Source organism: Nocardia sp. NPDC041819 (assembly GCF_055590505.1).
The window spans coordinates 226,883-284,553 of record NZ_JBVJAP010000009.1; the positions used below are offsets into that span (position 1 = coordinate 226,883).

22 protein-coding genes and 1 pseudogene (1 of these 23 cut by a window edge) are annotated in these 57,671 nt (G+C 67.3%); 12 read left to right on the forward strand and 11 right to left on the reverse strand.

Annotated elements, in window-relative coordinates; all coding sequences use genetic code 11:
- Positions 1-957 carry the 5' portion of an MFS transporter gene (locus tag ACZ6DL_RS25015; protein ID WP_466054613.1) on the reverse strand. Its footprint begins 249 nt before the window's first position, so only the first 957 of its 1,206 coding nucleotides appear in the window; its start codon is at positions 955-957; its stop codon lies off the left edge, out of view.
- 140 nt (positions 958-1,097) lie between these two features.
- On the reverse strand, positions 1,098-1,982 hold the full coding sequence (locus ACZ6DL_RS25020) for an alpha/beta fold hydrolase (RefSeq protein ID WP_466054615.1): 885 nt from the start codon (positions 1,980-1,982) through the stop codon (positions 1,098-1,100).
- Positions 1,983-2,050: 68 nt separating this feature from the next.
- Between ACZ6DL_RS25020 and ACZ6DL_RS25025 the strand changes: the two genes are divergently transcribed.
- Genes ACZ6DL_RS25025 through ACZ6DL_RS25035 form a run of 3 tightly spaced genes read left to right on the forward strand, consistent with a single transcriptional unit; the run spans position 2,051 to position 3,797 of the window.
- Positions 2,051-2,827: an exodeoxyribonuclease III gene (locus ACZ6DL_RS25025; RefSeq protein ID WP_466054617.1), complete on the forward strand. Its 777-nt coding sequence runs from the start codon at positions 2,051-2,053 to the stop codon at positions 2,825-2,827.
- Positions 2,824-3,303, forward strand: coding sequence for a guanyl-specific ribonuclease (locus tag ACZ6DL_RS25030; RefSeq protein ID WP_466054619.1), 480 nt, complete (start codon positions 2,824-2,826; stop codon positions 3,301-3,303). Before ACZ6DL_RS25025 ends, ACZ6DL_RS25030 begins: the two co-directional genes overlap by 4 nt.
- Positions 3,303-3,797 (forward strand): barstar family protein, encoded by a 495-nt coding sequence (locus tag ACZ6DL_RS25035; RefSeq protein WP_391466830.1) that lies wholly within the window; start codon positions 3,303-3,305, stop codon positions 3,795-3,797. The genes ACZ6DL_RS25030 and ACZ6DL_RS25035 overlap by 1 nt, the downstream gene beginning before the upstream one ends.
- 9 nt (positions 3,798-3,806) lie before the next feature.
- Here the strand turns inward: ACZ6DL_RS25035 and ACZ6DL_RS25040 are convergent, their stop codons facing one another.
- Positions 3,807-4,442, reverse strand: coding sequence for a TetR/AcrR family transcriptional regulator (locus ACZ6DL_RS25040; protein ID WP_466054621.1), 636 nt, complete (start codon positions 4,440-4,442; stop codon positions 3,807-3,809).
- A 94-nt stretch (positions 4,443-4,536) separates the two neighbouring features.
- Between ACZ6DL_RS25040 and ACZ6DL_RS25045 the strand changes: the two genes are divergently transcribed.
- The 3 genes from ACZ6DL_RS25045 (at position 4,537) to yhjD (ending at position 7,657) form a co-directional block, all read left to right on the forward strand.
- Complete coding sequence (locus ACZ6DL_RS25045; RefSeq protein WP_466054623.1) at positions 4,537-5,505, forward strand: oxygenase MpaB family protein; 969 nt, start codon at positions 4,537-4,539, stop codon at positions 5,503-5,505.
- Between the two features lie 21 nt (positions 5,506-5,526).
- Positions 5,527-6,558, forward strand: coding sequence for a tryptophan--tRNA ligase (gene trpS / locus ACZ6DL_RS25050; protein ID WP_466054625.1), 1,032 nt, complete (start codon positions 5,527-5,529; stop codon positions 6,556-6,558).
- A 67-nt stretch (positions 6,559-6,625) separates the two neighbouring features.
- The gene (gene yhjD / locus ACZ6DL_RS25055) at positions 6,626-7,657 is read left to right on the forward strand and encodes an inner membrane protein YhjD (protein WP_466054682.1); all 1,032 of its coding nucleotides are present in this window, start codon (positions 6,626-6,628) and stop codon (positions 7,655-7,657) included.
- Between the two features lie 8 nt (positions 7,658-7,665).
- Here the strand turns inward: yhjD and ACZ6DL_RS25060 are convergent, their stop codons facing one another.
- Positions 7,666-8,967: a D-alanyl-D-alanine carboxypeptidase family protein gene (locus tag ACZ6DL_RS25060; protein ID WP_466054627.1), complete on the reverse strand. Its 1,302-nt coding sequence runs from the start codon at positions 8,965-8,967 to the stop codon at positions 7,666-7,668.
- Positions 8,968-9,096: 129 nt separating this feature from the next.
- Between ACZ6DL_RS25060 and ACZ6DL_RS25065 the strand changes: the two genes are divergently transcribed.
- Positions 9,097-10,608 carry an MFS transporter gene (locus tag ACZ6DL_RS25065; protein WP_466054629.1) on the forward strand — a complete coding sequence of 504 codons (1,512 nt, stop codon included), beginning with the start codon at positions 9,097-9,099 and terminating at the stop codon, positions 10,606-10,608.
- On the forward strand, positions 10,598-11,209 hold the full coding sequence (locus tag ACZ6DL_RS25070) for a TetR family transcriptional regulator (RefSeq protein WP_393235085.1): 612 nt from the start codon (positions 10,598-10,600) through the stop codon (positions 11,207-11,209). The genes ACZ6DL_RS25065 and ACZ6DL_RS25070 overlap by 11 nt, the downstream gene beginning before the upstream one ends.
- Positions 11,210-11,238: 29 nt before the next feature.
- Here ACZ6DL_RS25070 and ACZ6DL_RS25075 read toward each other — a convergent pair whose 3' ends face one another.
- Positions 11,239-12,135 carry a phenylalanine 4-monooxygenase gene (locus tag ACZ6DL_RS25075; RefSeq protein WP_466054632.1) on the reverse strand — a complete coding sequence of 299 codons (897 nt, stop codon included), beginning with the start codon at positions 12,133-12,135 and terminating at the stop codon, positions 11,239-11,241.
- A 128-nt stretch (positions 12,136-12,263) separates the two neighbouring features.
- Positions 12,264-12,797 (reverse strand): DUF4396 domain-containing protein, encoded by a 534-nt coding sequence (locus ACZ6DL_RS25080; RefSeq protein ID WP_466054634.1) that lies wholly within the window; start codon positions 12,795-12,797, stop codon positions 12,264-12,266.
- A 107-nt stretch (positions 12,798-12,904) separates the two neighbouring features.
- On the opposite strand from ACZ6DL_RS25080, the gene ACZ6DL_RS25085 reads away from it, so the two are divergent.
- The gene (locus tag ACZ6DL_RS25085) at positions 12,905-13,102 is read left to right on the forward strand and encodes a type II toxin-antitoxin system VapB family antitoxin (protein ID WP_466054636.1); all 198 of its coding nucleotides are present in this window, start codon (positions 12,905-12,907) and stop codon (positions 13,100-13,102) included.
- 27 nt (positions 13,103-13,129) lie between these two features.
- On the opposite strand, the gene ACZ6DL_RS25090 is transcribed toward ACZ6DL_RS25085, so the two are convergent.
- Complete coding sequence (locus ACZ6DL_RS25090; protein WP_391466810.1) at positions 13,130-13,429, reverse strand: DUF6881 domain-containing protein; 300 nt, start codon at positions 13,427-13,429, stop codon at positions 13,130-13,132.
- A gap of 127 nt (positions 13,430-13,556) precedes the next feature.
- On the opposite strand from ACZ6DL_RS25090, the gene radC reads away from it, so the two are divergent.
- The 3 genes from radC to ACZ6DL_RS25105 all read left to right on the forward strand — a co-directional run bounded on the left by radC (position 13,557) and on the right by ACZ6DL_RS25105 (position 15,610).
- A complete protein-coding gene (gene radC / locus ACZ6DL_RS25095) occupies positions 13,557-14,378 on the forward strand; it encodes a RadC family protein (RefSeq protein WP_466054638.1) in 822 nt (273 codons plus the stop codon).
- 153 nt (positions 14,379-14,531) lie between these two features.
- Positions 14,532-15,410 (forward strand): helix-turn-helix domain-containing protein, encoded by an 879-nt coding sequence (locus tag ACZ6DL_RS25100; protein ID WP_466054640.1) that lies wholly within the window; start codon positions 14,532-14,534, stop codon positions 15,408-15,410.
- Complete coding sequence (locus tag ACZ6DL_RS25105; protein WP_466054641.1) at positions 15,407-15,610, forward strand: DUF397 domain-containing protein; 204 nt, start codon at positions 15,407-15,409, stop codon at positions 15,608-15,610. The genes ACZ6DL_RS25100 and ACZ6DL_RS25105 overlap by 4 nt, the downstream gene beginning before the upstream one ends.
- A gap of 74 nt (positions 15,611-15,684) precedes the next feature.
- Here ACZ6DL_RS25105 and ACZ6DL_RS25110 read toward each other — a convergent pair.
- From ACZ6DL_RS25110 to ACZ6DL_RS25125, 4 genes and pseudogenes are all read right to left on the reverse strand, one after another.
- Positions 15,685-15,769, reverse strand: a pseudogene (locus ACZ6DL_RS25110) (succinate dehydrogenase iron-sulfur subunit); the annotation flags it as partial.
- 106 nt (positions 15,770-15,875) lie between these two features.
- A complete protein-coding gene (locus ACZ6DL_RS25115; protein WP_466054643.1) occupies positions 15,876-55,967 on the reverse strand; it encodes a LuxR C-terminal-related transcriptional regulator in 40,092 nt (13,363 codons plus the stop codon).
- A gap of 163 nt (positions 55,968-56,130) precedes the next feature.
- Positions 56,131-56,565, reverse strand: coding sequence for a YbaB/EbfC family nucleoid-associated protein (locus ACZ6DL_RS25120; protein WP_466054645.1), 435 nt, complete (start codon positions 56,563-56,565; stop codon positions 56,131-56,133).
- Positions 56,566-56,716: 151 nt separating this feature from the next.
- Entirely contained in the window at positions 56,717-57,403 is a 687-nt protein-coding gene (locus tag ACZ6DL_RS25125; RefSeq protein ID WP_466054683.1) for a hypothetical protein, read from the reverse strand.
- Positions 57,404-57,671: the final 268 nt, after the last annotated feature.

Consider the following 57,671-nt stretch of genomic DNA (forward strand, 5'->3'; position numbering starts at 1 on the left):
TACGAATCCGGCGACGCCGAGCAGGAGGACGAGAGGCACCACCGCGAAGGGGTGTCGGGCGAAGAGGGCGATCAGTGCCGAACAGAGGGCGATCCCGGCGGACCCGGCCAGCAGCGCCTGGTAGGGGCGCCGATCGGAGATTCGTCCACCGACCGCCAGGCCGATATACGCGCCGACACCGAACAGGACCAGGATCGGCGCGAGCCACCCCTTCGCGACCCCGGTGACGCCGGTCAACAGCTCCGCGAGGTAGTTGAATGTGATCATGTAAGCCGCTGTGCTCAGCAATGTGGCCGCGTAGACGAGCCATAGGCGCGGTCGGCGCAGCGTGGCGAGCTCACTGTCGAGGCTGGGCTTCGGACCGGCGACAGTCGGCGGCATCATCATGGCCACGGTGGTGGCGGCCACGACGGTGAGCACGACCACCAGCCAGAAACCGCCCTGCCAGCCCGTACGGTAACCGATGAACGTACCGGCGGGACCGCCGAGGATCATCGCCAGGCTCAAGCCGCTGACCACCACGCCCGATGCCCGGGCCGCGCGGTCGGGTGACACCAGGCCGACCGCGGTCACCGCGGCGACAGCGAAGAACCCCGCATAGGCGAGCCCCGCCACGAACCGGGTGACCAGCAGTGCGCCATAACTGCCGATGATCAGCCCGATCGCGACGCTGGCGGCGAAGACCAACTGCGTCGAGATGAGCGCGGTCCGCCGCGGCCAATGCAGGCTCACCACCGCGAACGGTGGCCCGCCGATGACGACGCCGATCGCGAAGGCGGTGATCAGACCGCCGACGGCGGCGAGGCTGACCTCGATGTCCGCGGCGACCGCCGGCAGCACCCCGGCGAGTAGAAACTCCGCGCTGCCCATGGCGAACAGACTGAATGCCAGCAGATATACCCCTGCCGGTAACAGCCGCTGGTGGCTGCCGGCCTGCAATGTGGATGTCGAACTCATGGTTCGAAGCGTGCCGCTCGCCCCTCGAAAGCAGCAACGAATATTGCCGAAACAGGGACGAGTCCGGCTGCGGGAGGGATGGCGATCCCTCCCGCAGCCGACACGACCCTCATCGGATCGGGACGAAGTCGGGGCGGACCCTACACAGCGCGCAACCGCGTGCGGCTGGCGTACACGTGCTCGGCGATGAGGGTGGCGATGCGGTCGGGCGCTTCCAGCATCGGCACGTGGCCGACGCCGTTGACCAGGATGCGGTCGGCGGATTCGGGCAGTTCCTTCAGGTAGCGGCGTGCGTAGACGCGGTTGGGGATGACCCGGTCGTACTCCGCGAGCAGCAGCCGGACCGGCGTCCGCAGGGTGGACAGGTCCTCCTGGGCCGGCGCTCGCATCGCGCCGAGGATCATCGGCACCATCGCCGGGCAGTGCAGTGCGGCGGCGAGGGCGGCGGCGGCGTCGCGGCGGGAGACCGCGGAGGCCTGCTTGCTCAGCGCGAGCAGCGCGATCCGCTGGGCGACGGGGTTGCCGATCGCGAATCCGCCCAAGCGCTTGCCGATCTGGACGATCGGCACCAGCGAGAGGAATTTCAGGTTGATCCGCCACTGGGTCAGCGAGGGCGCGTGCCAGCCGCCCGCGGGCGCGATGAGCGTCAAGGTGCGGGCGCGTCCGCGGCGGGCGAGTTCGACGCCGACCAGCCCGCCGAGGGAGTTGCCCGCGATATGGCAGGTGCGCCAGCCCAGTTCGTCGAGCTGATCACAGATCCCGTCGGCCAGCGTCGACACGTTGACCGCCGGGCCCTCGGTGGGCGCACCGCCCCAGTGCCCCGCGAACGCGGGCGCGAACACTTCGCAGTGCGTCGACAGCCGCGCGGCGGTCTGCTCCCAGCAGTGCGGCGACATCATGAATCCGTGCAGCAACAGCAGGGGATCGCCGGAACCCACATGCAGTGCCTTGATCGGCTGTGGCTCTTTCGCCGGGGTGGAGCCGCGCGCGGCGGCGGAGGAGGACTGGGAGGTGTCGGACGACATCGTCTTCACCCCTTCCTGGACGGCAGTGTCCGGGGGACTTCATCTGACCAGCATTGTACGGTCGTGAGGTGCCGTATATCTCGACAGTGAACGTGAACGGTGTCCGCGCCGCCGCGGGCAAGGGGCTGCTGGCCTGGCTCGCGGCCACCGAGGCCGACGTCGTGTGCGTGCAGGAGACCCGCGCGACCGACGAGCAGGTCCGGGCCGCGCTGGCTCCCGCGCTCGACGCGGGATGGCAACTGTCGCACGCCGAGCCGGAGTCGAAGGGCCGCGCCGGTGTCGGCATCCTGTCCCGGCGGGCACCCTGCGCCGTACGAGTCGGCTTCGGCAGCAGCGAGTTCGCCGCCGCGGGACGGTATCTCGAGACCGACTTCGACGACGTCACCGTGGCCAGCGTCTACGTGCACTCCGGCGACGCGGGCACGGTGCGCCAAGACGAGAAGTACCGCTTCATGGCCGAACTCGGCGCCTACCTCACCGCGCGAACCGGGGACTTCGTGGTCGCCGGGGACTGGAACATCGCGCACACCGAGCGGGACTTGAAGAACTGGAAAGGCAACCTGAAATCAGCCGGCTTCCTGCCGCGGGAGCGGGCGTGGATCGATGAGCTGCTGGCCGCGGGCTACGTCGACGTGGTGCGCCACCTGCATCCCGGTGTCGACGGCCCGTACAGCTGGTGGTCCTACCGGGGCCGCGCGTTCGACAACGACACCGGTTGGCGCATCGACTATCAGCTGGCCCGAGGCGATCTGGCCACTCGCGCCAAAGACGCGGTGGTCGAGCGCGCCGCCGCCTACGACCAGCGGTGGTCCGACCACGCTCCGGTCACGGTGCAGTACCGATGAACCGGTCGCCGTTGGTCAAGCGCGGTCTCGGCGTCCTGGGCGCGGTCGCGCTGGTGCTGCTCGCCGCGATGCTCGCCCTGTACGACGGGGGCGATGCCACCACGTCCACATCCGCGAGTCGCGCGACCACCGCGGCGGCGAGTACGGTCACCGCGCCGCGCGGGGACAGCGCGTCACCGGTCACCCAGGCGTCCGGCGTGCCGGAGCGCGCGTACGTCACGTTGCGGGAGATCGACGCGGGCCGGTGGCCGGGCTCGGCGAACGCCCCGGGCACCAAAGGGGGCGAGCGATGGCAGAACCGCGGCGGCGACCTGCCCGCCGCGGACGGTTCCGGCAAGCCGATCACTTATCAGGAATGGGACGTCAATCCCAAGCAGTCCGGCCGATCCCGCGACGCCGAACGCATCGTCACCGGCAGCGACGGCTCGGCCTGGTACACCGGTGACCACTACAAGACCTTCACGAGGATGCGCTGATGACAAAGACCGTCACGCTGTCGCAGTTCCTTGCCCGACCTGACGCGGACGACGCGCCGCCGAGGGCGGAACTCGCTCCGCCGCGCGTCACATTCGGCGCCCTCGCCGTCGACGCCGCCGAGTTCAGCGGTGTGCGGGACAAGGCGCCCCCGGGCTACCTGGTACGCGAACTGCGCGGCGCGAAGATGCCCACCACCGCCCGGCTCTTCGACGAGTTCGCCGCCGCGTTCCAATTCCCGTACTACTTCGGCGAGAACAAGGACGCGTTCGACGAATGCCTGCGTGACCTGGACGATTTCCTCGGTGAAGGGGCCGGATACGTTGCCGTGGTGCGCGACTCGGCCGGATTGCTCGCCGACGAGCCGATCGAGCGCGACTGGTTCGCCGAGGCCATGCGCGACTGCGCGGCCTACTGGTCGCGGCGGGACGTGCTCTTCCGGGTCGTCCTGCAAGGCGACGCGCCCGACCTCGAGGACGTGTCCTTGCGGCTGTGAGCGGGACCGTTACCGCAGTTTTTCCGCCAGGTCCTCACCGAGCAGGACGAACACGTCGACCGTGTGCTCGATCAATTCGTCGCGGGTGAGGTTCAGATCGCCTTGCAACCAGGCGGTCAGCGTCTGCACCAGCCCGCCGACCAGGTACAGGGCGCGGAAGTCGATCGCCGAGGCCGGGGCCGAATCGGACATCCGGTAGAAGTCGGTGCCCTCCGAGGCCACCATGTGCGCGAACGCGCGCACCGTCTCGGTGGTGCGGGCCCGTAGCTCCGGTGTCGCCATGCCCGCGATCAGGGCTGCTTTCGCCTTGCGCGGGTCGTCGGTGAGCAGGTGCACGCCCGCGGTGATCGCGGCGTGCGCGGTCGCGCGCGTGTCCGGCGCGGCGGTGCGCACCGCGGCGAGGATGGCCGCCGCGAGTTCCTCCGCGATTGCGTCGATCAGGGCGGTGAGCACGCTGTCACGGCTGTCGAAGTTCTCGTAGTAGTACCGCTCGTTGAGACCGGCCCGCGCGCACAGCCCCGACACGGTCAGCTTTCCGAGCCCTTCCGTGCCGATGATCTCCAGCGCTGCCTCCAGCAGCGCCGCACGCCGCTGCGCCCGGCGCTCCTCGGCGGAGATGCCCCCGTACGTCCGTTGCGCCGTCACCCTTCGATTCTTACAGGTGCGCCGGCTCCCACGCCGGGTGCCGACAACGCAACATTCTGGCAGAGAGTCTTGCCAGAAAGACGGATTCTGGGGGATGCTATTGCCAGATGCGCTCGACGAGGAGGCGACGATGTCCGAGCCCGGCTATTTCAGTGACCACTCGATGGTCCGGCGGGTGATGAGCAAGCGCGCGGTGGGTCTGACCTACGGCTTGCGCGCATTGGTGATCGGCGCGGTGCACCCGCTGCTCTATGTCGGCACCGCGGAGAACACCGAGCATCGGATGACGCCCTACACCCGGCTCGCGCTGACCGGCCGCCTGTTCGAGGCGGTCTTCCTCGGCAGCAGGTCCGAGGCCGACCGCGCCCTGGCGTTCACCAGGAAACGGCACGTCAGAGTGCGTGGCGCGCTGCCGGAGGATGCCGGAGCCCATCACCCCGCAGGCACCGGGTACTCCGCGCTCGATCCGCACCTGATGTTCATGACGATGGCCTTCACCTTCGACTCGGCCGAGGTGATGTACGACCTGCTCGTGCGCACCATGACCGAGGGCGAGCGCGAGGGGCTCTACCAGGACTACGTGCGCTGGGGCGAGCTGTTCGGCATGCCCGCGGACGCGGCGCCGGGCAGCTACCGCGAGTTCCGCGCGTACTTCGACGGCTACCTGGCCTCCGACGAGCTTTTCCTCACCGACGAGGCGCGGTTGGTCGGCTCCTACCTGGCCGGACAGCGCGTCCCCTACTCGCAGGGCGTGCCGTTGCAGCAGGTCACCTCCGCGTTCTATGTGCTGGTGCAGGGCAGCCTGCCGCCGCGGATCCGCCGAATGTACGGGATGCGATGGGGCGTGGCCGAGGAGGTCGCCTACCAGGGGCTGTCCCGGGCGGTCCGCACTGCGCACATATCGGTTCCGCTGGTGCCACCGGTGTTGCGTGGCACGCTCGCCGGGCCCAGCGCGCCGGTCTACAAGAGGCTGTCCCAGCGCGAACACGAACTGGTCAGTGGCGGACGGCCGAGTATGCCGGGGGTGGACCCGCGCAGCTGGGTGCAGCGAAATTCCGCTTGAGCCGCATGGGAAGATCGGAGTATGTCCAGTCCTGCGCCCAGCCCGGCCGCCGAACGCAAGCAGCGGGTTCTTTCCGGGATCCAGCCGACCAGCTCCTCGTTTCACCTCGGGAACTACCTTGGCGCGCTGCAGTACTGGGTGACTATGCAGGACGACTACGACGCGCTGTATTTCATCCCGAACATGCACGCGATCACGGTGCCGCAGGATCCCAAGGAGCTGAAGGCGCGCACGAAGGCCGCCGCCGCCCAGCTGCTCGCGCTCGGCATCGACCCGAAGAAGTCCACCCTGTTCGTGCAGAGCCAGGTGCCCGAGCACGCCGAGCTGGCCTGGGTGCTCAGCTGTCTCACCGGTTTCGGCGAGGCCAGCCGGATGACCCAGTTCAAGGACAAGTCGGTGAGGCAGGGCGCGGAGAACGCGACCGTCGGCCTGTTCACCTACCCGGTGCTGATGGCCGCCGACATCCTGCTCTACCGCGCCCATCAGGTGCCGGTCGGTGAGGATCAGCGCCAGCACTTGGAGTTGACCCGGAATCTCGCCCAGCGCTTCAACACCCGGTTCAAGAAGACGTTCGTGGTGCCGGAAGCGCACATCGTCAAGGGCACGGCGAAGATCTACGACTTGCAGGATCCCACCGCCAAGATGAGCAAGTCCGCCTCCACCGACGCGGGCCTGATCAATCTGCTCGACGACCCGAAGGTCACCGCGAAGAAGGTGAAGTCCGCGGTCACCGACACCGAACGCGAGATCCGCTACGACCCGGAACACAAGCCGGGCGTCAGCAACCTGTTGGTGATCCTGAGTTCGCTGACCGGCGCGCCGATCGTCACGCTGGAGAAGGATTTCGAGGGTAAGGGTTACGGCGAGCTGAAAGCCGACGTGGCCGACGCGCTGGTCGAATTCGTCACGCCGTTGCGCGCGAAGGTGCAGGAGTACATGTCGGATCAAGGTGAACTCGACCGCATCCTCGCCGCCGGGGCCGAGCGCGCGCGAGAGATCGCGGGCAACACTCTCGCCCAGGTCTACGACCGGGTCGGTTTGCTGAGTCGCTGAACGGCTACTTCACCTTCGTGCGCCCCGTCAGGCGTCGTGCGAGGTCTCTTGGTCGAAGGGGCGAATGGTGCAGGTGATCGACAACGTCAAGGCCGGGATCGAACGCCGGGTCCAGGCACAGCCGTGGCTGGACCATCTGGTCCGTACGGCGGGGCGCTATCAGCGGCAACGGGGTAACTACTACGCGGCGGGCATCACGTATTTCACTGTGCTGTCGCTGTTCCCGCTGCTGATGATCGCTTTCGCGGTCGCGGGCCTGGTCTTGTCCAGCAATCCGGATCTGCTCGAGGAGTTACGCGCCAAGATCGTCGAGAACATTCCGGGCTCGTTCGGCACCCAAGTGAACGACCTGGTCGATCAGGCGGTCGAGTCGCGGGGCGCGGTCGGTGTCCTGGGTCTGTTGACCGGCGTCTACAGCGGGCTGGGCTGGATGGCCAACCTGCGGGCCGCGCTCACCGAGCAGTGGGAGCAGAAGTCTCCGGACGGCAATTGGCTGATGACCAAGCTCTCCGATCTCGGGGCGCTGGTCGGTCTCGGTCTCGCCTTCACGGTATCGCTGGGGTTGTCGGCGGTGGCCTCGGGCTCCCTCGGCAGGCGGCTGCTCGAGAGCGTCGGCCTGGGTGAAGCGCCCGGGGCGGGCGTGCTGCTGTGGCTGTCGTCGACCTTGCTCGGGTTCCTCGCCTCCTGGGCGGTGTTCGCGTGGGTCATCGCGAGGTTGCCCCGGGAGCCGGTGACGCTGGCCAGCGCCGTCAAGGCGGCCGCGCTGGCCGCGGTGGTGTTCGAGGTGTTCAAGATCGTCGCGTCGATCTATCTGCGCTCGGTGCTGAACAGCCCCGCCGGCGCTACCTTCGGCTCGATCATCGGCCTGATGGTGTTCAGTTATGTCACCTACCGCATCGTCCTGTTCGCCACCGCCTGGGCGGCCACCGCCACGGAGAACGAACCGGAAGCGGAGATTCCCGCGCCCGGCCCCGCCGTGATCGCGCCGCGGGTCAGCGCACGCGACATCTCGGTGGGCGTGGGCGCCACCTACTTCGGCGCGGGCGCGCTCGCGGCCCTCGCGCTTTCCGGATTGCGCAAGTTGCCGGGCCGTCGGTGAACGTTCGATCAGCGTCGCCGGTTGGCCTGGCGTGCGCCTAGCAACAGCGCGGCGACCAAGAGGACACCGCCGATGATCAGCATGGTCTTGGCGCCGGTGCGGCGGTCTTCGGCTGCGGGCATGGCGGACGGGTCGCTGCCCGGCACCGAAGGCGTGGCCCGGTCGCTGCCCGCCGTGGGCGGTGCGGCCAGCGTGACCGCGCTCTGGTCGCGCTGGGCTACCACCGCGCCGGGCAGGTTGCCGATCGAGGCGCCGCGGGGCAACGCGAATCCGTAGTCGAGCAGGCGGGCGGCCTGCTCCCACGGCCGGATCGGCCGCACGTCGGCCTTGAGCAGGGTGACGGCGAGCCTGCGGCCGTTGCGCTGGGCGGCGGCGACGAAGGTCTGGCGCGCGTCGTCGGTGAAGCCGGTTTTTCCGCCGAGGGCGCCGTCGTAGTTGTAGAGCAGCTGGTTGTCGTTGCCGATCGGGTAGCCGGGGCGGTCGGTGTCGCCGGGAACCGCCGGGTCGGCGGGGTAGCCAGGGAAGTCGGCCTGCTCGGTGTGGATCAGCTCCGCGAACAGCGGGATGGTCATGGCCTCGCGGAACAGCACGGCGAGGTCGTAGGCCGAAGTGCTCATCCCGGGCCCGTCCAGCCCGGACGGTGTGGCCGTGCGAGTGTCCATGGCGCGCAATGATTTCGCGAGGTCGTTCATCTTCGCGACGGTCGCGGCGTCGCCGCCCAGCTGCGCGGCGATGGCATGCGCGGCGTCGTTGCCCGAGGCCATGATCAACGCCTGCATGAGCTGCCGGTTCGTGTAGCGGCCGCCGGGGCCGATGCCCACCCGGGTGCCGTCGGCATCGGCGTCGGCCTGCGTGCCGACCACCACCTTGTCGAGATTCAGCGTGCGCAGCGCCAGCGTGGCCAGCAGCACTTTTATCGTGCTGGCGGGCCGGTAGCGCCCGTGCGGGTCCTTCGCCGCGAGCACTTCGCCGGTGTCCAGATCCGCCACCAACCAGGCCGTCGCCGAAATCTCCTGCGGGGCAGGCGGTGAGGCTTTGGGAAGCACGACGCCGCACTCGCCGAGACGGGGCCCGCCGATCGGCGGGGAAGGGATCGGCAGCGGTGCGGGAGCCGACTGTCCGGGCGCGGGCACCTCGGAGGCGTCGATCGGCGCGGGCGGCAACGTCTTCTGCGGGCAGCCGTCGGTGTTCGGGGTGGTGAACGGCGTACTGGTGCTGGGCTCGGCGAGGGACGGCGCGGCCGTCGTTGCGATCGCGGCGACGGCCAGCACGGCGCCCACGCAGAGCAAGGCACGGCGAGTGATCTTCATCGCCGATGAGCCTAGCGAGCGGGCCGGTGATCGGCCGCACACACTCATCGCTCCGAACGCTGGTATTGACATCAACTACCAAATGACAGTTACTATCAAAAAGTTGTATCTACCATTTTTGGAGGCGTCATGAAGAATGACTCGACCCGCCGCTGGCTCGCCCTCGGCGCGCTGGCCGTGGCGATGCTGACCATCGGGCTCGATGTCACCGTGCTGACCGTGGCGCTGCCCACGCTCGCGGTCGACCTGAACGCGAATACCGCCGCGCTGCAATGGTTCAGCAGCGCCTACACGCTGGCGCTGGCCGCGGTGATGCTGCCGGCGGGCGCGCTCGGCGACCGCTACGGCCGCAAAAAGTTCCTGCTCGCCGCCTTGGTGCTGTTCGGTCTCGCGTCGGTCGCCTGCGCCATGGCGACCTCACCCGGCGAGCTCATCGCGGCGCGCGTCGTGCTCGGAATAGCGGCAGCGGCGATGATGCCGCTGTCGATGTCGGTGCTGCCCGCGTTGTTCCCCGAACCGGCCGATCTCCAGCGGGCGCTCACGATCTGGATCACCTCGACCGCGATCGGTCTTCCGCTGGGCCCGATCGTGGGCGGCTGGCTGCTGCGCAACTTCTGGTGGGGTTCGGTGTTCCTGATCAACGTGCCGATGGTCGTGATCGGTGCGCTCGCCGTCGCCGCGTTGGTACCGGAATCGCGCAGCGCGCGACGCTTCCGGCTCGACCTGCCCGGGGTGGTGCTGTCGGCCGCGGGCATGCTCGGACTGACGTATGGCTTCATCCGTATCGGGGAGAAAGGCTGGGGCGATGGCCTGGCCTGGGGCATTGTCGCGGCGGGTGTGCTTTTGTTCGGCGCGTTCCTGGCCTGGCAGCGCAGGACGACGCATCCGCTGGTCGATCTCGGCCTGTTCGCCGCCGACGGATTCCGCTGGGGCACGGGGTTTTCCATCGTGGTGAACTTCGCCATGTTCGGCATGTTCTTCACCGTTCCGCAGTACTTCCAGGCGGTGCTCGGCGTGGACGCGCTCGGCAGCGGCCTGCGGTTGCTTCCGCTGATCGGCGGGTTGCTGGTCGGCAGCAGGTTGGTCGACAAGCTGCCGAAACTGGGCATCCGCGTCGTGATCACCGCCGGGTTCACCGTCTTGGCCGGTTCCCTGGTGCTGGGCGCGCTCACCACCGTGGACAGCGGCTACGGCTTCACCGCCCTGTGGCTGACGCTGCTGGGCGCGGGGATGGGTCTGGTCATGCCCGCCGCGATGGGCATGGCGATGGGCGAACTGGACGCGGAGCGCTCCGGCTCCGGTTCTGCGCTGTTGCAGGCGCTGCGTCAGGCAGGCGGCACCATCGGCGTCGCGGTGCTGGGCACCGTGCTGGCCACCCGGTATCGGTCCGAACTCGGCGCGCTGAACCGCGAACCGATCGACGACGGCGTGAACGCGGGCGTCGCCACGGCGCGCCACCTGGGTGATCAGTCGATGCTGCACCAGGTGCAGGTCGCCTTCCTCGGCGGCATGAGCGCGATGCTCTGGGCCTGTGCCGCGCTGTGCCTGCTGGCGGCCGTGCTCACGGCGATGTTCGTCCGCGCGCGGCAACCCGACCGGGCGCGGGAGCCGGGTGCGGCAGAATCGATTCATGTCGGTTGAGCTACCCGCGAACGGGACGGCGCGAGGTCTGCGCGAGCGGAAGAAGGAACGGACCCGCCGGACGATTCGCCTCGAGGCCTTCCGGCTGTTCCGCGAGCAGGGATACAACGAGACGACCGTCGAGCAGATCGCCGCGGCCGCCGATGTCTCGCCGAGCACCTTCTTCCGCTACTTCCCGTCCAAGGAACAGCTGGTACTGGCCGACGATCTCGATCCGGTGATCATCGAGGCGCTGCGCCGTCAGCCGCGCGACGTCCGCCCGATGGCCGCCTTCCGCGAGGCGGTGCGCGAGGTCTTCGCCAACCTGCCCGCCGCCGAGCTGGCGTTCGAGCAGGAGCGCCAAGCGCTGCTGTTCCACGTGCCGGAACTGCGCTCCGCGATCGGCTTGGAGATGATGCGCAGCATCGATCTGCTGTCCGGATTGCTGGCCGATCACCTCGGCCGCTCGCCCGACGATTTCGAGGTGCGGGTGGCAGCGGGCGCGATGACGGGCGCCGGGCTGGCGGTACAGGCGATGGCGCCGATGAACCTCGACAACATCGCGCGCACGATGGATTTCCTGGACGCGGGCATGCCGCTCGCGCCACAGCGTGAATCCTGAACGCTTCGATCCGGCTCGCCGTTCGCCGACTACGCCCCGGCAGTGCTGGCCTGCCGGAACCGATCCGGGGTGTCGTCGTCCATGGTCGCGAAGAAGCCGCCGATCACGTCCTCGATCTCGGCGATCGAGTCCGCGCAGTAGAGAATCGGCTGGTAGTGGGTGATGTCGTAGGTCGCGGTACCCATCTGGGCGATGTCGAGCGGGCGCAGCTCGGCGTGCCGGAACTCCTCGATCTCGCCGTAGGACGACAGCAGGCCCGCGCCGTAGCAGCGGATCTCACCGTGTTCCCGGACGACACCGAATTCCATCGAGAACCAGAAGACGTCGGCCAGGAATTTCAATGCGCGGTCGGTGCTCAGCCGTGCGACCGCCGCGCCGACCGTCGCGTAGATCGCCGCGAAGCGGGGGCTGGCGATCTGGTTGGCGTGCCCGATGATCTCGTGGATGGCGTCCGGTTCGGGGGTGTACAGCGGCGCGGAGTGATGCCGGATGTACTGCGTTGAGTGGAAGATCCGATCCGCGAAGGAGCCGAAGAACTCGCGCAGCGGCACCAGGCCCGCGGCCGGTGCGTAGCGGAATCCGGTCAGCGGTGCCAGGGCGGCGGAGACCTCGTCCAGTTGCGGGATGTGATCGGTGGGCAAGGACAGCGCCTCGGCGGCCGCGAGCACCTCCGCGCTGGCATGGCTGCGATGTTTGCGGGCGAGCTCGGCCGACACGATCTGCCATACCCGCTGCTCCTCGTCGGTGTAGTCGATGTGGGGGAGCGGCTTTCCCGGCGCGTAGTCCAGCGCCAGTGCGGCGATGGCGTTGCGCCGGGCCCGGTATGCCGGATCGTGCACGCCGGGGTGCTCGTCGCTCAGGTGCACGGTCACATCGCCGTCGCCGGTGCGGGTCACCGGCGAGTACAGCTGCGCCTCGGTGAACATATCTCGATGCAAGCACCACCGGGACCCGGCGACAACAAAAGCCCGTTCAGCTGGACAATCTGCCTAGCCGAACGGGCTTATTCCGGGCAAATCCGGGAGTGGAAGACGCGGATAGGGCGTCGTTCTGATCAGTGCGCGCCGTGCAGCGCATGCACCACCGCGTGGCCTTTGCCGCGTCCGATCAGCCACTTGTTGACCGGCGTGGTCACCACGAAGGCCACGGCGAAGGCGAAGGCGAGCGTGGTCCAGAACAGCACGGTGTCCAGGTGGGCGTCCATCGCCCCCGGGACCGCCAGGATCACGGCGTTGTCCACGATCTCCATGACCGTGATGGACACCGTGTCGGCCGCCAGCGCGGTACCGATGGCGGCCGCCAACGGCAGGCCCGCCCGCAGTACGCCGCGCATGGTGAACGCGTAACCGAACACGAACGCCAGCACGATGGCCAGCACCATCGTCGAGGCGTTGTTCCAGCCCAGCGCGGTGCCGATCACCATGCCGAGGATCTCGCCGATGGCGCAGCCGGTGAGGCAGTGCAGCGTGGCCATGGCCGCCATCCGCCAGGTAGCGGGGGAGTGGTGGGCGGTGTGCTGACCGGCCTCCTTCGGCGCGTGCGCGGTGTGCGAGGTGTGCTCGCCCGATGGGTCGTGCCTGTGTTCCATGCAAGGAACTATACCCCCGTAGGGTATCAATGCAACCCCGAGTTCTTGATTTGCCGGACATGAACCCGCTTTATGCCGCAAGATGGCGAAAGTACGAAGGAGGGCGCATGAAATCCGTGCGGATCGATCTCGACCAGGACTTGCTCGCCGCGGCCGCCGCCATCATGGGCACGTCGACGAGCGACGCCACCATCAAAGAGGCCTTGCGCCGGATCGTCGTGCACGAGCGTCAGCTGCATAACCTGGAAAGGCTCGCCGCGAAGGCGTTCGTCGGGCTACCGGACGTCGCGGTGGTGGACCGCTAGGCGCTTTCCGCGGACGCCGCCCTTCGGCTACCTGGGCGATACGGGCCGCTGCTCGTCGAGAGCGCGCTGCCAGACCGCCTCGAACTCGCGAGCGTCGATCTGGAGGGCGGTGAACTCGGTCTCGGCATTGATCTCCTCCGGGGTCGGAACCGGAATCTGCCCCAGTTCGGTCGTACCGGTGCCGCTGCCCGAATCGGCCCAGTCGGCGTGCCCGTCACGGAACATCTCGACCTTGCGTACCTCGAAACCGTCGTCGCCGATCTCGCTGAACAGCTCGACCGGCTCGTCATCGAAGTCGTGGTGCCATTGCGCCTTCAGATACCACATCGCACATCAGCTCCCCAGTTCGTGACCGCTCGGCTACCGAACCGCACACCAGCCAGCATATGCGCGATGTGTCGGTGGCCCCTGGCAGAATCCCGGGCACTGTTGGCGTGACCGAGGGGTGGGAGTCATGGCGGTCTCTCTTGTCGACGTGCCGGTGGCGCAGCGGCCGCGTGAGCGGTTGCTGGCCCTCGGCCCGCACGCGCTGAGCGACGCGGAGTTGCTGGCCCTGCTGCTGGGGCAGGGCAGGCGCGGCGCGAGCGCGCTGGACCTGGCGGTGGAACTGCTGGTCGAGCACGGCGGGCTCGCCGGGCTGTCGTCGGCGCGCCCGGAGGAGTTGTCGCGCCGGGCCGGCGTCGGCGTCGCGAAGGCCGCCGCCATCATCGCCGCTTTCCACCTCGGCGCGCGAGCACGCGGTAGGCCGGACATCTCGATCCGGCTGACCAGCCCCGCCGACGTGGCCGCCGCCGCGCGCCCGCATTTCGCCGGGTCCAGAGTCGAGCGCCTGCTCGTCCTTGTTTGCGACGCGCAGAACCGCCTGCGTCAAAAGGTCTTCGTCGCCGAAGGCGCCATCGACCAGGTAGCCGTCCCGGTCCGCGAAATCCTCAACACCGTCCTGCGCCACGACGGCCGAGCCTTCGCCATCGTCCACAACCACCCCTCCGGCGACCCCACCCCCAGCCCCGACGACCGCCGCACCACCACCCTCCTCACCGAAGCGGCGCGAACCGTAGGTCTGCGTTTCCTGGACCACGTCGTCCTCGCCGGGGAGAGATGGGCCAGCGCCCGGGGTGGCAAGTGGCTGAAAGGTGAAACGCTTCGCGACTACGCTGCCGACTGGCAGGCACGGCTGCACGATGTACCGGGCCATCGTGAGAACTGCGGCCTGCTCCACTCGGTTGGTCTCATCGACAACGCACAGCTTCGGGAGTGGCGGATCGGGAGCAGGTGATTCGCCGGACCACTCGATCTGTGGCGAGGACAGTGCCGGATGGGTTTCTTCCTGCGGTTATCCGAAATTCCTAGGAAAATCCGGCATGGCGGGTCGCGGTGAACCGGGGGGTGGTGTGCTGACGCGATTACTGGAACCTGGAGGGAGGCAGGCATGTCGGAGAACGGATCGACGCTGGCGCGGCGGCAGTTGGGGAAGTACCTGCGGGAGGGGCGGGAGGAGTGCGGTTTCACGTTGCAGCAGGTAGCCGCGCTGATCCAGCGCAGCACCAGCACGCTGCAACGCATCGAGAAGGCGGCAGTGGCGAATCTGCGTGTCGTAGACCTCGAGGCGTTGTGCAAGCTCTACGGATTCGACGCGCAACGAACTGCCGCGATGAAGGGGCTGGCGGCGCAGAGCAACGAGTACAGCTGGTGGCACGAGTTCGATGACTTGATTCCCGCGAACTTCGATTTCTACGTGGGCTTGGAGGCAGCGGCACACAAGTTGACGATTTATCAATCCGAGCTGGTGCCGGGGTTGCTGCAAATCCCCGCGTACGCCAGCGCGCTGATCCACGCTGTCTATCCCAATGACAGCCTCGAGGAACATGAACGACGTGCGCGCCTCCGAAGGCGTAGACAGACCAGGGTCACACGTAAGTTCCGGCCTGTTTGCCTTGACGTCGTGCTCCGGGAATCGGCATTGCGTGGCGTGGTCGGTGGTTCGAGGGTGATGGAAGCCCAGCTCCTGCATCTTGCGAATGAAGGCACTCGGTCGAACGTGAATATTCGTGTATTGCCGTTCAGCGCAGGTTTTCCCATGGGCGTGGCGGTGGGCCCGTACATCATTCTCGAATTCGGTGTCGGTACCGACGGGCAGCCCATCGAGCCACCGGTCGTCTATGTCGAGAACTTCGCGGGCGATCTCTATCTGGAGAAGCCGGGTGTGGTGCGTCGGTACCATCAGGCGTACGAGAGCATTCGCCACCAGGCACTGGATGAGGTGGCCAGCCGAAGCCTGCTTCGGCAGATAGCGAAGGAGTATGCGTGACGATCGATCCGGCCGGTGCCGAGTGGTTCAAGAGCAGCTATAGCGGCGGTGACAAGGAATGTGTCGAAGTCGCGTTCCTCTCCAACGAGCTTGTCGGGGTGCGTGATTCGAAGAGCCTCTCCGGCCCCGCGCTGGTCTTCTCCTCGCGGGTGTGGTCGGCTTTCACCGCTGCGGTGGCCCGCGACGGACTCGACTGCTGACACCAGTCGCGTGAAATGGCGAAGGCCGGCTTCCTCGGGTGAGATAGGCGGCCTTCGTCGTTCGGTGCCTGGGGTCAGCGGGTGAACAGCAGTGCTCGCTTGACTTCTTGGATGGCCTTGGTGACCTCGATGCCGCGGAGGCCAGGCGTCGGTGCAGTTCGATCAGCACGTTCAGGAAGCGGTCGGTGACATGGTGGCATCACCATCACCTAGACGGTCGTAGTCCGGTGGGCGCACCTCACGGAATGGTGTGGGCGGGCCGATCTCACGGCGTGGTGTGGCCAGTCCAGTGGAATCCCTTCAAGAAGTCGGCCGCATGCATTCCCCTCGGCAGGTGGCGGTCGATTTCGGCGAGGGTGGGGTAGCGGTCGTTCGGTGGGTGGTCGAGTTCGTCGAGGAGTTGTCGCAACTCCCGTGTGACCACAGCGTCCGGTTCCAGGGCGAGATCCGCACGGATGCGGCTACTCAGCGCCCGCATGCCCGCGGCGAGATGGTCGGGATCGGTGACGCCGTTCCAGTCGAGGTCGTGGCTGATCGCGGCGCGAGCCCCACGGCGACCGTGCACCGTGAAGGTCACATCTTCCACCTCGGACCGGCGGAGGTAGGCGCGGAGTGGGGAGACAACCTGGTCACCGGCTCTGGTGGGGGCTTGCCACGGTTCTATCCACAGCTTGTCGAATCGCGCCGTGAGCCAGCCACTTTCGTCGAACTCGATGGAAAGATCCAGGTCGCCCGCCTCGGCCGGATTCTCACCACGGCTGACGAACACACCGCGGATCCGTATTCCGGAGATGGACTCGTCCTCGGTGCGCAGATAGTCGACACGGGTCAGCCGGAACTCGAGCTCGAGGCCGTACTGCCGTTGCAGGCCGGACAACCTCGGTAGCAACTCGCTTTCGGCAGGGGGATCGGCGAGCAGATCCGGTATGGCCGGCACCTCCGACAGACTCGGATCCGGTGCGACGGTGGTCCGCCGAGTCGCGTGCGTCGTGGTATCGAGATCGGCGCTGGGCAGCTCTGGCCGGGGCAGGCTCGGGTCGGCGGCATGCAGCATGAGGTCGCGGACCTGCTGATAGGTCAGTCGCGTCCCGCGCGACGGCCACTGCCCGGTCGTCTCGGCGTAGCTCCACAGGGCGAGGTAGTCGGAGTAGAAGCGACGTGTCAGGGGGCCGGCTGTGGCGCGGTCGAGGCTGATCTTGTGCACGAAGTGCCGGGAGTCGGTGTACAGCGAGTCCAGGGCGGCCATGGCGCGCAGCCGCCGGAACTCCCGAACTCCGGAGTCACCGTGCTGGTCGCGGATTTCGTCCTCCACCATGATCGTCACCCGGCCGAGGGCCTCCGGTGGCCATGAGTTCCAGAAGATGGTGACGTAGTCCCACAACCGGTGCCGGACGCCGGTGAGATTCCAGTTGTCGAGGCGTACTTCGCCGTCGGGCCGGACCCACAGGTTGCGGAAGGTGGCGTTGCCGTGGCTCAGCCCGGCACTCCAGGTGGTGTCGCCCGGCACCCAGATCTCATGCGGCAGCGGTATGCCCATCTCGTGCAGGAACGGATGAGATTGTTCCTGCTTGATCCGCTGCATGCTCAGGTACAGCTGTTCCTGTTCGGTTACCGTGCGGACCGACAGATCGTCGGGCACCTCGACCGCCTGCAACCGCCGCAGCTGTCGGAGCAGGGCACGCAAAGTTTGTGGCCAGTCCGGGTCACCGGGCGTGGGGACGCGGCCGGGGCCCATTTCGCGGAATGAGTAGTCGTCGGAGTGGGCCATCGTCGTCGGCGCGTCGACACCCGCCTGCCGGGCCAGATCTTCCGCGCGTTCATCATCCAGCGCGACATGGTTGACGAGCCGGTCCCCGGCGAGGAGTTTCGGATGCGTGGGATTGGCGGCCAGATCCTTGTCGCCAGGCGTGGCGACGATGCGCCGCACCTTCACCGGGTTTCCGCCGCCATCGGTGACGCACCAGACCTCCGTGTAATGACCGGCGACATCCGGGGAATTCGTCACGACGGTGATCAGCATGCGGGCCGCATCGTCGAGCGCCAAGCCGCCGTCCTGGACCGGCTCGGCGATGTCGAGCAGGTAATCGGTGCCTTGCGGGCGGCGCAGGGCAGGGCGGAATGCGATCGGGGTGGTCGGCGCCACCGGATCGGTGAGGTCCTTGTACGCCCATCGGCGGGCGAACAACGCACCCGGCCCGGTCTGCCCGCCGGGCTCGGCGACCCAGCTGTAACCGCACCGCGCCGCTCGGACGCCGTCTTTGCGCGAGACCTCGACCTCGATCGCGTCGGCGTCCAGCCGGCGGGCCAGGTCCTCGGCCGGTCCGAGGAGGTACGGGCCGCCGTAGTCGGCGGCGAGGCGATCGAGGTCGGCGCCGATCGGTTCCGGGCGTGCGGTGACTCGTCCGTGCCCGTCGAGGTCGAAACGCACGTTGATCTCACCGTATTCGCGAGTGCCGTCCATCAGCACGGTTCGCAGCCGAATGCGGCTCACCACGCCCGGGTCGTCGTCACCGAGTGGCTCGTGTGCCGCCGCGACAGGTTCCAGCCTGGCCGGTCCGTCGGTACACCGCAGGGTGGCGATGGCGTCGGACAGGCCGGCATCCGCGGCGGCGCTGTCGTGCCCGACCGCGGCCCGCAGCAACTCGCGCACCGACAGCCGCGGCAGTCCGGACGTGTCCGGTTCCGTCGCATGGGTAGCCGGTTCGATGGCTGTCGACGGGGCATCGGCCGAATGCGTCACCGCATGATGGGTTTCGCGTTGCCGAACGAATTGGCGTGACCATCGTTGCAAGAGGCTACGCACCTGGTCCTTATCCGGTGCCCGCCGACCCGCCGCCGCGAACACGACCTCCAGGTTGCGGTGCAACGCATCCGTCGCGTCGGCGAGGAAACCCGGGTCGCGGGCGATCAGCAGCGGCAGCCGGAAGCTGTCTCCCGCAACGGATTTCCATGCCTCCAGCAGCCGGTATCGATCGAAGTCCGCAGCAGCGTCCGCGCCGTGGTCACGCCGCAGCCGCGCCCGGCACCAGTTCATGACCTCGTTGCGGACAGTGGGGGTAGGCCACGGGTTCCTTGTCGCGAACGCGACGTAATCCCACACCGGCGATCCCGGCTGGGTCAGCTCCAAGTCGAGCAGCCCGACCCCATCGGGGCCCAGCTTCATATTGAGGAAGGTTGGATCGCCGTGCAGCACACCGAGCTGGATATCGTCGTCCGATGCGGGCCGGACGTGGAAGATCTCGTACAGGCCGGGCAGACCCAGCTCGCCGTGCAACCGATCATCGGTGTCGAACTCCAGGGGGATCCGCGTCACCTCGCGAACCAGCCGCTGCTCCCATTCGACGCGGGTGGTGGGTACTGGTTGCTCGGGTTCGGCCTCGGCCCAGTGCTCGGCGTGCAGGGAGTGCAGGCGGTCGAGGACGGGGAACAGAGCCTCCGCGATGTCTTGCCACGGAATGTCCGGCGTGGGGTGTTCGCCGTCGAGGTACTCATGGAACAAGTAATGCTCGGGATAGGACTCCTGTGCACCGACGTGATACAGCGCCGGTACCCGGACACCGGCCTTGCGGCACAGCCGGACCGCGGCGGATTCCCCGAACGTCAGGCCGATCCGGGGATCGAAATTGGGATTCGGCGTATTGATCGACGCCCGGATGACAACCTTCCGCCCGTTCAGCTCGAAGATCCAGACCCCGTGATGATTCCCGGCGAAGTGGGCTCGGTTGCGGAACAGCGTGGTGAGAAGTTCGATGTCGGTTCCGGTGAATCCGGGATCCTCGGTCTCGTAACCGACGGACGCCGTCCGGGCGGTCGGTCGCGGAGCCGCGCGGGGGAGCGGATCGGAAACGTCCGCGGCCGCACCGTCCAGCACGCCCCACCACCGGCGGTCTTGCGGCCACTGCTGTGATGACGGCTCGAGATACGCGGCCAGCTCCGCGAAGGACGGTCGTGCCTCGGCGGGCCGGTCGAACCGGTCGAGCATCGGGTCGGCGATGAGCTCCCGCGGGTCGGTGCTCAGCAGGTGCGCCGTGCTCTCCCGCGACTCGGCCAGATGGTCCGGATCGGAATCCAGCCGAAGACCGTGCTGTGCCGCGATCGTGAAGCCGGTCGGACCGTTGACCGGCACGATGACCCGGCCATCCGTGCCGACACACTGGCGCAGTTGCGGAACGAAGTGCTGCGCGAAGTGCCCGCCCGCGAAGGCCGGGTCCACTACCAGGTGGTCGAAAGTGACCGTGAAGCTGCCATTTTCGTCTTGGCGGACATGGAAACGCATATCGCCCGCTTCGTCGACGCCCGGTAGGCCCTCGGCGACTCCGCCTCGATCGACATCGAAACGCATGTCGCCCGCTTCGTCGACGCGCCACGTGCCCCCGGCGACAATGGTGGCCGATACGGTCAAGCACCGGTTCCCGGCGTTGTCGGTGTACCGTGCGGCGGTCGGTGTCACGACGTAGTCGCGAGGACCGTATCGTCGATCCAGCAGACCGTTCACGACAGCCAGCAGTTCCGTGTCGCCTGCGACCTCGGCGGCCGGCAGAACCGAATCCGGACGTGCCGTGGGCGCGACAGCCTCCGGACTTTCCGCGGATGAGGGGGCCTGCCGACTCGGCTGCGCCGCAGGCTCATTCGGCAGCGGCGGCAGCCCCTGCCTCGTGCGCACCTCGTGCACCGCTTCCAGCATCAGCGTGCGAACGACATCCGGCGACTCCGGCTCCCATCCGCGCAGGCGGCACAGCCGTCGATAGTCGGAGTAGAACCGTCCGGTGAGCCGGTCGGCCTTGTCGGCATCCTCCGCGATCTGCTGGACGAAATTGCGTGAATCGGCGTAGAGCGAGTCGAGGCAACCCATGGTCAGCAGCCGATCCAGTTCCGTTTCGGCGCCCGGTCCGACCAGCCCGTGGGCCTCGAGGTCGCGGACCTCGGCTCTGATCTTGTTCTCGACCTGCTCGGCGATCTCCGGCGGCCAGTTCGACCACAGCATGGTCACGTAATCCCACAGCGGGTGGGTGACGGCGGCATTATCCCAATCGATCAGCGTCGCGGTGTCGTTCTCGTCATCGATTCGCAGGTTGCTGAGCGTCATGTCGTTGTGATTGAGGCTCGGCCGCCAAATCGCGTCGTCGGTCTCCGGCGACCAGGCCTGGTGCGGCGCGAGGCGGAACAGCCGATCCAGCCAGGGCGCGCGGCGACGGTAGTTGCGGCGCTGCTGATCCAGGTAGAGGTGGAGGTGTTCGGTCACAGGCCGCACCCGCAGATGCGGGGGTAGCTGCACATTCAGCAGGCGTCGCTTCGCCTCGAACATTCTGTTCAAGACCAGGTTCCAGTTCGGATCATCCGGCTGCGGGGTGCGTCCGTCGGCATGCTCCTCCACGTAGTAATCGCGCCACCGGTATACCCGTGCGGGAACATTGGTCACAGTCCCGGCAAGCTGCACGGCATCGGGTGCATCGAAGAGAAGCCGGTGGAACCAGCGGACATTTCGATGGGTCGGATCGGGGTTGCGGGTGAGGTCTTTCTCACCTGTGGTCGTCGGCAGTATCTGGTGCACGACTATCCGGTTGCCGTTGTCGTCTCGGTAGCGCCACGCCCGCTTGTTGTTGCCCTCGTAGTCGGGTGCTCGGAGTCTGGCCCGCAGGATCTGCCTGGCGGCGACCTTCGAGTCCAGCGTGCCGCTGCCTTCGCGCTTGATGTTGTCCAGCAACGTTTCCTGTGCGGGCGGGTCCATGGGGATGGCTACGACCGGCGGCGCTTCGGGTTGGCTCCATTCGAGGTCCGTGGCAGCGGGTGCGTCGGCCATGTCGATACACGCGGCCCACGGCGCGGCGATCTCCTCGAGCGGCACGCCGGCGTCGATCAGCCCGGCATCCAACAGTTCCCTCGGTGTAGGGAGGTCACCTGCACGCAACCTTCGGCCTACTTCTGCGATGCGGGGCGGGACGTCCGGCTCGCGCTGTTCGAGGTCCGCTATGGCGTCGCACAGGGTCGTGCGGATCATTTCCGTCTCACCGAGGTGCGCCCTGTTCCAGTCGAATCCGGCCCGAGCCGCCGCCTGCCAGTCGCTGATCAACATCACCCGGAGCCGGTCCGCGCCCGCGTCACGAACGAAGTCGAGCACGAGAGGTTCGACCTTCTGGCTTTCCAGGTCGCCGACGCAATCTGCGACCACCCGGCCGGAGGCATCTGCGGAAAAGGTGAAATAGGCCTCGCCGCTGATGCGCGTGCCTTCCACGACCGCAGCCGTGACGACGGCACTGACGAAGCCGTCCGAGGCCATCCAGCGCAGCCTGGTCGGCTCCAGCCGTCGCGGTCCGTCCCAGCGTTGGACGGCGGCCAGTGCCGCCGACTTGTCCACATCGTGGTGACCGGCACCGAACTCCCTGTGGGCCGCGTGCAGCATCCGCCGCATCCACCGGCGTGGTTCCGTCGCGCGAGCGGGAATATCCCAGGCAGTTGCCGCGGTGGCGGGCGTGTCCAGCAGTTCCAGCTCACGCAGTGCCCATTGCGCCAGCAGATCGTGAACCGCTCCCTCGGAGATGGGGTCCTGCCCGGCGGCGCGGCGGATGAGGGCGACGTTCCGGTAGAAGTTCGGAAGTACCTCCTCGATGGTCGCGAACCCTGTGGCGATCTTCTTGGGTAGCCGGTAGGCGTCGCCGATGATCGACTTGCGTGCCTCCAGCAGCACGTAGCGCTCGAAGTCCGCTACCAGTTCGTCACCGACACCGTCTCCGTATCGGTATTGCAGAATCGTGCGGATTTCGGAGTGCACAGCACGTTGTTCCGTGTCGTCGGCCCAGTCGTTCACGAGGTAATACCGGGCCCAATCCCAAGCGATGGGCGCGTATTGCGCGAGTTTCGAATCGGTGAACCCGATGCGGCCGTCGGCGCCGCGCCGCATCTTGCGGCGGATCGGGTTGCCGTGCGTGAAGCCCATCAGCGCTCCGCCCTCGTTGTGGAGCGTCGGCTGCCACAAGACGAAGAGCGGGACGCCGCCGATCAGTGTGTCCAGCCTGTGGTCGAAGTCGCCGCGCTCCAGTTCCAGCACCCGGCGTCCTTGCTCCCGGTCCCATCGATACTTCGTGTGGGGAGTGGAGGACAGGCCGTGTAGTCGAGACAACTCGAGGAAGACGTCCTGGGTTGTGCGGTCCCAACCCTCGTCCGGGAGGACTTCATCACCCGCGATGTGCTCGTGAATCGTCACGCGGGTCTTGAAATCCAGCGCCATCGGCGACGATTCGGAGTCGTAGAGCAGCCGCGGGCCCCGTACCCCGGCCCGGTGGAACAGGTCTGATGCTTCCGCCGCCGGCGCGGCCAGCGAGTCCAGATCGAAGCCCAAACGCTCCGCCTCGTCCAGGTACACCCGGACCGTCACCATCGGTTCCGATGTCGCGCCCGGTCCGGCGGGCAGTGGCAGATGCCAGACTCCGCATTGGTTTTCGGATTCGTGCGGCGAGGTGACTCGGACCTGTTCCATCAACCCGAGCACCTGCTCGCGAGTGAGTCGTCGATCCAGGCCCGAAGGGATGGGCTCGGCCGCGACCGCCGGTGGTGCACAGCGTTCGCTCAGCCACTGGGGCGCGTTCTCGACCGGTGCGAGGCCCGCGCGCAGCAGCAGGTCGCGACCGTGCAGTTCCGCGGCGCCCGAGTCGTCGGCAACCTTTACCCGCAGCACATCGGCGCCGATGCCGCGCACGAAGTGCCGAACCAGGTCGAGGAACGACCCTCGTCCTGCCTCGCGCCGGGCGGACCGATACTCCGGCAGGAAGTCGCCGGCCGGGCCGGGCTCGACGTAAGCCGTGACGATTCCGGCGGAATCGAGCTCGAAAAGCAACTCCACATCGCCGAATTCGGCCTTATCGATCATCACCGCGGCGTGCATGCGGAGGCGTTCCGCCCGCTCGCGCCCGGCGTCCGGCTCGTAGACGGCGCGAGTCACGTTCAGTCTGTGCGTTCTGCTCTGTGTCTGTGTCGACGGAGGCCGGATCGCGTGGCTCAACTCGACCTGCTGTCGTTTGTCCATCATTCTTCGAATCGAAGATTCGAGCCGTGGCGGGAGCGGCTCATCGAGTGCGGGTGTCAGATAGGCGTCGAGGTTCGACGGCCGTCCCTGGGACAGGTGGCTCGCGAATGTTTCGAGCACACGCTGACCTTCGTCCTCGGATATCGGTCGAGGTCCCACTTCCTGACGCTGGACGTCCAGGTATGCGGACCAGGTGGTGCGCTGCCAGGTCTTCAGGAGGGCCCGGCCGATGGCCGCTTCGCGGCGCACGAGGGTGAGGTTCGTGGAAAACGCCGACAGCAGATCGGTGTATCGGCCGGGGTCGGTAGCGATATCTGTGGGCGCGTGGAGCGCTTGGCCGATGGCCGCGATTCGTGCTTCGACCGCAAGGTAGCGAAGGAAGTCGGCTTCCGCAGCGCCGCCGTGCCGTTGCCGAATTTGCTGCGCGCACCAGTCGATCACCTGTGGCCGCACCTCGGGCGGCCAGGGATTGCGGACGGCGAATGCCGCGTACGCCCACGCGGGCGGGCCGAATTCGGTGGGATCAGCACCCGATCGCGCCGGTGCGCTGTCCCGGACGAAGCCGTCGAGTATCGGCGCGCTGTACAGGCCGACAGGCTGTTCGCCGCCGTCCGCCGGATCCTCTCTCGACCAGAACATCTCGGACAACGGCGGCAGGCCGAGCAAGCCCAATCCCGATTCCGTTCCCGGCCCGGGGCGTAGGCCGGCGACCCTCGCCTCCGCACTGCGCACCGCACGGCGCACATCCCGCTCCCATGCGGCGCGAGTCGTCGTCGCGGGCGCCTCACCCGCCGGGATGTGCTGTGCGAAAAGCTGTTCGGCCGCATCGCCGCGGAACGACAGGTCATCGCCCACCAGCTCGGCAACCCCCGCCGAGGTACCGGTGGCGTGCCCGGGAACGACGACATCGCGGCCCAAGGAGTCTTCGTCGTCGGGACCGAGATCGATCGCGACGGGGTCTGTGCGGGTGTCGCCCGCCGAGTGGTTCGTCTGTACGGACCGACTCTGTTCTCGGGCCGCCCGGCTGCTGGGTTCTATTGCGGAGATCGCGAGTGTGCGTGCAGCATTCACTATCTCGGCGGGCTCGATCCCGTGATCGGTGGGTTGTGCCTGTCCCGGAGCCGAAATCTCGGACCCGCGCCGAAACAGATCAATGAGGCGTCGCTGGCTCTCCGTGAGGCTCTCCAACGCAGCCCGGACATCCGACGTACGAGCGCGGGCCAGTTCTTCGATGGCCGGGTCCCCCGCCACGACGGTCCCGGCACGGATCAGGAAATCCTGGAAATCTCGCCAGAACTCGGCGATCTCGCGGTCGCCGGACACGGGCCGTTTCGAATCCTGCGGTGCGTCGCCGGAAGCGTGCTCGCGCATCCCTTCCAGCCGCGCCAGCACCCGTCGATGCCCGTCCACGGACCCGTAGACCAGGAACAACGCCCGCAGTGCGCTGACGGCGCGTATGTGCTCATCGAGTTCTGAACGGCTCCGGTCGCTGGCCGCCCATTCGTACGGGTCGGCTTCGTTGTGGCGGTCGACACCGGTGACGTAACGCTGCGAGATCGGGCTCGACCTCGGGTCGAGGGGCATGTCGAAGGCGAACGCGTGGTCATAGCCGTAGTAGTGGTGTCCGTCGCGCAGGAGGTTGTCCATTCGGTCCCAGTTGTCGACGACCACATCGAGGAAACCCAGCTCGCGTGTGTCCGGATGGTTCCGCAACATCTCCAGAGCAGCAGCATCCAGGGTGGCGACGTTCGCAACGGCGTCGCCCGGCAGCCACGGCATCAGCACGGTATCTTCGCGGTTGTATACGGGGATCACCGGCGGTACGGGCGCCCCGAGCAGATAGCCGACAGCCGACACCAGGATCTCGGCGGCGCGCCACTCGGGCAACAGCATGCTCTTCTCGATCACCTGGAAACCGTTGGGATAGGTGAGCAGTTCCGTGAGGCTGGTCTGGCCGGCGAAATGGCGGGGCCTCGTTCGGACCGGCGGCCCGGAGCGTTCGGCTTCATCGAGCCGCATGACGAATTCGACAGCGGACATCCGGGAACCGGGCGCGGGTGGCGTAGTGGTTTCGGCCGGCAGCGGTGTCTCGGGCGGATCGTCGTTGGCCACATCGCCTTCGACAGCATTCCGCCGGAACCATTCCAGCCTCGCTTGCAGCGCATCCGCGTCGGCTCGTTGCCCGTCGCCCGTCGGGCCATCCGGCTGCGGCTCGGGGAGCAGGTCGATGGCGACTGGGTCGATGCGCTTGCCGACCGGCGCGTTGTTCGTCCGTGCGGACAGTTCGAACCATACGGCTTGGTGCCAGCCGTGCTCATGGCGTTTGAACAACTCGATCCCAGAGCGCATCGGCGCCGGATCATCTACTGCCACAGCCCGTCCAGGGAGGACAGCGAGACCGGAGCGGGTCGGGATGCCGCCTCGCGCGTTCCGCGGCATCGAGGCGGCGTGCGTGTCGAGCAGCGTCACGCGCAGCCGGTCATCGGTTGTCTCCGCGACTAGGTGGACTCTGCCGCGGCGGTGTTCGGCCGCGTCGGTCACCATGGCCGTGAGTTCGGCACACGCGAGGTTCACTTGTTCGGCGGGCCAGCCGTCGAGCTGTTCGGCCAGCCAGGACGCGGCTTCCGACGCCGCGTTCGGGCTGCATCGGCCCTCCGGCTCAGCACGAATGATTCGCTCGGACCGTTGGGCCGACTCCGCTACTGTCGCGGGCCTGGTGGCCGCGACGGAAATATCCTCGGTCGGAGCCGTTTCGCTGCCCATCGCCCAGGACGCGCCGGAGTCGGTGAGCCAGGAGGTGAGCTTGTCGTGCACGACCGACCACGCGGCCGCTGCTCGCGCTTGATCCGGTCCGAACCGGATGGCGGTGTAATGCGCTGTGACGGAGTCACCGTCGGTGCGCAGAGTGATCGTGCCCTCGGCAGGTTCACTTCGGGCCGCGTTGACCCGGATGGTGAACGACTGGCCCTCGGCGGTCGCTTCCCAGGCGACGAGGTCGTTCCAGAAGACAACGCGGTTACCTGCGCCGTCGTCGGCGGACGAGTAGCCGGACAGCAGCTTGTATGCGTCGCCTTCGTGGCTGAGTATCTGTCCGACAGGCATCTCGGCTGCCGCGCCTCGCCACATCAGTCCTTGGTGCTCGGAACCGAACTGTGCGTCGAATTCACACACGCTGAGATCGGCTCCGCTGTTCTCCAAGGCGTCGAGGACCTGCGCGGGGTTCATCGGATCCCCGTTCCATTCCTCGAAACCTTGGCTGAACGCATCGAGACCCTTCACCCGGCCGCTGACCCGCCACCATCCGAAGCCGCTGATCTCATCCAGCGAGACGCCCTGCGCGAGGAGCGCGCTGAGCAGATCCTCGTGTGACGCGTCGGCGGTTACGAACCTTCCGTTGGCGAGCAGGATGAAAGGGTCGCCGATTTCGGGGTCGCTGGTGTGATAAGGCTGCTTGTCGGGCCCCGTCCCGGGCACCATGAACCAGCCGCGCGAATCCACCTCAGGCCACACCAGTTCGATGTCGTCCGCAGGCTCGAGCAGGTTTTCCGGCAGCGGCACCGTGTCGTAGGTGGTCCGGCTCGGCCCTGAGGACGAGGCTGTCGTTCGCTTGGACTCGTCGCTATCGCCGAGGTCGATGGCGACGGGGTCGATACGGTTACCGGATGATGTCGGCTTCGCGGGTTCGTGCGGGGCGCTCTCCGGCTGGGGCGTTGTGTCCTCGCCCCCATTCGGCCCCTCACGCAGCGATCGGTCGACGATCGCCAGTACCTGCTCGTCGGTTTCGGGGAGCGGCGCGTCCGACAGCAGCGTGGCCAGCAGTCGCTCGCAGGCGAGGGCATCGTGCTCTTCTCCCGGCACGAACGGCGCGGGCTTTCCACCCATGCGGCGGTAGCGCTCTCGCGCACCGACGAGACCGAGCAGTGCCACCGGATCCGCGATACCCGCGGATTGTTCCACCTGGGCTTGGAGTAGTCGGTACCGCAGGCTTCCCGCCTTGACCGTGTCCACCCAGTCGTCGCGCATGGTGAGGAGATCTTCCTCGAACTCCGGAATGGCGCTGGGGGGCTTCCCTTGCTTTTCGAGCGCCCAATTCAGCAGGATCCTGGACAGTCGGCCGTGATAGTCGCCCTTCCCGTGATGCCCGGAAATGCTCCACAGTTCCAGGTCCGCGGCTACTTCGTAGGGATCCTTGTCGGGATTGCCCAGCGCGGCGTTGAACCACTCGCACATCGCTGCTACGTCCGCGGCCGTCCCGTCCGGGCTGCCGAAATTCGGGTACAGGATGACCCCGTATTCTTGAGTCTGGAATGCGGGCAGGTACCCGAGCAATGGATCGTCATTGATGGCCGCGAGCTCCGCCTCGGTCAACGGCGCATCCAGGACTCGGGCCTCGCGTGCTCCTGGCTTACCTTCGTCTGCCGGATAGAACACGACACCGTACGGGCCGGATTCGAACGGCCCGGGCACATAGGTGAGAAGATGGTTGACACTGATTGCCGCACGCTGATATTCGGATGCGGGCCAGTGCAACACGCCCCAGTTCCTGTTCTTCGAATGACCGAACTTTCCTGCCGACTCCGGATCCGTCCGCCGCCCGAGCAGCTCATGCAATTTCAGGATGAACTCCACGCTCAGCTCATCGCCGAGATGCTGTTCGGCGTAGTGGCGAGCTTCCAGCCAGCTCAGCCACTCCTTACGTCCGAAGAGCAGCTCGGGCCGAGCCACACCCGCCGCGATGGCTACATTCCGGAATTTGTCCTCCATATACAACGTCAGCTCGAGCGTGCGCTCGGCATCGGTCTCGATGCCGAGCGCACGCTCCAGCTCACGTATTTCGGCGTCGAGCGCCGCGTCTTCTTCGGAAATCACGGGCGGTGCGGTCGCGTCGGGGGTCTGGTCCTGCTCGGCCGCCTGACTCTGCGCTGTCTTCTGCGGAGCCTGCAGCCAAGCCCGCGAGCCGGGCGGCAGCATCTCGGACAAGCTCGCCATGGCGCGGCGCTGGGCCATGTTGACGGCCCCGCGGCTCTTGCCCAGCAGGCTGGCCACCGCAGCGGCCGTGTGCCCCTCGACGAGTTTCTGGCGCAGGCATTCTCGCTGCAGATCGGGGAGTCTGTCGACACGCTGGGCCAACGCTCGCCGGTTATCACCTACAGCGGCCCTGACCTCGATCGGCAGCCAGTCGGCGTGCTCCAGGGCGGCAACGATCTCGGTTGCCGTCCTGCTCGCCCGAGGTCCCTCCGCCGGCGCGGCCGACGGGCCGGGCGACTGGGCGTTGTCGATCGGTGGTTCGGGTTCGTGCTCGCTGTCGCCGAGGTCGATCGCGACGGGGTCGGCAGGCCGTGACTGTTCGCCCGGTTCGCCGGGCGAACGTTGCTCGGCGACGGTCCGCGCCATCTCGCGGTCGAAGCGTGCCTCCCACTCGGCATCGGATTCACCGTTCGGCATCGGGTAGTGTGCGCCGTCCGACAGATCGGCGATTCGCACCGACAGACCGTCCAGGTAGGCGTCGATCAGGCCCGGCCAGACGTCGTCGTCGAGTTCGTCGGCCCCGACCTGAAGCAGCTGCCCGTCCAGAAGAAGCTTGATCAGTCCGTCCAGGGTGTCGACGTAGGCGAGCATGGATTCGTCCCGTCGGTTGGAGAATGTCCGTCGCAGTTCCGCGACTACGGCACGCCACGCGCGTGGGTCTTCCTGTTCGGGACCGACCCCGAATCGGTACGCCAGGTCGTCGCGGAGTCGTATGAGCATGTCCAGGGTGTCGGCCAGCGTGGTGCGCGGCGGTTCCGAAGCGTCTCTGGAGGCCAGGAACTCTCTGAAGATACGGACAACGTCCTCGTACCACGTTTGCCGCCGGTTCATGGACTCGAATGCAGACTCCGCGTCGTCGATGCCATCTCGGATCGATTCGAGCTCGGCCGGTGGAAATTCCAGATCGCCCGCCAATAGTCTTGCCATCAGGGGGTCGAGGTGCGGCTCGAGAAACGAATTGCTGAAATCGATCGGAATCAGCCGAACACCGCGGTCGACCCCCAGGTTTGCGCCTTCGAATCGGTCCCACGTTCGTAGCAGTCGTTCGGCCAGTACCAGTCGCCGCCAGACCGGTGTCTGCTTGAAACGAGCCTTGGAGAAGCTGCCTGCTGGATTATCGACAACTTCCGGCGCATATTCCATCAGCAGGACGAGACCGCGCTTGTCACGCCGCAGCGTCGGCGGGGCCGGCACCCCGATAATTCTGGATATCAGGCTGCCCAGCTCCTCGGCATCCGCCTGATCGAGGTTGCGGACGGTCTTCTCGATTGCTCGGAAACCGTTGCGGTAGGTGATCAGCACCACTTGCTCCGACATCGTCGAATTGCCCGAGTCGCCCTTGAGGGTCTTGCGTTCGCGCACACCGAGGGCTTCTGCCTCAGCCACTTTGTCAGCGAAAGACCGCTTGTCGACGAGGTCTTTCATCCACGCGATCGCGTCGGGATCGTCGTAAAACTTCAGCGCTGATTCCGGCTCGTCATGGACTCCGGACACCGTCTCGACGGTAACCCGGCCATCCGGGCGGACCTGTACGCGCCAGTGATCGATGGGGATCTGGTCTTGGGCTGCCATCTCCCGCAGGACAGGATCCGCCAGATCGAGCAGGTGCTGCTGCCCGCGCAATGGTGAGGCAACCATGATACGCATGGTTCCGTCCTCGCCATGGACGAGCCCTACACCTCTGCCGAGTCTGCGCGCACCCGCTGCCGCCAAGAGATCCTCAGCCGCGAGCACCGCCAATGCCTCACGCACTTCGCCCACGTACCCGCGCCAGGCTTCGATCTGGGGTCTGACCTGCTGGAATCTATCATTGATCGCTGGGAGCGCCTCGTCGTCGAGGAGTATCTTGACCGCCAGCTGATCGAGGACGCGTCGGCGTAGCACAGCATCCAGCCGTCGGGCCTGGATGTCTTTCAGCCGCGCTATTCCCTCGGCGATCTGGTCCGCGTTCTTCCGGTGCAGGTCAGCGGTAACGACCCCGAGATGATTTGCCTGGCGCAACACCTCGGCGACCACTTCGGCGGCTTCGTCCTCTGCCCGCTCCAATGCTCGGCGTGCATTGGGCGCAAGCTCGCGGGATTCGTGCGTGTTCGGCTGCGCGGGTGCGGGATGATCGGACTCGGTGCCATCACCGAGGTCGATGGCGACGGGGTCGATGCGGTTACCGGATGGGGCCGGCTTCGCATCCGGGGTAGCGGATCGCGCTGTCGGCTCTGCTGCGACGACCACTGCCGACCGGTTCAGAATGACCCAGACGTCGGCGGTGCCTTCCTCGCGCACGTAGTAGGCGTCGTAGCCGCGGACGGCCGCATATCGGCCTGCGTCCGACAGGATTTCACGCTTGACGGCGAGATCCCGGCGGCGGGCGCGCACTTCGGAACTTTGTTCGCGTGCGGCCAGCGTCTGCTCTTCGTCGTCGAGGGCAGAAATTTCCGCATCCATCTCCTCTTGCAGCTGGGAGAAGGCGATCGTTCGTGCACTCCGCGGCAGCGCCATCCGGATGACACCATCGGATCGGTCGTCGGAATAGCCGAGCGCGACTTCGCTGTCGGTGCTCGCATAGATTCCGATGCCGAAGGACGAACTTCCGGGGATACCCGTTAGATATCGACCCGACCTGAGCTCTGCGGCATATCGTGGGTCGCGGACGCCGCGGAACAACTCGTGATCACCGGCAGCAACAAGGGCATCGATTTCCTCGGGCGTGGCATGTATTGGCAGAGAGTCGAATCCCTGTGCTCGGGCGATGTGTACCATGGCCGGATCCTCTATCGGATCGTCCTCGCTCCTCGGCGGACCGGCGATCTCGGACTCGGCCATCCGATAGTCCAACCGATGCAGCAGATCCCGGCCACGGCCGGCCCTCGCGGCCGCGGCTGCGCGAGCTGGCGTGTCCGCTCCTGGGCTGGATTGTCGGGCATGTCTGCTCGAGTCCGTGCTTCCGGCCGCAGTTTCATCGTCGGGTCGCCCCCGGCGTTGGACCGGATGTTCGCGGTGGAGGGACTCTGGGAGTTGGCTGCGGGCAGGGGTGGCGGTGCCGTCGGTGCTCTTGTAGGAGGCGACGAAGGCCTCTTCGTTGCCCGCTGACCCGTCCGGATCGCCGAGATCGATCGCGACGGGGTCGATGCCCCCGGGGCGGCGCGCTGATTTGTCGGCTCGGGGTGTCTCATCGGTGGTCTCGGTCGGCGCCGCGGGATTGCGCGAGGCGGCCGCGGCGATGCTGTCGGCGTGGCGGGCGCGGATTGCTGCTTCCAGCTCGTTGCGCCCCTCGACGCCGAATTTGGCGTAGATCGATTTGACGTACTTCTGCAGCGCCCACGGCGTTACTTCGAGCTCCGTCGTTACTTCTTTGTAGTCCTTGCCTTCCACGAGTCGCGTGAACACCCGGAGCTCTTGTCGGGTCGACCCGACTCGGGCCAGTTCGAGCGACCCCGCCACGTTCTGGTAGGCGATGCGCACGTTTTCAGGTATTTCTTGCTCGACGATGTGTCCCAACGCCGGTGTCTCGATGAGTCCCCGCACCTCGGTCGAGATCGCGGACACGAGTTCCGGTCTGGTCATGTGCGGCAGGCCGTAGCGGAGAAAATTGGCCAACGATACGGGCGCGGTGACTATGCCGATGTGCTCGGTTTCTCTGGGCCTCGAAGCATCCGGGAACTCATCCATCAGCTCCTGGATTTTCTTCACGAACGTCGCGTGCACTCTTCGCGCATGTGATGGGTTGCAGAAGAGCAGGATCGAGGTGGTTTCATATCCGTGCTCCCACAGCAGTGGCACGGACTTCAGGGCATTCCCCCTGGTGTTCTGGGCATGCGGTTCCTCGACACTTCTCGTCGAGTCCAGACCCAGCTGTTCTGCGGCCACTCGGAATATTTCTGCCTCGGAGCCGATCCCGAGCTCCTCGGCGATGTGCTCGAACCATTCATCCTCGGCAGTCTCGGGTTCGGTCCTTTTCCCGCGCCAACCGGAGAACACAACTGGACAATTGCCGAGATCGTGCTCGCCGAGGATGTTCGCGGCAACAGCAGCAGTACCGATATCCGGGCTACCGAGTACGATTACCGCGTCGTAGGGACGATCCGGCTGGAATTCCCATTTCGGGTCGAGGCGCAGGTAGTCCCAGATTTCCGTCAGGTCCGACACCATTCGATCGGTGTCGATTCCCAGGTCCCGCAGCTCCTGGATCCATTCGTCGAACGAATCGGCGGTCGCGGTTTTCGGGGGTGCCTGCAGACCTGACCGAGCGTGTGGCACGACCTCTTTCCGGGCGCTGCCCGCAGTCCGCGCGGCCTGCCACGGCGTCCGTGCAGGCTGCCGTTCTGTATTACTCGCCTCGGCACGGGGCGAGCGGTCGGGTCGCTGCCCTGGGCCGAACTGTTCGATGATCGTGCGGTACATCGACTCCGGGTCGTCGCCCATCCGCACGCCCGCCATCTCGAAGCCCCGCACGATTTCGTACACCGTGTGCTGGTAGGGGAGCATGAAGGCGATCAACGCCGCGATGAAATCGTGCCGGGAGACGCCGGGCGGGCGCAGCCAGTCGAAGCGGGCGAGCATCCGGGTGGCGGTGCCGGAAATGCCTGCGTTCGAGGGAATTTCCTGTTCGGCAAGTCTGCGGATGTCGTCGTTGCTGGTATCGGGGTCGACGTAGACGTAACCCGGTCGCCACGGGAGCTGAATGACCCGTTCGGAGTGGTCGAGGGCGAAGGCTTCCTCGGGACCGACAGTGCCCTCATCGTGGTAGACGCTGATCGATGCGATGCGGCAACCCTCGTCGTCGACGATTCGATGTCCGCGCGGGTCGAGCACATAGATGGGCGCGACATAGGCGACAGAGTCGTCGTGTTCTCGCAGCTGGGCTTCCAATCGGGAGATATCGACGCGCCCGTCGTCGAGACGGGGAATCGCCACGCCGCCCCCGAGGTCGAGTTTGCCGATCCGCAGCACCCTCCGCTCCGGCAGTGCCGCGAATTCGCGCAGCGACAGCGGCATGCCCAGCGCGACGGCATCCCGGGAAGTGGGAATGAGATGTGGCGCGTCCGAGGTTCGTTCGGGGAATGCCGCCTTTCGCCGCTCGTACTCCGCGTAGGCCCGATCGGCCGCGTCGTCGTGCCTGCGCACGTACTCGACCGGGTTGAGGTCTTTCCAGGTGACCGGTTCTCCGGGCTGCTTGTCCCCGAGAACGGCCGCGCGAACCGCCTCCAGCGCGTCGAAGTCCAGCCCCAGTTCGCGCGCTTTGCTCCGTCGCCACTCCAGCGTCTGATTCATGTATCGGGCGATGCCCTGGTCCAACGTCAGACCCACCGCTGCTTCCCCCAGCTCGGCATTGCGGATCATGGCGTTGAGCATGGCCGACAACAGTTCGCGCAGGTTTCCGTCGCGCTTCAGCTCGTCCATCGGCACCGACGGCAGCACCATGCCGCCCCACCGCGGCCTCGCGGACGCGTCGAAAACCGCTCGGATCCGCTCGTCCCGCTCCGTCGCGGGCAGATCCTCGAGCACGTCCTGAAACAGGCCCTTGATCACCGTCTCCAGCCGGTCCAGCACCGCCACCGCCGCGGTCTTGACCTCCGGCCGACCGTAGAGGTACCGGGCCAGCTCCGCCTCCTGGACTCGACGCAGCAGGGGACCGGGCCGAGCAACGCTCATATCGAGCGCCGCGGTTCCCGGCGGCGTCTCGCTCTGCGCGGGTCGAGCCCACGGGGTGGCGCCGGGCGTCGCGGTGCCCTGCGCTGATCGCTCCGCCGGTGTGTCAGGTTCGTCGGGGTCGCCGAGGTCGATGGCGACAGTGTCCGGTCTGCGGGGTGCGCTCGGCGCGGTGGCTTCGTTCGCCGGTTCGTCGAAGGCGCCCACCCGTACGGCTTTCATCAGTATCGGAGTGCGCTCCGTCTCGCCGAGTACGGCGCCGATCCGGGCTCGGCGGCGCTTGACGGTGAGCGTGGCCACACCCAGCACTTCGGCGATGGCCTGATCCGTGAGGCCGTCGGCCATCAACTGGAGGAGTTGTCGTTGCTCGCGGGACAGGTGGACGGTACCGGCCGGTGGTCGGTCCCCGTCGTGGATGAATCCCTGCCGCCTGGCCGCCAGGACCGTCCGGATGGGGCCTGCGGTACCGAGCTTCTTGGCCGCGTTCCTCTGGTAGTTCCTGACCGCCGTCGGGGCGACACCCAGCCTTCGCCCGATCTCCGCATAGGTCGAACCCTGGTAGAGCAGGTTGAGCACCTCGAGTTCCCTGCTGGTGAGCCAGGGCGATGCCGTCGTCGGGGTGGGGCTGCTGGGTCGGCCGATCCGAGGTCCGCTGCTCGCGGCCCGAACCGGTAGCTGGGCAGGGAAGTTCGCGGCGGCTGCCACCGCGGTGGCCAATTGGCGTGCTGCGACCCAGAGCGCATCACGATCGGATTCGGTGCCGTCGGGCGCGGCAGGTGGTGTGGCCGGACCCGTGGGCCAGAAGGCGCGGATCAAACGGTCACGCCGGTGCCTCGGCAACCCTTCCAGGATACGCCGCACATCCGTGGTTCGGGCTTCGGCGAGCAGCCGGACCAGCGGATCGGTTCGCTCGAGTTGTGCGCATTCGGAAACGAACTCCAGGATGCTGTGCCAGGGGCCCGCGATACGGCGATGGTGCCAGATAACTTCTCGCGCAATGTTATTCAACCACGACTCGATATTTCGGTTACCGAGCTGCCCGAGGCGTGCGATCGCGGTCGCGGATATCTCGTCGGCGATGTGGTGCGCTGCCTGCTGACCGAAATTATCTGCGAGGCCAGGTATCTGGAGAGCGAGCCGTTGCTGGAGCAGGGCGGTCGCGGACTCCGGGTGTCCGCTCGCGACGTGCTGCTCGAGGACCTGCCGCAGCCGTAGTGCGTTGTCCCACGGGGTGCCGACCCTGCCGGCGGTGTTCGCCTCGTTGGTCGTGCCGTGCTGTGGGCCCGGCTTTGCACCGGTTCGATCCGGCGAGTTCCGCGGCGCAGTGGTTTCGGCTTGTCGTGACCCCACCGGCGTGGGATCGGCTTCGTCCGGATCGAGGTCGATCGCGACGGGGCCGGCGCCGCGATCGGCCGGGGTCGCGGGCCGATCGTGGTCCGTCGTCGTCTCCGCGGGGGCGTCGATGTTCGCGGCCGACAGGAATCCCGCCGCGGCGGTCACGTCGTCGGCTGTGCCCGCTTCGATGCCTGCCCGCACCAGTGCGCGGGTGACGGCGCCGAGATCGCCCGGTGCCTCGGCGAGTGACCGCAGGACGATGGCCGCGACGGGTTCGGGGTCATCGGGGCTGATCGGTTCCCACACACCGTCCGTCAGCGCCAGGACGACACCGTCGCCGCGTATGTCTCGGGTCTTCTCGCGCGGCTTCAGCCCGTCCAGAGACCGGCCCAGGTTGTGGGTGAGACCCGGGCCGCCGATCGGCGAGTGTTCGGCTTCTTCACGAGTGGTGTCCTCGAAGACGTCCAGCACATCCTGGACCTTCGAGTCGTCCCTGGTCAGCTGGATCGGCGGGCCGCCGTCCAGCGGAATCCAGTACGCGCGGCTGTCGCCCACCCAGTCGACGGTGAGCCGTCCCGACTCCATCAGCGCGACCACGATCGTGGTGGCGGGCGGGTTGTCCGCGGGAGACTCCGGGGGCAAGGCGAGTACCGCCTCCTGGGCGGCGGCCACGGCACCTTCGACTACGGCCACCGGATCGATCCGGCCGTCACGGTCGGCTCGCCGCAGCGCCGCCACCACGAAATCGTGGGCGGCTGCCCTGGCGGCCGCGGAGGCGCGGTGACCGCCCTTCGGCCGGGAGAGACCGTCGTTCACGATCAGTGCGGTGGCCTCTTCGCCGCCCACGCTGATTCGGATCAGGGCGAAGGCGTCCTCGTTGTGCGCGTGCCTGCCCCGATCGCTCGCTGCCGCGACCGCACCCAGATCCTCAACCGTCAGGTTCTGTTCGACATAGCGCCGCGGTGCGGTTTCATCGGAGCCGCGGGGTTCATCGACATCGCGTCCCCGTGGGTGTTCCGATGCGGGCTGCGCTGCGCGGTCCTCGGGAGTTCGATCGGCCGGCGCCGGCTCACCGGAAGCGAGTTCGGTCAGATCGTGTTGCCGGGGCCGGGTCTGTGCGATGAAGTCGGGTTGTCCGTCCGCGCCGGGCCAGACGACGGGTGCGCCGGGTTGCGCCGCCGGGGGAGTGGCGGTCGCGCGATGCTGCGGTTCGCCCAGCATCTCCGCGATATTGCGGACCGCGCGGTCGGCCATGCCGTAGTTCTCGGCGGCTTGCGCGCGTCGTCGTTCCCGGTCGGTCGCACCGGCCAGGGCAGTGGCCGTAGCGTCGCGAATCTCGGTCGCCGCCAACAGCTCTGAGACCGCGCGGAAGTGATCGAGCAGGAACGAGAGGCGCTCCAGGCCTATCCGTGTCGTATCCCATTGCTCCGCGAAGGTCAGCAGTTCCTCGAGCCACTGCGACATATCTCGCAGCGCGTCGTAGCGCTGCGTGGCCTGGGCGAGCTGTCGGCGGTCGGTGGTGCTTACCGCATCGACCGCCGCCCCCGCGGCCACCATCTCCCCGAAGATCGTTTCGGCCACGTCGCGCAGCCGTTCGGTCTCTCCTGGCCGGAGGTGGTCCGCGGGCCCGGTCATGATCGGCGTGTCTGTCCGGGGGCGTGTCTGTGCCCAGACCTCCGCGACGGCGGCGAGAGCCGATCCGAGCCGGATCTCCGCGGCGTCCTGCCTGGCCCGCAGGACCGCCGGCGTCCCTTCCCGCAGCCCCTGCTCGTAGGCGGCGTTCGCCTCGGCGGCTTCGTCCGCGCGGGCCAACCATGCCGACATCTGGTGCGCGAACTGCTCCAGCAACCGCAGCCGGTCCGCCGGGACCTGCGCATCCGGCCGGTGCCGCGCGGCCATCAGTTCATCGATCAGAGCGGGTGCGCGACTGCGCACGGGATCGTTCGAAGTCTCCGCTGTGCCTGCCAGTCTCGCGGCGACCGCGGCACGCAGCGTCCGCAGCTGTTCGGTGTCAAGGGATTCCGCGTTGTCGGTCTGCCGGTCTGCCGGTGGGTTTTCGTCGGGGTCGAGGTCGATAGCGACCGGGTCGGGTCCGCGGGGTTCGTCAGGATCAGCGTCATCGGGGGTCCGGGATTGCGCCGCGATGGGTTTCTCCGTCGCGGCGATTTCGCGAGCGAATCGTTCGTCCCATCCGTCGTCGGGCTGGGGCGTGAACTCGGCGGAGGCGGCGCGTGGTGTCGCGAAGGCGGTCGATCCCGCTATCAAGGCCTTGGTGACCTTGGTGAGCAAACTCTTCGATGTCCGTGCGCTCAGTTGGGAGAACCAGTACGCGACAACATTCTCGGTGCCCAGACCATCGCTTCCGTGCGGTTCGGCGATCACCCAGCGCCCGGTGGCATCCTTCGCCATCGGAACGGTGATGCGCATGCCTCCGACGATGATCTCGTGCATCTCGGATGAGGCTATGCGACCAGGCTGCGGGGAATAATGGGTGGAGGCAACCGTCCACTCCCGGGTCGCCAGACTACGAGCGACCTCCCGTGCGGTCAGCGGTCCCTGTTCTTCGGCCAGTGACGCGATCGCCTGTTCGAGAGACTGTTCGTACCAAGAGAGTTCGCGTTCGGCCAGGCGTTGTCCGATCTTGACGACATCATCCCCTTTCAGTTCACCGACCTGAAAGCCTCGGTAGCGGATCTCGTCCGGCTGGTAGAACGCTTCCGGTCCGAGGTCCGCGAGCCACTCCGGGAAGGTGGCGCCTCCCAGTAACCCCAGGAAGGTAGCGCGCATATACGCCTCGAGCAGTGCGGCTGCGGGTTCGTAATAATGCAACTCGTCCAGTTGAGGATCGTGCGAGTCGCGCGGGCGGTCGTACAGCACAAGGTGATTCACCGTGCCGTCCGGCTTGGGTATCAGCTCGACGAACTTGGGCCTGAACCGCCGCCGCGGTGGATAGACATCCTGGAACTGCGGGTGGTTCTGGACGAATTCGCGCAGCACCTGGGCATGGCGGCCTCGTGATGCCGCCACAATCAAAGTGTTGTACGTGCCTCGTTCGCGCTCCAACGCGACGTGGGGACTCGCTTGGTATCTCTCGACGCCGAATCGGGCGTCATCAGCCGACCTGCCCTCGAAATACGCCAGCGCCATCGGTGTGTGCAACTCTTCGGACATGGTCTGCATCTTCTGCAGCGCAGTCCGATAGCGTTCGAGAGGCTCGGTCAACCGGCGAACCTCTTCCTCGCGGCGCCGGACCCGATCCAGCGCTGACGGGTCGGCCGGTTCCGATCGCGCCTGCTGCACCGCCGCCCGCAGCACAGTGAGTTCCGCTTCGCACCGCGCGACACTCCACGCCTGTGGCGCCGGTCGTTCCGGTATCGGCAAACCCACCCGGTGCAGCAACTCGTTTTCGGTCCGAATGCGTTCGACTGCCACCTCTCGCGTGGCTTGCGCGAGCTCGGAGGCCAACCTGCCGACCTCGTGCTGCAAAGCGCCCAACTCTGCTATTCGCGTGCGAATATCGACCGACGATTGCCCGGCGACCGCCGTGGTCTCCGCGGGTGTGACGGGGTTGGGCGCGTCCGGTTCGTCCGGGTCGAGGTCGATAGCGACGGGGTCGGGTCCGTGGGAGGTGGATGGCTCGGCGCCTTCCGGCTGATCCGACCGGAGAGCGGCATTGGCTTTGTGTTCCCGGTGTTGGCCGCGGACTCCTTCGGCGTCGTCGAGAAGACCGGACTTCTCGCGATATTCCTCGACCAGCGGGAGTGCGCGAGCCTGGCGGGGGTTCAGCCTGCCTTCTCGCTCGAGTTGCAGCAGCGCCCCCAGTAATCTGTCCACCGCTGCTGCGCTCGACAGATCCGCGCGCCCGTTGCTGAGCTCGAGCAGTTGCCGCCGCAGTGCGTCGACTTCCTGCCGCAACATCTTCAGTTTTCCCGGATCCGTGACCAGTTCCCGGGTTGTGGGCAGCGGGGCGGGGTCGTGTTCGTTCGGGTCGGTCGGTGCCCGGGGGGTAGAAGCCGTCGATTCGGGCGTTTCCGGTTCGTCGGGGTGGAGGGTGAGTGCGACAGGGTCGATTCGGTTGCCGGGTGTGGGTGGGCGCCGGCCGTCGGTGTCCGTGGGTGGGGTCGACCGGTTCTGCGTCCCATCGTTCGGGTGGGTTGGATCGGCGTCCGCGCTGGTGGTCGAAGGGTTCCGGCCGAATCCGGTCGGGTCGACGGCGCTGAGGTCGATGCCGATCGATGCGGGCGTGGCCGGATCGGATGCGGGTGTGTTCGGTGGTTGATCGGTGGCGGTGCCGGGTGCCCTAGGCGGCATCGGCACTTCGAACCAGATGGTTTTGCCGCCGGCGCGTTCCAGGGTCACGCCCCAGGCCGAGGCCATCGCTTCGAGCATGCCGAGGAAGAAACCGTGGGTGGCGGCGACGATCCCGGTTTCGGCCCATTCGGCGGCTTGGTCATCGGTGAAGGCGGCGGCGCTGACGGTGCCCTGGGTGGTTGCCTCTTGTCGTGCGGGTAGGCCACGGCTGGTATCGGTGATCCCGACGCGAATCGTGTCTCCGTCGAGCCGGATTCGTACCCGTGCGTCGCCTTGGTCGGCGTAGCGGTAGACGTTTTGGACGAGGTCGGATACGAGGACGGTCAGGTCGTAGGGATCGGGGTGGCCGGCCTGTCGCAAGCGCTGTCGTACTGCTCGCCGCGCGAGCCCCGGGCCCTGCCGCAAGGAGTCCTGCGGTATGAGCAGGTCGAGGATGAGTTCGCGGGGTGGTTGCGAGGGGTCGCTGGTGTCGGCGGTTTCGAAAAGCTTGAACCAGACCTGTTTTCCGCTGTTGCGGGGGAGCACCCATCCCCAGGTCTCGGTGTGCGTGTCGAGGAGGTCGACGGCGCGCCACCCGGGGCTGTCACCGCTCTCGCGCGCCGGCAGGGTGCGGCTGTCGTCGCTGACGTGGATCTCGATCCACCGTTGACCTGGTTGTCCGTGGATGGCAACGGAGATTGCGGGTGTCCCGCCGCCGTCGGCGCGGGCTTGCGACGCGAGTTCCCAAGCGATGGCGGCGGCCCGGTCGATGTGTTCGGCGATGGGCCAGTCGGCCAGCGCCCGATGCAGCGGTTCGACGGCTGCGGCGACGTTCTCGAGATTCAGGCGCCGGGTGGCGGTGTCGACCAGGTGACGGAGTTCAGCAGGGGTGCCCGGGCGGCGCGTGAGTGCGCGGAGGTGGTGCAGCGGGTCACTGCTGATGCGGTCGGTCCATCCTGTACCCGGCTGGGGCAGGCCGAGGATGTCGGCGAGTTCGTGGTCGAATCGTTCTGCCCGGCGTAGCCATTCGGCGCGCTGCTCGGGAGTGGTTGTGTCGCGGGCGAGCTCCTGAGCCTTGGCTTCATGGGCGAGGCGGTCGACCACCCAGCCGGGAAGGCGGGTGAGGTCGGCTCGGGTGGCGGCGTCGCGGCGCTCGGCATCGGTCATGGAGCGCAGCTCGACATCGATCTGGTCGAGGACCTGCTTGACCGCGCCGGGCAGACTGTTCCGCAGGGCCGTGGTGACCTCTTCCACCGATTCCGAGTCGGGTGCGTCGGAGTCGCCGAGGTCGATCGCGACAGCATCGATCCGGGTGCCGGATGTCGTCTCACGGTCGCTGGCCGATTGCTGTTCGCCGGCCGCTGGTGCTTGCTCCAGGTGTTGTGCCGACTGCACAGCGGGACGCAGGTCGGTAGCCATGCCGAATTCGTCGGCGAATGCCGCTCGGATCCTTTCCTCGGCCTGGGCCAGGTATTTATCGACGAGCTGGGCCGTAATCCCCAACCTGGCGGCAGCCTGCTCGGTCGACAAATCGGCCGAGCGGACCATGAATACAATGCGTTTCGCCAGTCCGGGATTCTCGAGACCCGACAGTGCGCGGTCGAATTTGTCTGCGAATTCCACATCGGTGAACTGAGATTCATCCGTCTGATTTATATCACCCGGTCCGGACCTGCCCTCGACCGGAGCATCCTTCGATACCTGCCGGAGGAGCGGAAGGGCGGTGATCACCTCCTCGCGGGTGAGATTCAATGCCGAGCTGATCTCGGCGATGCCGGGAGTGCTGGTACCGACGCGATTCGTGCGAATGTATTTATCCACCTTCGCGAGAATGCTCTGCACTTGCGGCTTCATGCCCGGATACCGCAGCTCCAGTCGCGTCCTGATGATGGAGTAATGAGCGGCCATCAAGGCGGCTGGAAAGAAATTGCCGGGCGGGACGAAGTTCCGGGTGGCCAGCAGAATTGCTATGGCTGCCTGTTGGGCATACTCGTTGCGGTGCTCGGCCGGGATGGACCGACGGGCAGCGACCTCGTCCGCGAGCTGTGCGTATCGTTCGAATATTTTGTTTCGGATATGCTTTTCCTCGGCGGAACCCGGTTGCGTTGCGATCAGATCCCAGAAAAGCCGCTCTTCCTCTGGATCGCGCTCCTCGACATCCGTGCGCGAGTAGTAGGTCAGCAGTGCTGATACGAGTGTGTCATTGGGTATTTCGAGTGCGTCCCGAATTCGCCGGAGATCTTCGACGCCAGGCTTGAGGTTGTCTTCGGTGAAGCCAACCCAGGCGTCGGATTTCCCAATTCTCCTGGCCAGCTCCAGCGGTGGGATTCCTCGAAAGATTCGGACGCTTCGAATCCAGTCATGTATGGAATAGAAGTCGGTGGGGTGGGGGACCGATACGCTGTCGAGGTCTGGAAGGTGGTGCAATCCCCATGCGGTGGCGACGTCATTCCACCTGCCGGCGCGATGCAAGGCTTGACGGTAAATTCGCACCACGGTGAGGTCGAGCGGATCTCGCACCCCGGTCTCCAGGCTCTGGACCGCACCGGCGGAGACGCCGAATACATTCCCGACTTCCGACCAGGACAGCTTGTTCACGTGTTGGAAATGTCGCAAATACGCGCCGAGCGATTCCGAGTCGAAGGGGCTAGGATAAAGAATTGTACCTCTGGGCAGATGTGAGTAGCACTCCGAGATATCGTCATAGAAGATATCGTCTTCGGACGCTGTGGCCTCGAGTAGTGCAGCTACGTCATCCTTTGCTGGTCTGCTTTCTCCGGATTCCCAACGGGAGACCGTGTTTTTCCCCTTCTTCAGTCGGCCGGCAAGCTGTGACCGCTTCAGATTGTGGGATTTTCGACGGAATTCCAGATAGTCGCCGATGCGGGAATACCCCTCGGGATACGCGGGCGCGCCATCTGTGGTGAGCAGAGCCGGATAGAGCCGGGCGGCATCGAGGTACAGTGCGCGAGCACCGGGAATCCGGCGAAGGGCTGCTCGAACATACCTGACTTCGAGGTCGCGTTCGCCTCGTTCCACCGCCTCCCAGGTGCCGGGGGCGGCGCCCACCAACTCGTCCATCCAGGCCGGTGTCGTCGCAAGGAACCGACGCAACTCGATGTGCCAGGTTGTGGCGTCCCCATCGGGTCGCGGAACAGTTTCCACCGGCGCTGTGTCGTTGTCGTTCGGGTCGATTCCGGCATATTCGAGCCAGCGGTGCAGCTGGGCCGGCTCGAGGAAATTCATCTCGGCGTAATCGGCGAGACTTTGGATTGGTCGACCAGACCTGTCGGCACGCCGTGCTCGATACCATTCCAGGAACTCGTGTTCGCTGCCGGAGAGGGCGACCCACGGAAGGTCACCATTCTTTGCAGCAATTGCGGCGAGCTGGGCGCGCGAACCAGGACCGTACACCTCGCGTGCATTATCCAGATGTGCTTTCACGGTCTGCCCCGTGATGCCGAGGATCGCCGCGATCTCCCGAGTCGTTCGGCCTGCGGCCACCAGCGCCAGTACGTCCAGTTGGCGGGCTGTCGGTGCGGGCGGCTTCGCTCTCGGCGCCTCCGAACGCTTTTCGTCCGGATCCTGTGCGGTCCAGTTGCGCTGCCCTGCGGAATCCCCGGCCCGGGGCAGGGCGTCTTCCTTTTCTGCGACGGCGGCAAGCCGCGCGCGAGAACCGGACCCATACAGCTTGCGGAGGTTGTCCAGGTGCTTTTCCACGGTCCGCTTCGATATGTCGAGGGCGGTGGCGATTTCGTGGTTCGTCAGGCCGGCGTCGACGAGTGCGAGTATCTGCCGCTGGCGGGTTGTCGGCGCATTGGGGTTGGCCGGGGGCGCCGCGGGCTCCGACGTTCGATGATCCTCGGTGGTGGCTAGCGGCTTTCGCGTGGGTCGTGCGGTGACAGGAATGGAGCCGTCCTGTTCGGCGGCCGAGACCAGGTGCCACCGCGATCCTGGCCCGTAGACGGTGCGGAGATTGTCCAGGTGTTTCTCCACGGTCCGCACCGAGACGCCGAGGAGTGTTGCGATTTCCCGGTTCGTTCGTCCGGCGGCGACCAGGACGAGTATCTCCCCCTGGCGTTCGGTCAGCGGGAGATGTCCAGGGGCGACCGTCATTGCTGCGTCAGTACGGCCGACCGGCGCTGCCGCGGGACTCGGCGTCGGCGAGTCGGCCGATTCCGAGTCGCGTGTGTCGGGCTCGCCGGGATCGAGGTCGATCGCGACGGGGTCATTGCGGTCGCCGGAGGTCGTTGCGCGCTGTTCTGCGTCGCGGCTCGTCGTCGCGGCCGGCTGCGGTGGGTCCATGGCACGCGGAGGTTCTTCGTCGGTGTTGCCTTCCGCGTGTGGCATTCTTACCTGCTGGTCGGCACCTGCTTCTCCGATGAGTCCGTGCTGCTGTGCCGCCTGCACGGTGGGACGCAGGCCGTCGGTGTGCAGCTTGATTTCCGCGCGCGCGATGTACCCGTTCACCGTGTTGCGGGACAACCCCAGCCTGGCCGCGATCTGTCCGGAAGTCAGGCCATCGGCCAGTAGCGCGAGTACTTCCCTTTCCCTGCCGGTGAGTGCGGTGGGGTGCCGCTCCGCGACGGCGGAACGGAACGCCCGAACGACGTCCGCGGGGACCGTGCCCGCGATGGGGGTATACGGCAAGTCCGCCGCCACCAGTCGCAGAGTCTGAACCTGCTGAGGTGACAGACCGGTCTGCTTCGGGGACGACGGCACGGCGCCGTCGGGCGAACCGCTCGATCGTGTGTCCGTGGGCATACGGACGGGCCCCTCGAATCCCACCCGCTCGGCCAGTCGGACGAGCAGCCGGTTCGACTGGTCCGGCGTCATCCCGAGCAGGGCGGCGAGGGAATCTTCGGCGATGCCGTCGGCGATCAGGCGCAGAACGTGGAATTCGCCCTCCGACAGTGTGATCGCGTCGACCGTCCCCATCGGCCCGTCCGGGTGATACCAGAACCCGATCTCGTCGGCCGCACCGCGCACCAGCCGCATGTCATCGGGCGTGCCCGAGCCTTTCACCACATCACGGACCGTGGCCTTGGCCGTGCCCGCTGCTTCGGTCAACCTCTCGCGAGATGGCTGCGGCTTGATCCGCGCGGGAACGAACTCGTCACCGACCCAACGCGCCGGACGAACCCGACGCGTCACGAAGTTCGGATCGGTGAGGGCCGCGATGTCCGCGCGGTCCGGCGGTACACCCAACTGGTGAGCGGCAGCCAGGACGCGTTGCGTAGTCTCGCCGTGCCACGGCTTCTTCGCGCCGAACCGTCCGTGGAACACTTCGCTGACGTACGGTTCGCCCACACCCGCCAGCCGGGCGATATCGGCCCGCGTGGCTTTCCGCACGGCTTCTATCCGGCGCAGGGAGAGGTAGCGCTCCGCCAGACGGCGCGTCTGCGGCGCGACGGTCTCGTCGGCGGCCAGCACTTCGGCGTGCGCGCGGGTCAGTTCGTCGTCGGCGACGCCCACCTGCTGCGCCAGCTGGTTGCGCAGCGCGTGGATCTGGACCGTGTCCAGCGGGACCGCGGACAGCGGTTCGGGAGTGGCGCACAGGAAGGTCTCAGCCGCGGCGCCAAGGTGTTCGAGCTCCGGCGAGTCCGTCAGGCTCGTGATCCAGTACAGCTCGGCCAGCGCCTCGCCCACGGTCATCGGCTGGGGCGGGCTCAGGTCTTGCAACCCCAGCAGTGCCCGCAACTCTTGATCGAGTGCCCGGCGCCGGTTGTCGAAACCGTTCTGGTCCAGCGGATCGGCCTCATCCCGGAGACCGGATTCTTCACCGTCGCGCCGCTCCAGCTCGGCGAGCGCCCCCTCGTGAGTGGCCGCTTCCTGATCCGCATGCAGTTCGAGCTGGGACCGGATCCATCGACTCAGCGCCCGAGCGTCGACGGTCACGGCGGTGGGCATGGCCTGTGTCTGTTCCGCGACGAGGGCGAGGGCCAGACGTACAGCTCCCCGCGTCACCGCACCCGGGGGCAGCCCGAGGTGCTCGGCCAGCGCGGTCTGGGCCGGGTCCGAGGCCGCTTCGGTAGGCGCGGCCGATCGTGCCTCGCCGGATCCGTTGTGGGTGGAGACGGGCGAGGTCTCGTGCGAGCCGGGTGTCGACTCGTCTCGGTCGTTGTCGTTATCCGTTGCCCGCCGCAGCGCGTCCGTGACGCGCGCTTGCAACTCCGGGTCCGGGGCGTCCGCGGGATCGTCGACGGCGATACCGCTGTGCAGTGCCCAGGCGACCAGCCCGGCGGTGTCGTCGATACCGAGTTTGGCGCGTAGGCCGCGCCGGATGTACTTCACCAACGGCACCGAGATGCTCAGCTCTGTCGCGATAGCCGGGTTCGTGAATCGCTTGGCCATCAGGCGCACGACCCCGGTTTCCAGCGGTGTCAGACCGACGTCGGCCGTCGGTTCGGGTATCGGTTCCGGGTGGTCGGCCGACCATGCCCGCCGCGCCGCCATCAGGAGCACGGCCCGGTCAGGGGTTCCGAGCTTCACCGCGATGCTGTCGAGTTCGTTGATCACGGTGGTGTGCGATCCGCCCAACGTGCGAGCGATCGCTTTGAGTGACAAGCCTTGTGCGGCCAGCCGCAGCACCTCGGGTTCACGCCCGGTCAGTTCGGCCGGGTGGGTGGCGATCCGAGAACGGAAGGCGCGCACCGTGGCCCAGGACACCGCTGCCGGATCACCGCTCGCGCCCGGCAGCGACTCGGCGAGTGTCTCGAGTCGCGATGTCGGTTCCTGCCGCTGCGCCGACACCCGAATCGTGCCGCGCGTGCCGATCTTGTCGGCCAGTTGTGCCAGTACGGGATCCAACCCGCTGTTCGGCAAGCCGAGCGCTGTCGCGAGGGTCTCGTGTGGCACGCCCTTCGTGACCAGGTGCAGCAGCAGCGCCTCGGATTCGGTCAGCTCGACAGTCCGTGCCGTCGCGGCCGATGACTCCAACCCGCGCGCCCGGGCCGCCAGTTCCTCGTGATCCGAGGTGCCCAGCTTGGCCTGGAGCTGGATCCGATAGCCCCGCGCCGTCGATGCCCTGACTCCCAGCCGGTCACCTATCGCCTGATCCGTGAGACCGGCCGCGACCAGGTCGAGAACCTCGCGTTCACGGGGAGACAGATCGACGTGCTTCCGCGTCGCCGCGGAGTGGGGATCGCCAGGCTGGAACGCCCCCTGCCGCTGTGCCGCCAGCAGACCGGGCAGCCTGCCCTCGACACCCAAACGGCCGGGCAACGCGGCCATGAACGTCCGCACTCGATACCGCGTCGCCCCCAGCTCGGCAGCGATGTCACGGTTGTCCAGGCCGTTCGCCGCCAGCTGGAGGATGGCGACCTCGTCCGGAGAGAATTCGACGTCGATGTGCGGGCCGGATGGTTCGTCCAGCCATCCCTCCCGATCCGCCGCGAGGACCGCGGGAATCACACTCGGGCAGCGGAGTTTGGCACACGCATGCCGGGCGTAACTCTGGACGGTTTTGGGCGAGATCCCCATCAGAGGGCCGATCTCGGGGTACGACAGGCCGCGCGCACTCAGGCGCAACACCTCGAGCTCCCGTGGGGTCAGCCCGCCTCTGCCGGGGATCGGAGCGTCGGATTCGGTCCGATCCGATTCCGGAACCGCCGCGGGAGGTTCCCCGGATGCCCGGACGCGAGCGACCGCCGAGGCGAATCTGTGAATCGGAGCCCACAGCAGAGGGTCCATGTCCTCGCCGGGAGCCGGTAGCACCGCTGCGGCCGTCCGGTCCGGCTGGCCCGGCCAGAACTGGCGGAGTATCCGGTTCTCGTTCGGGTCGAGCCCGGCCTCGCGGAGAGCGCGCCGGAGATCATCGGGGTCGGCATCGGCCAGGGCGCGGGCTACCACATCGCTCCGCTCGATCGACGGGCCTGCGAGGTAGATTGCCAAGATCTGCCGCCGGAAGCTGTCGAAAGCAGCACGCCTCGACGCCTGGACCGAGCCAGGCGAGTCCGGGACGGGCTGCGTCGGGTCCGGCTGCGCATCGTCGGGATCACCGAGATGGATCGGGGCCGGGGCAGCCGCCCGCCCGCGGGACTCATCGACCTGCTGCCAGAACTCCGGTGGGAACGCCGACCTGTCGTCAGGTCGCCCGGGCACCCCGCGTGAGGAATTGCTCTGGGCTGTCCGTGGCTCGGACGTCTGCGAGGTGCGATCCGAGGTCGATGCGACCGTGGCGCGATGCTCCGCCTGGAGCCGGGCCAACTCGTCGAGCACGAAACCGGTGTCGGGGTTCAAGTATGCGATTTGCTGTTCCGCGTAGTCGGCGCGGGCGGCGGAGGACATAGCGCGCCATCTCGCGGCCAGGGATGCGGACGGGCCGTTCGAGGCGATGCTCGTACCGGACTCGGACGCAGCCGGGACCGGACCGCGATAGTCCGCCTGCACCAGGGCATTGCGCTGTTCGGCTTCCCGCAACACCTGGAAATACGGAATGTCTCGAAGCAGGGCTTGCAAGACGTAGGCGGGATGTGTGCGATCGGCCGGTGCGGTCCTGCCGAACGCATTGTTCGCCTCGGCCAGTGCTTCTGCCGGATTGAATACCGCGAGGTCGCCCATTTTGGGCTCGTAAGTCCCCTGCGACTCTTCGCCCGCAAGTATTCGGTTGGATTCCTCTGCCTCCTTCAGCTTCTTCCTGCTGCTGCTGTAGGAATCGAGCTGTCCCAGCCAGTCGTCGAAATCGAGGTCCGGTGGCAGCATGCCGGCCTTTTTGAACTCGGTGAAATGCGTGTACAGGAATCCGAATGCTCGTGCCTCTTTGGAGTCTTGGTAGTCCTTCCCCTGGACGGCTCCGTCTCGTAGATGGGCAATCGGCTTTTCGTCGTAGAGCCCCTTCCGCGCGGCGCCATCCTGCAGATGGCCCATTTCGTGACTGACGGCGTCGTACGCGGGATCGCCGGTGGGGGCCATCAGGTGGCCTGCCCGCACCGCCTTCCGCATGGCGTTCCGGAATCTCTCCTGGTCACCGAAGAGGTTCTCGTTCAGGACCATGAAGGTCGGGGCATCCTTTCCGATGCCTTCGGGAGTCCAGATACAGGCACCGGTATTGCCGACCATGGGGGCGACCAGTACGACGTCGAGCTTGATCTCCCGCCCTGCCGCGAAACCGTCGACTATCGCATTCCTGATCGACAGAGCCGTGTCGACGGAGATCCCCGGCTTGTCCAGTCCGAGCACCTCGATGCCGAACGTCTCGAACAACTGCCGGGCAATGGCCTGCTTGGTTTTCCGATCGGCCTCGCCCGTCTTCGCGGAGTTCGCGCGGTCGCGGTTCTCGGCCGAGGGTTTCCGTTGCCGGGCCGTCGAATCGGCGGTCCGTCCTGCGATCTCCTGCGCGACCCAACCGAACAGGGTGACCTGAGCGTCGGTGAGGCCGCCGCGGGATCGGGGATCGAGCGCTTCGTTGACGAGTCGGCGTACCGCGGGATTCAGGTGATTGAGGCTGTCGAGCCAGGTGTCTCGCGCTCGGCTGAGCAGCCAGTCGCCGATGTCGACGCCCGGGGGGACTTGCCAGCCACCGGCTTCGGCGGCGCCGAGCGTGGCCCGGGCGACGGCGTGCGCCAGGAGCTGGATCCGCGTAGGTGGGGTGCCGTGCTCCGCATCCCCGCTGAGTACGGCACACATGGCCTGAGCGGTGGCGGGGCCGAAATGGCGGTCCAAGGCCTGCGCGGCGGCCCGGTCGCCCTGCTGCGCCCGCTGCAGTGTCTCGGTGCGGTCGCCGGCTGGCAGCTGGTCGAACGGGACGGTGGTACCCGCGGCGGCCGCGAGGACGGGTTGGGCGGCCGGCACCTGTGCGACCAACTGGGCGACGGCCGCGGTGTGCGCGTCTTCGAGCCGGCGTCCTTGCTGCAGCACCGTCCCGGCGTCGGTGACGAGTTGACGCTGCGCCGGATCGAGTTGATTCAGGCTGGTGTTCAACAGATTTCGTGCGGTCTCGCGCACGTGGTCGGCGACGTCCGTGCCGATGGGGATCCCTTGCGACTCGACCTGATCGAACGCCGCGTCGCGGACGGCCTGCGCCACCGGCAGCAACGGTGCGGCCGCCTGCCCGCCGGGTGCGTCCAGCGCCTGCAGGAGGTGGCGGAGGGTGCTGTCGCCGTGCTCGTCACGCAGGTCGGGTGCGGCCGGTGGGTTACCGGAAGCCAGGTTGGATGCCGCCCCGGCGGCGAGGCCTGCGGCGGTCGGGACGAGGGTGTCGTTGTGGGTGGCGGCAGGGGCGTGCGGGTTCGCATGTGGACCGGTCGCCGCCGTCCCCGCGGATCGGGGAGGGGGTTGCTGGGGTTGCTGGGTCGCGGTGCCATGTGCGTCCGTGGGTGGGGCGTTGGCTTGGTTGGCGCTCGCGTACTTGGAGGCGAGCTGATTCTGCTCGACGGCGTCCTTCATCGCCGGGACGGCATGCTTCCACAGGTCGGACTCGGCGTTTCGCAGCGCCGCTTCGGTCTTGTTGAGTTCGATGCGGGTGGCCTCGGTGCTGAGGGCTTCGTGCTGTTCCTGGGCGGCCCGGTGGGCCTTGACGGCTTCCTGGTACTGGACGATCTGCTGCGTGACGCCGTGATCGGTGACCCGGCCCAGAAAGTCCTCGGGGGAGACGTAGTGCACCGCCGAACCCGGGGTGCCACCGTGCTCGCGGTCGTCGCCGGATCCGCCACGGGCGCCACGACCATCGACTTGCTCGTTCACCCGCTCGGAGTACGACGGCCCGCCGCTGACCTTGACGTCGACACCGCCGAGATCGATCACCTCCCGCGACGGTGTGGGGTCGGCGCCGCGGCCTCCGTCCTTGTTGGTGATATAGATGGTGCCCTTGTCCCCGAATTCCTCGATCTTCTGCCTGACCAGGGCCTCGGCGTCGGCGTTGCTACCGCCGTACTCGGCGTAGAATTCCGCATCGACCACCTCGAACTTCAGCTCGAATCCCTCGCCGTGTTCTTCCTTCGCCGCTGCGCGGAGCAGGTCGATCAGTCCGATCCGCCCGGCATCCGGGTCGCCCCGGATTTCGCCGTTGTCCATGCACACGACCCACTGCGCACGGCCGGTCTGCTCCCCGTCGACCACATGTGCATCCCGCACGATGTCATGGGCCAGCTGCGTGAGTTTCGAATGCGTGTTCTCGTAGAATTTCGGCGGTTCCACGACCCGTTGCGACGTATAGAATGTCGGAAGCTCCGGCACCGGCCCCACGCCGTACAGGTCGTAGGTGATGCCCTCGACGCCCTTCATGGTGCCCGACAAACCAGACGGCTCGAACAGCACTTTGCTGCCGATCAACTGCTGATCCGACATGCGCAGCGAATGTTCCTGATTCGCCCGGACCGGCAGCCCTTCCTTGAGGTCGACGAACTGACCGACGTCCTGCCAGCGCACCTCGGTCGACTTCGTCCTGTCCCACATCGCCTTGTCGTTGGTTTCGTGAGCGAGGATGCCGATCTTCGCGCCCTCGCCGTCGTCCGCCCGGGTGATGTAGTGCGTGCCCTTCTCCAGCCCCCAGCGGGCGTTGGCGGCATCGGCGTACAGCTTCAGCTCCGAGACGGTGACCGGTCCACCCGCCACCTTCTCCAGCTTGGCGACCGCCGCCAGGGTTGTTTCCGCGGCCCACATTCCCCGGGTGTTCTCCGGCCTCTTGAAATCCGCTGCCGTCAAACCGTGTTCGCGCTCCGCGGTCGTCAGCCGATCCCAGATCCCCTGCAGTTCGGCGACCACCTCGGGTGTGGCCTCCTCCGCTGCCCCGGGGGAAAGTACGCATTCGGAATTGCCGTCGAAGATGGTGTCGAATTCGTCGACGGTGAGCTTGCCCGCGGGGAACGGGTCGTACCGGAGGTCCAGGCCGTGACCGGAGGCCGCGGTATCGAGCCTCTCTTTGATCAGATCGATCGACGGTTTCGTGTTGAGGAAGTCCCGCAGTGCCGTCATCTCCTGGTGCGACATGCCACTGGCCGCGAGCTCGTTCATCATCGAATCCGCGACCTTCAACGCGCGGAACAGGTAGTCCTCCTTCGTGCCCACGACGATCCGGCTACGGCCGGGTACCGGATCCGGCAGCGGACCGTCCTGATCCATCCGGACCACATCGATCCCGGTATCCGACTCCGGCCGCGCCACGAATGCCTGCAACTCACCGGCCAGCTCACCGGCGAGCAGATCACTACTGGTCCACGCATGTGCGGTGCCGTGATCAATGGCGTCGGATACCTTCTTCATCACCATGACGATGGTCTTGCCCTCACCGGTCTTCATATCGACCGGACCGTGCTCGAGCAGCAGGAACGCCGCGGCCTGCGTCTCACGCACCAGCCGATGCCGGTCGTCACCCCGGCGAATCCATTCCGTCATCGCCGCGACGCGCTCCTCCCTTGATCCCCGCACCATCGTGTCGGCCAGCGACTCCGGTGACGCGTTCGCCAACGGGCTCGTACCGTCGGCCGTGCTGCCCGGCTCCCGCAACTCCCCGATCGCGCGACCGGCATCCAGGGCCGTGCGTACCCGCTCCTGGGCAACCACCTCGAACACGGCGTCGCGATCGGTGAGCACCCCGGCCTCGTAGTCGTTCATCAGCGAAACGCCCGCGTTGTCCGAGATTTCGACCAGGTCACGGGCTCGGGCCTGGGCTGCGGCGTCATGCTGGGCTACCGCAGCCTCGTATGCGTCCCGGCACTCGACCGCCTTCGCCTGAGCCTGCTGGAGCTGTTCTTGAGCGGCCCGCGCGGCTTCGACGGCCACCCGATCCTCCGCCGTGCCCCGCCCGAACAGATCGCGCATCTTGTCGCCGAAGCCGACGCGGGTGGCCCGCTCATGCTCCTGGGCCACCTGTACGGCCTTCTCCTGCCGCTGTAGCTCGGCATGGGCGGCCCGCTCGCGCTCGGCCGCCGCTTCGACACGCTGCCGGTGGTGTTCGCGCACCAGCTCGTTCTGCTGCCGCTCGGCCGCATGGCGCTGCTCGACTTCGGCTCTCGCCCTCGCACGCGCGTCCGCGGCGGGGTCTTCATCGCGAGCGGTGGGTGGACCATCCGAATCATTCTGTGCGCGAGCGTGTCCGGACTCGGGTGGTGGCGCGTCCGCGTCGTCGGGGGTAGCGGATTTCGTCTGCGCTTGCTGCTCACTCGCATCATCGTCGCCCGCGCGACCGCCGGGGACATCGTCTCCGCTGGTATCGGACTCACCGGGCTTCGGTTGCGATGGTCCCGCCTCGTCTACTACATCGGGATGCCCCTTGGCTTGTTGACCATTCGCGCCTTCGTCGGCAGGGAGTGCGCGCTCCGGTGCATTCGCCTCATCCGGATGCGTGGCTCGCGCGGTCTCGTCGCCTGTGGTGCCGTCAGCCGCGCGACCGTGCTCCGACTCCGGTTCGGCGGCCGCGGGTGGTGTGCTCCGGTTGTCATTGTCGGTGGCGTGGGCGGTCGCCGACCCTGACGGGGCATGGCCGTCCTCGGCCGGCCCGCGCGCTCCTTCGACCGGTTCGACGGCCGGAGGGCGCTCTGCTGCGGCATTCTTCGGGGCCGACACACGTGGCGGCCGATTGCCTCCGGCGGCAGCGGGCGAACCACCGGCAGCGGGTGTGCCGGGCTGGGCGCCTGCGGCCGGTCGCGCCGGGCCGCCCGACGGCTGCACGGTCTGCCGCTGCTGCCCGGCCGCGTCCGCGAGCCTGTCCCCTCCGGGAGAGCGTGGACCGGAATCACCGCGTTGTGGAGCGGGTGACGGGTCGGTGGTGATCGTCATGCTCGGGGACATGTCGTGGTCCGATGACAGGCCGTCGGCCGAATCCTTGTGCGCCGCCGCTGGTACCAGCTCGGACACGACCGGTTCGGGATCGGTGACCACGTCAGGAACCCGTTGTGTCCCTTGGCCCTCGGTCACCGACGCGGTCGTGCTCTGTTGCGCCGATGCGTCGTGCGGGTCGGCCGTGACCACTCGCGGACCGGATTCCTCCGCCGGCACGGTCGGGTTCTGTTGCGCCGATGCGTCGTGTGGGTCGGCCGTGACGGGTCGCGGACCGGATTCCTCGTCCGCTGCGACACCTTGTTGCCGAACCGATGACGACGGCCCGGCCGCCGGATCGTCGCCCCGGGCATCCGCGACGGCGCGACCTCGCCCGGCCGGCCCCTCGCCCGCCGTGTCCCGGCCGCCGGGATGCGGTCGAGCCGTGGCGGCGGCGTTGTCCGGCACCGCGGCGTGCTCCGGCGTGGAATGCGTTGCCGCCGAGGAATTGTCGTCGCCGATCCGGTTTCCGTGAGCCGACCCGGGCGCGACATCTGCCGGTCGAGCACTGCCTTCGCCGGTATCCGTGGGGTGTGGCCGCACCGAGTGGTCGGGCCCGGCTGCAGGGTGATCATGTTCGGTGGTCTGCCGTGCTGTGCCCGCGTTCTCGGCTGTGCTGTTATCCGAGTCGCGCGGTGCTGGAGGCAGTTCCCCGTCGACAGGAGCTTCAGCGGCGCCGACGGTTTCGGAGTCCGGTTGTGCGGCAGGACCGTTCCGTGACCCGGGCGCCTCCGCCGATGCCGGATCCGTCCCGGTGCTCGGCACGCCGACCGGATTGACGGTAGACGGGATGGCGGCCGCGGGGAAGGTGACGGTCTTGACGGGATTGACGTTGTCGATCAGGGCGCCGGGCATGCCTGCGGGTGGTTCCCAGTCCATGCTGTTGTTCGGCACGGAGAACGGCTGCTCCGGAGGCCGCTTGTACTCTTTCGGCGGCGCCACATCGAGTGGTTGATTGCCTCCGTCAGCCTTCGGCGTTGTCCCCGCGGGGGCTGCGGGGGCCGGATCCGCTGGTGTGGCAACGGCACCGGAGGGCGGCTTGGCGGACTTGACCGGGTTGAAGTTGTCGGGCAACGCATTCGGCAGATTCGCGGGCTGCCAGTCGGCTTTGTTCAACGGGAGTGCGGGACGGGCTGGGACGTCCGCGGTGGCCCCCGTTTGGTGCAGCAGCGCCAGAAGATTGTCGATCTGCTGTTGCTGATGGGTGTGGGAGGGGTTGTTCGGATCGAAGTCAGCGGTGACGATGCCATGCGAGCGCAGTGTGTCGACGAGCGCACCAGGCGACGCTTCGGGCGTGGTGACATCCGGTGCGGCCACGGGGGCGGCAGTCGTGTCGGGAAGTGGTGCCCGGCTGCGCATCCCCTGTGCCGCGAAGGCCGCGGCGCCGATGAATCCGCTACCCATACCGGGGATCAGGCCCTCGGTGAAGGCCTTGCGGCTGAACGGCTGGTCCGACAGCGCAAGCGAGACGGCGGTGCCGCCGAGAGCGCCGACGGCTCCGGCTCCGGCGCCGACCATGGTGGTGCCGGCGAGCTGCAGGGCCACCCGTCCCGCGGTGCTGTTGGCGTTCGCGCCGATGGTGGCGACCTTCGGGCCTGCCCAGAGTCCGAACAGCATGCCGAAAAGGCCACCGACAGCACCGGCGGCCGTTGCCACGCCGACCGATTTCCAATCCATCTGTTCGCGGTCGCCCTTGGCAACCTGAATCGCCTGGGCGCCGGCTTGGGTGCCGCCGCCCAGTGCTACCCCGATCACGACTCCGTTGCGCAGCAGCACCATCGAGCCGCGTTCCGCGGCCAGTTCCGCACCGCGTCCGGAAAGGAATGCCACGAATCTCATCCACGCGCGCTGCGCCGCGGTTCGGGTCGCCATCTGTGCTATGGCGGCCTGGATCGGACCACCGGCCGCGAACATCAGTGCGCACCGGGCCAGCTGGATGGCCAGGATCACGGCCATGCTGATGATGACCATCTTCTGCAGCTCGGTGGCGTTGGCGCTCTCGTAGAGCTGCCTGGCGAGGCTGTCGCAATTGGTGGCCTGCTGTCGGAAGCGATCGGCCGTGCGCTGGTGCTTGTCGGCGATAGCGGCGACGGTTTCGCCGTGTGAGCCCTCGGGCGGCTTTGCCTTGGCTTCGTGATATTCGGCCTGTTCACGACACCATTCGGCCTTATCCGACCAGGCATCGGCGGCGCGTCGTTCCGCGTACTCGTCGCCCAGCGGGAAGTGCCCGGCGACACACATCACTACGGCCGGGGGGAGCCAGTCCGGCAAACGCAGCGTCATGTGCGCTCGCATTCGTCGATGCGTATCCGGCAAGCGGCTCCGTGAACGCTACCGCTGCCGGCATCGCACGGTTGCGTCCGAATCCCAGGCCCTTGCGCCGGCGGGGAGTTCCTCTCCGGTTGTCGGCAGGTACGCAGCATCGTCTGCACTACGCGGCCCGGTGCTATCTCGGGGGACCTTCGTTGTCCCCGCGGAAGAAGGCGCGAATCTCGTTGAGACTGGGGGCGCCCGGGGAGATATCGGGCAGGTCGGGCAGGTCGTCGAGGTCGTCGTCGACGGGTGCGGCGAGCGCCTCTGCCTGCTGCTGCGCTCGGCGCGCCGCGGCCCGAGTGGCGTCCACGATCGCCCCGCTCAACTGCTCCGGTGTCTGGCGCATCGCCGCGGCCGTGAGGCGCAAATCCGTCAGCACGCCTGCGGCGTCCACGGTCACCTCTACCGATTGGTCGGGAGAACTCGCTCGCGTGCGAGCGTTTTCCAGTTCTCGGAACACATCGGCGAGTCGGCCCTGCTGACGTTCGAAGGAGTCGAGGAGATGTTCGAGCTGGTTGCGCATGCCGTTGTTGGCCGAGCGGAGGCCTTCGCGCTCCCATCGATCCATGCCACAACCTTCCGACTCGAAACCCTCAGCGGACAGCGACGACCGCGGACCTCCGAACGTGCCCATAATGATGACCGGCAGGTGCGTGGCAACTCTCACCACTGGCGGGAAGGGGGAAGTCAGACGCCGTCCGCCCAGGCGGCGGCGGGTCTCATCGCCGGTCCGGCAACTCCGCACGCGACATCGCAACCAACAGCCGACCAAGCACCTTCTGCGGGCCGTTGGCCTCGTCCTCACTCGATTCGACCGCGGCGAATCCCTCGGCCAGCGCTCTGCCCGGAACGAACAGACCCTGCTCGAAACAGTGGTCACCGAGCTGCGCACGCCATCGCTTATAGCCGGCGACCACCCGGCTCAGCGTCTCGCCTCGGGGGCCGTTGATCCGCATGAATTCGGTGATGAGCGCGCGTTGCGCCTCCTTGTGTGCCCGGAACCCGCCGGCGAGGTCGATCGCGGCGCCGAGTTCCCGCAGGATCGCGGCATACATCGGTCGCCGTGCAGTACCGGCTCGGGTCGTCGCCCGGGAACGGCCGGCCAACATCCGAGGATCGATCACAGCAGTGTGAGCCAGCACGATCCACGGCGCCACCTCTCCCGATCGGCGTGCCGTGCTGCGATTCTCGACGGCAGATAGCGAACCCGTCACATCCCGGATCTCGATTCCGCACAGCGCGCCCGGCATCCGCGGGAGGACGGTGTCGACAGCGTCGGCGATGTCCTGGACCGTGGCCGCGGCGATACCCGCCGCGTCGAATCCGACGATCTCGATGTTGTGCCGAGCGGCCATCTCCCGCGCGATCCGCATGGCCTCGGCATCGGTTGCTCGGCGCGCACGCACGCCTGCGGGCTTCGGAGCCCGCTTCTGCTCGCGACGTTTCGGAGCCGGCTCCGGCTTCTTGCCCGCTGGCGGGCGGTCCGGGGTGCGTGGAGGAGATACCCGAGGCGGCGTTTCGTTCGCCGGCGCGCCCGAGGGGCTGGGAGCCTTTGCCCAAGGGGTGCCCGACCCGTTCCGCGTCCACGGCGTATTCGCCGACGGCTTGCCAGAGTCGTTGCGGCCGCTCGGCATCGTCGGTGGACCTGCCTGCTTCCCCGTCGGTGTATTCGCC

Coding starts and splice junctions, on each gene's coding strand:
- ACZ6DL_RS25030 (WP_466054619.1), top strand. CDS start 2,824: ATGAACCGGTCGCCGTTGGTCAAGCGCGGTCTCGGCGTCCTGGGCGCG.
- ACZ6DL_RS25035 (WP_391466830.1), top strand. CDS start 3,303: ATGACAAAGACCGTCACGCTGTCGCAGTTCCTTGCCCGACCTGACGCG.
- ACZ6DL_RS25090 (WP_391466810.1), bottom strand. CDS start 13,429: ATGTGGTATCTGAAGGCGCAATGGCACCACGACTTCGATGACGAGCCG.
- ACZ6DL_RS25070 (WP_393235085.1), top strand. CDS start 10,598: ATGTCGGTTGAGCTACCCGCGAACGGGACGGCGCGAGGTCTGCGCGAG.
- ACZ6DL_RS25080 (WP_466054634.1), bottom strand. CDS start 12,797: ATGGAACACAGGCACGACCCATCGGGCGAGCACACCTCGCACACCGCG.
- ACZ6DL_RS25075 (WP_466054632.1), bottom strand. CDS start 12,135: ATGTTCACCGAGGCGCAGCTGTACTCGCCGGTGACCCGCACCGGCGAC.
- ACZ6DL_RS25020 (WP_466054615.1), bottom strand. CDS start 1,982: ATGTCGTCCGACACCTCCCAGTCCTCCTCCGCCGCCGCGCGCGGCTCC.
- ACZ6DL_RS25045 (WP_466054623.1), top strand. CDS start 4,537: ATGCTATTGCCAGATGCGCTCGACGAGGAGGCGACGATGTCCGAGCCC.
- radC (WP_466054638.1), top strand. CDS start 13,557: ATGGCGGTCTCTCTTGTCGACGTGCCGGTGGCGCAGCGGCCGCGTGAG.
- ACZ6DL_RS25065 (WP_466054629.1), top strand. CDS start 9,097: ATGAAGAATGACTCGACCCGCCGCTGGCTCGCCCTCGGCGCGCTGGCC.
- ACZ6DL_RS25060 (WP_466054627.1), bottom strand. CDS start 8,967: ATGAAGATCACTCGCCGTGCCTTGCTCTGCGTGGGCGCCGTGCTGGCC.
- trpS (WP_466054625.1), top strand. CDS start 5,527: ATGTCCAGTCCTGCGCCCAGCCCGGCCGCCGAACGCAAGCAGCGGGTT.
- ACZ6DL_RS25085 (WP_466054636.1), top strand. CDS start 12,905: ATGAAATCCGTGCGGATCGATCTCGACCAGGACTTGCTCGCCGCGGCC.
- ACZ6DL_RS25120 (WP_466054645.1), bottom strand. CDS start 56,565: ATGGATCGATGGGAGCGCGAAGGCCTCCGCTCGGCCAACAACGGCATG.
- ACZ6DL_RS25100 (WP_466054640.1), top strand. CDS start 14,532: ATGTCGGAGAACGGATCGACGCTGGCGCGGCGGCAGTTGGGGAAGTAC.
- ACZ6DL_RS25115 (WP_466054643.1), bottom strand. CDS start 55,967: ATGACGCTGCGTTTGCCGGACTGGCTCCCCCCGGCCGTAGTGATGTGT.